The organism is Sulfurospirillum sp. E15m, from assembly GCF_059415145.1.
Map to the genome: position 1 here is coordinate 57672 of NZ_JCAHZS010000010.1, position 57671 is coordinate 115342.

General features: G+C 36.5%; 56 protein-coding genes and 1 pseudogene (2 of these 57 cut by a window edge). 21 read left to right on the forward strand and 36 right to left on the reverse strand.

Going from position 1 to position 57671, the window contains the following annotated elements; all coding sequences use genetic code 11:
* The 3 genes in view from AC5SLP_RS12635 to AC5SLP_RS12645 are tightly spaced (at most 3 nt apart) and all read right to left on the reverse strand, a layout consistent with a single transcriptional unit that may run on beyond the window.
* On the reverse strand, positions 1-23 hold the beginning of the coding sequence (locus AC5SLP_RS12635; RefSeq protein ID WP_495255516.1) for a HobA family DNA replication regulator. The gene continues 529 nt to the left of window position 1, outside the view; only the first 23 of its 552 coding nucleotides appear in the window; it begins with the start codon at positions 21-23; its stop codon lies beyond the left edge, outside the window.
* A 3-nt stretch (positions 24-26) separates the two neighbouring features.
* The gene (locus AC5SLP_RS12640) at positions 27-1229 is read right to left on the reverse strand and encodes an aspartate kinase (protein WP_495255517.1); all 1203 of its coding nucleotides are present in this window, start codon (positions 1227-1229) and stop codon (positions 27-29) included.
* Position 1230: 1 nt separating this feature from the next.
* The gene (locus AC5SLP_RS12645; protein WP_495255518.1) at positions 1231-1701 is read right to left on the reverse strand and encodes an RNA pyrophosphohydrolase; all 471 of its coding nucleotides are present in this window, start codon (positions 1699-1701) and stop codon (positions 1231-1233) included.
* Between the two features lie 76 nt (positions 1702-1777).
* Here AC5SLP_RS12645 and hemW point away from each other — a divergent pair, with 76 nt between their 5' ends.
* Positions 1778-2833, forward strand: coding sequence for a radical SAM family heme chaperone HemW (hemW, locus tag AC5SLP_RS12650; protein ID WP_495255519.1), 1056 nt, complete (start codon positions 1778-1780; stop codon positions 2831-2833).
* On the opposite strand, the gene AC5SLP_RS12655 is transcribed toward hemW, so the two are convergent.
* The 3 genes from AC5SLP_RS12655 to AC5SLP_RS12665 are packed head-to-tail and all read right to left on the reverse strand — an operon-like array spanning position 2823 to position 5724.
* A complete protein-coding gene (locus AC5SLP_RS12655) occupies positions 2823-4433 on the reverse strand; it encodes a cation:proton antiporter domain-containing protein (protein WP_495255520.1) in 1611 nt (536 codons plus the stop codon). The two genes, hemW and AC5SLP_RS12655, sit on opposite strands and share 11 nt — an antisense overlap.
* 2 nt (positions 4434-4435) lie before the next feature.
* Positions 4436-4810, reverse strand: coding sequence for a heat shock protein transcriptional repressor HspR (locus AC5SLP_RS12660; RefSeq protein WP_495255521.1), 375 nt, complete (start codon positions 4808-4810; stop codon positions 4436-4438).
* Between the two features lie 17 nt (positions 4811-4827).
* The gene (locus AC5SLP_RS12665; protein WP_495255522.1) at positions 4828-5724 is read right to left on the reverse strand and encodes a DnaJ C-terminal domain-containing protein; all 897 of its coding nucleotides are present in this window, start codon (positions 5722-5724) and stop codon (positions 4828-4830) included.
* 221 nt (positions 5725-5945) lie between these two features.
* Between AC5SLP_RS12665 and AC5SLP_RS12670 the strand changes: the two genes are divergently transcribed.
* From AC5SLP_RS12670 to AC5SLP_RS12685, 4 genes are all read left to right on the forward strand, one after another.
* The gene (locus AC5SLP_RS12670) at positions 5946-7367 is read left to right on the forward strand and encodes a Do family serine endopeptidase (protein ID WP_495255523.1); all 1422 of its coding nucleotides are present in this window, start codon (positions 5946-5948) and stop codon (positions 7365-7367) included.
* Between the two features lie 69 nt (positions 7368-7436).
* Positions 7437-8117 (forward strand): response regulator transcription factor, encoded by a 681-nt coding sequence (locus AC5SLP_RS12675; protein ID WP_495255524.1) that lies wholly within the window; start codon positions 7437-7439, stop codon positions 8115-8117.
* Complete coding sequence (locus tag AC5SLP_RS12680) at positions 8114-9349, forward strand: ArsS family sensor histidine kinase (RefSeq protein WP_495255525.1); 1236 nt, start codon at positions 8114-8116, stop codon at positions 9347-9349. Before AC5SLP_RS12675 ends, AC5SLP_RS12680 begins: the two co-directional genes overlap by 4 nt.
* Positions 9350-9391: 42 nt before the next feature.
* Positions 9392-9793 carry a hypothetical protein gene (locus AC5SLP_RS12685; protein ID WP_495255526.1) on the forward strand — a complete coding sequence of 134 codons (402 nt, stop codon included), beginning with the start codon at positions 9392-9394 and terminating at the stop codon, positions 9791-9793.
* A 33-nt stretch (positions 9794-9826) separates the two neighbouring features.
* On the opposite strand, the gene AC5SLP_RS12690 is transcribed toward AC5SLP_RS12685, so the two are convergent.
* Positions 9827-11029: an ABC transporter permease gene (locus AC5SLP_RS12690; protein WP_495255527.1), complete on the reverse strand. Its 1203-nt coding sequence runs from the start codon at positions 11027-11029 to the stop codon at positions 9827-9829.
* A gap of 9 nt (positions 11030-11038) precedes the next feature.
* Positions 11039-13618, reverse strand: a complete 2580-nt coding sequence (secA, locus tag AC5SLP_RS12695) for a preprotein translocase subunit SecA (protein WP_495255528.1) — start codon at positions 13616-13618, stop codon at positions 11039-11041.
* A gap of 125 nt (positions 13619-13743) precedes the next feature.
* Between secA and lolA the strand changes: the two genes are divergently transcribed.
* The gene (lolA, locus tag AC5SLP_RS12700; protein ID WP_495255529.1) at positions 13744-14259 is read left to right on the forward strand and encodes a LolA-like outer membrane lipoprotein chaperone; all 516 of its coding nucleotides are present in this window, start codon (positions 13744-13746) and stop codon (positions 14257-14259) included.
* Between the two features lie 16 nt (positions 14260-14275).
* Here the strand turns inward: lolA and AC5SLP_RS12705 are convergent, their stop codons facing one another.
* The 12 genes and pseudogenes from AC5SLP_RS12705 to glmS all read right to left on the reverse strand — a co-directional run bounded on the left by AC5SLP_RS12705 (position 14276) and on the right by glmS (position 27460).
* Positions 14276-16849: an EAL domain-containing protein gene (locus AC5SLP_RS12705; RefSeq protein ID WP_495255530.1), complete on the reverse strand. Its 2574-nt coding sequence runs from the start codon at positions 16847-16849 to the stop codon at positions 14276-14278.
* Positions 16850-16914: 65 nt separating this feature from the next.
* A complete protein-coding gene (gene nhaA / locus AC5SLP_RS12710) occupies positions 16915-18078 on the reverse strand; it encodes a Na+/H+ antiporter NhaA (protein ID WP_495255531.1) in 1164 nt (387 codons plus the stop codon).
* 61 nt (positions 18079-18139) lie between these two features.
* The gene (mnmE, locus tag AC5SLP_RS12715; protein ID WP_495255584.1) at positions 18140-19477 is read right to left on the reverse strand and encodes a tRNA uridine-5-carboxymethylaminomethyl(34) synthesis GTPase MnmE; all 1338 of its coding nucleotides are present in this window, start codon (positions 19475-19477) and stop codon (positions 18140-18142) included.
* A complete protein-coding gene (locus AC5SLP_RS12720) occupies positions 19474-20424 on the reverse strand; it encodes a Jag N-terminal domain-containing protein (RefSeq protein ID WP_495255532.1) in 951 nt (316 codons plus the stop codon). The genes mnmE and AC5SLP_RS12720 overlap by 4 nt, the downstream gene beginning before the upstream one ends.
* A complete protein-coding gene (yidC, locus tag AC5SLP_RS12725) occupies positions 20421-22019 on the reverse strand; it encodes a membrane protein insertase YidC (protein ID WP_495255533.1) in 1599 nt (532 codons plus the stop codon). Before yidC ends, AC5SLP_RS12720 begins: the two co-directional genes overlap by 4 nt.
* A pseudogene (yidD, locus tag AC5SLP_RS12730) lies at positions 22016-22368 on the reverse strand (membrane protein insertion efficiency factor YidD). The gene yidC and the pseudogene yidD overlap by 4 nt, the downstream one beginning before the upstream one ends.
* Entirely contained in the window at positions 22365-22703 is a 339-nt protein-coding gene (gene rnpA, locus AC5SLP_RS12735) for a ribonuclease P protein component (RefSeq protein WP_495255585.1), read from the reverse strand. Before rnpA ends, yidD begins: the two are co-directional and overlap by 4 nt.
* Positions 22691-22825 carry a 50S ribosomal protein L34 gene (gene rpmH / locus AC5SLP_RS12740; protein WP_495255534.1) on the reverse strand — a complete coding sequence of 45 codons (135 nt, stop codon included), beginning with the start codon at positions 22823-22825 and terminating at the stop codon, positions 22691-22693. The genes rnpA and rpmH overlap by 13 nt, the downstream gene beginning before the upstream one ends.
* A 103-nt stretch (positions 22826-22928) precedes the next feature.
* Complete coding sequence (locus AC5SLP_RS12745; protein WP_495255535.1) at positions 22929-24503, reverse strand: AMP-binding protein; 1575 nt, start codon at positions 24501-24503, stop codon at positions 22929-22931.
* 1 nt (position 24504) lies between these two features.
* On the reverse strand, positions 24505-25698 hold the full coding sequence (locus AC5SLP_RS12750) for a glutamate mutase L (protein WP_495255536.1): 1194 nt from the start codon (positions 25696-25698) through the stop codon (positions 24505-24507).
* Positions 25695-27059, reverse strand: a complete 1365-nt coding sequence (locus AC5SLP_RS12755; protein ID WP_495255537.1) for a methylaspartate mutase — start codon at positions 27057-27059, stop codon at positions 25695-25697. The genes AC5SLP_RS12750 and AC5SLP_RS12755 overlap by 4 nt, the downstream gene beginning before the upstream one ends.
* Complete coding sequence (glmS, locus tag AC5SLP_RS12760) at positions 27056-27460, reverse strand: methylaspartate mutase subunit S (RefSeq protein WP_495255538.1); 405 nt, start codon at positions 27458-27460, stop codon at positions 27056-27058. Before glmS ends, AC5SLP_RS12755 begins: the two co-directional genes overlap by 4 nt.
* 86 nt (positions 27461-27546) lie before the next feature.
* On the opposite strand from glmS, the gene AC5SLP_RS12765 reads away from it, so the two are divergent.
* Entirely contained in the window at positions 27547-27906 is a 360-nt protein-coding gene (locus tag AC5SLP_RS12765) for a hypothetical protein (RefSeq protein ID WP_495255539.1), read from the forward strand.
* Between the two features lie 13 nt (positions 27907-27919).
* Positions 27920-28399, forward strand: coding sequence for a ribonuclease E activity regulator RraA (gene rraA / locus AC5SLP_RS12770; protein WP_495255540.1), 480 nt, complete (start codon positions 27920-27922; stop codon positions 28397-28399).
* Here the strand turns inward: rraA and AC5SLP_RS12775 are convergent.
* Complete coding sequence (locus AC5SLP_RS12775; RefSeq protein WP_495255541.1) at positions 28368-28820, reverse strand: hypothetical protein; 453 nt, start codon at positions 28818-28820, stop codon at positions 28368-28370. The genes rraA and AC5SLP_RS12775 overlap by 32 nt on opposite strands.
* Positions 28821-28893: 73 nt before the next feature.
* On the opposite strand from AC5SLP_RS12775, the gene AC5SLP_RS12780 reads away from it, so the two are divergent.
* Complete coding sequence (locus AC5SLP_RS12780; protein WP_495255542.1) at positions 28894-29319, forward strand: hypothetical protein; 426 nt, start codon at positions 28894-28896, stop codon at positions 29317-29319.
* A gap of 47 nt (positions 29320-29366) precedes the next feature.
* Here AC5SLP_RS12780 and AC5SLP_RS12785 read toward each other — a convergent pair whose 3' ends face one another.
* The gene (locus tag AC5SLP_RS12785) at positions 29367-31940 is read right to left on the reverse strand and encodes an ATP-dependent Clp protease ATP-binding subunit (RefSeq protein ID WP_495255543.1); all 2574 of its coding nucleotides are present in this window, start codon (positions 31938-31940) and stop codon (positions 29367-29369) included.
* 227 nt (positions 31941-32167) lie between these two features.
* Here AC5SLP_RS12785 and AC5SLP_RS12790 point away from each other — a divergent pair, with 227 nt between their 5' ends.
* The 7 genes from AC5SLP_RS12790 to htpG all read left to right on the forward strand — a co-directional run bounded on the left by AC5SLP_RS12790 (position 32168) and on the right by htpG (position 38927).
* Positions 32168-33490, forward strand: coding sequence for a S41 family peptidase (locus AC5SLP_RS12790; protein ID WP_495255544.1), 1323 nt, complete (start codon positions 32168-32170; stop codon positions 33488-33490).
* A 9-nt stretch (positions 33491-33499) separates the two neighbouring features.
* Positions 33500-34213 carry a phosphoribosylaminoimidazolesuccinocarboxamide synthase gene (purC, locus tag AC5SLP_RS12795; protein ID WP_495255545.1) on the forward strand — a complete coding sequence of 238 codons (714 nt, stop codon included), beginning with the start codon at positions 33500-33502 and terminating at the stop codon, positions 34211-34213.
* 19 nt (positions 34214-34232) lie between these two features.
* Entirely contained in the window at positions 34233-34478 is a 246-nt protein-coding gene (gene purS / locus AC5SLP_RS12800) for a phosphoribosylformylglycinamidine synthase subunit PurS (RefSeq protein WP_495255546.1), read from the forward strand.
* A complete protein-coding gene (purQ, locus tag AC5SLP_RS12805; protein WP_495255547.1) occupies positions 34472-35143 on the forward strand; it encodes a phosphoribosylformylglycinamidine synthase subunit PurQ in 672 nt (223 codons plus the stop codon). Before purS ends, purQ begins: the two co-directional genes overlap by 7 nt.
* Positions 35144-35147: 4 nt before the next feature.
* The gene (locus AC5SLP_RS12810; protein WP_495255548.1) at positions 35148-36254 is read left to right on the forward strand and encodes a hypothetical protein; all 1107 of its coding nucleotides are present in this window, start codon (positions 35148-35150) and stop codon (positions 36252-36254) included.
* Entirely contained in the window at positions 36232-36930 is a 699-nt protein-coding gene (locus tag AC5SLP_RS12815) for a lysophospholipid acyltransferase family protein (protein ID WP_495255549.1), read from the forward strand. Before AC5SLP_RS12810 ends, AC5SLP_RS12815 begins: the two co-directional genes overlap by 23 nt.
* 125 nt (positions 36931-37055) lie before the next feature.
* A complete protein-coding gene (gene htpG / locus AC5SLP_RS12820) occupies positions 37056-38927 on the forward strand; it encodes a molecular chaperone HtpG (protein WP_495255550.1) in 1872 nt (623 codons plus the stop codon).
* 196 nt (positions 38928-39123) lie between these two features.
* Here htpG and AC5SLP_RS12825 read toward each other — a convergent pair whose 3' ends face one another.
* Together AC5SLP_RS12825 and AC5SLP_RS12830 are read right to left on the reverse strand one after the other, a co-directional pair.
* The gene (locus tag AC5SLP_RS12825) at positions 39124-39831 is read right to left on the reverse strand and encodes an integron integrase (protein ID WP_495255586.1); all 708 of its coding nucleotides are present in this window, start codon (positions 39829-39831) and stop codon (positions 39124-39126) included.
* Positions 39832-39839: 8 nt separating this feature from the next.
* The gene (locus AC5SLP_RS12830; RefSeq protein ID WP_495255551.1) at positions 39840-40088 is read right to left on the reverse strand and encodes a phage integrase N-terminal SAM-like domain-containing protein; all 249 of its coding nucleotides are present in this window, start codon (positions 40086-40088) and stop codon (positions 39840-39842) included.
* Between the two features lie 708 nt (positions 40089-40796).
* Here AC5SLP_RS12830 and AC5SLP_RS12835 point away from each other — a divergent pair.
* Together AC5SLP_RS12835 and AC5SLP_RS12840 are read left to right on the forward strand one after the other, a co-directional pair.
* Positions 40797-42632 (forward strand): DUF262 domain-containing protein, encoded by a 1836-nt coding sequence (locus tag AC5SLP_RS12835; RefSeq protein WP_495255552.1) that lies wholly within the window; start codon positions 40797-40799, stop codon positions 42630-42632.
* 66 nt (positions 42633-42698) lie between these two features.
* Positions 42699-43253: a hypothetical protein gene (locus AC5SLP_RS12840; RefSeq protein ID WP_495255553.1), complete on the forward strand. Its 555-nt coding sequence runs from the start codon at positions 42699-42701 to the stop codon at positions 43251-43253.
* 101 nt (positions 43254-43354) lie between these two features.
* Here AC5SLP_RS12840 and AC5SLP_RS12845 read toward each other — a convergent pair whose 3' ends face one another.
* The 9 genes from AC5SLP_RS12845 to AC5SLP_RS12885 form a co-directional block, all read right to left on the reverse strand.
* Positions 43355-45091: a thioredoxin domain-containing protein gene (locus AC5SLP_RS12845; protein WP_495255554.1), complete on the reverse strand. Its 1737-nt coding sequence runs from the start codon at positions 45089-45091 to the stop codon at positions 43355-43357.
* Positions 45092-45100: 9 nt separating this feature from the next.
* Positions 45101-45493: a rhodanese-like domain-containing protein gene (locus tag AC5SLP_RS12850; protein WP_495255555.1), complete on the reverse strand. Its 393-nt coding sequence runs from the start codon at positions 45491-45493 to the stop codon at positions 45101-45103.
* 63 nt (positions 45494-45556) lie between these two features.
* On the reverse strand, positions 45557-47587 hold the full coding sequence (locus AC5SLP_RS12855; protein ID WP_495255556.1) for an ATP-dependent helicase: 2031 nt from the start codon (positions 47585-47587) through the stop codon (positions 45557-45559).
* A gap of 148 nt (positions 47588-47735) precedes the next feature.
* Positions 47736-48272: a hypothetical protein gene (locus AC5SLP_RS12860; protein ID WP_495255557.1), complete on the reverse strand. Its 537-nt coding sequence runs from the start codon at positions 48270-48272 to the stop codon at positions 47736-47738.
* Positions 48269-48919 carry a CDC27 family protein gene (locus tag AC5SLP_RS12865; protein WP_495255558.1) on the reverse strand — a complete coding sequence of 217 codons (651 nt, stop codon included), beginning with the start codon at positions 48917-48919 and terminating at the stop codon, positions 48269-48271. Before AC5SLP_RS12865 ends, AC5SLP_RS12860 begins: the two co-directional genes overlap by 4 nt.
* Positions 48912-49709, reverse strand: a complete 798-nt coding sequence (locus AC5SLP_RS12870) for an AAA family ATPase (RefSeq protein WP_495255559.1) — start codon at positions 49707-49709, stop codon at positions 48912-48914. The genes AC5SLP_RS12865 and AC5SLP_RS12870 overlap by 8 nt, the downstream gene beginning before the upstream one ends.
* 144 nt (positions 49710-49853) lie before the next feature.
* Positions 49854-50351, reverse strand: coding sequence for a flagellar basal body-associated FliL family protein (locus AC5SLP_RS12875; RefSeq protein WP_495255560.1), 498 nt, complete (start codon positions 50349-50351; stop codon positions 49854-49856).
* A gap of 10 nt (positions 50352-50361) precedes the next feature.
* Complete coding sequence (locus tag AC5SLP_RS12880) at positions 50362-50877, reverse strand: hydrogenase-4 component G (protein WP_495255561.1); 516 nt, start codon at positions 50875-50877, stop codon at positions 50362-50364.
* Positions 50878-50936: 59 nt separating this feature from the next.
* Positions 50937-52256, reverse strand: a complete 1320-nt coding sequence (locus AC5SLP_RS12885) for an ATP-dependent DNA helicase (protein WP_495255562.1) — start codon at positions 52254-52256, stop codon at positions 50937-50939.
* Between the two features lie 112 nt (positions 52257-52368).
* Here AC5SLP_RS12885 and AC5SLP_RS12890 point away from each other — a divergent pair, with 112 nt between their 5' ends.
* Positions 52369-54357 carry an SH3 domain-containing protein gene (locus tag AC5SLP_RS12890; protein ID WP_495255563.1) on the forward strand — a complete coding sequence of 663 codons (1989 nt, stop codon included), beginning with the start codon at positions 52369-52371 and terminating at the stop codon, positions 54355-54357.
* Here AC5SLP_RS12890 and AC5SLP_RS12895 read toward each other — a convergent pair.
* On the reverse strand, positions 54354-54548 hold the full coding sequence (locus tag AC5SLP_RS12895; RefSeq protein ID WP_495255564.1) for a DUF1737 domain-containing protein: 195 nt from the start codon (positions 54546-54548) through the stop codon (positions 54354-54356). The genes AC5SLP_RS12890 and AC5SLP_RS12895 overlap by 4 nt on opposite strands.
* Before the next feature lie 149 nt (positions 54549-54697).
* On the opposite strand from AC5SLP_RS12895, the gene tpx reads away from it, so the two are divergent.
* Positions 54698-55258, forward strand: a complete 561-nt coding sequence (gene tpx, locus AC5SLP_RS12900; RefSeq protein ID WP_495255565.1) for a thiol peroxidase — start codon at positions 54698-54700, stop codon at positions 55256-55258.
* Positions 55242-56447, forward strand: coding sequence for an NnrS family protein (locus tag AC5SLP_RS12905; RefSeq protein WP_495255566.1), 1206 nt, complete (start codon positions 55242-55244; stop codon positions 56445-56447). Before tpx ends, AC5SLP_RS12905 begins: the two co-directional genes overlap by 17 nt.
* 110 nt (positions 56448-56557) lie before the next feature.
* On the opposite strand, the gene AC5SLP_RS12910 is transcribed toward AC5SLP_RS12905, so the two are convergent.
* Positions 56558-56764: a heavy-metal-associated domain-containing protein gene (locus tag AC5SLP_RS12910; protein WP_495255567.1), complete on the reverse strand. Its 207-nt coding sequence runs from the start codon at positions 56762-56764 to the stop codon at positions 56558-56560.
* A 25-nt stretch (positions 56765-56789) separates the two neighbouring features.
* A protein-coding gene (locus AC5SLP_RS12915) for a heavy metal translocating P-type ATPase (protein ID WP_495255568.1) crosses the window boundary here: on the reverse strand, positions 56790-57671 show its 3' end. 1293 nt of this gene lie beyond the right edge of the window; 882 of the gene's 2175 nt are visible here — the last part of the coding sequence; its start codon lies off the right edge, out of view — the gene reads right to left on this strand; the stop codon is at positions 56790-56792.

The window sequence follows — 57671 nt, forward strand, 5'->3', positions numbered from 1 at the left end:
GTCCACTTTAAAAATTGTTGCATTAATTATTTATCCAATTGGTATGCGCTATGAAGTGCACGTACGGCTAATTCACCGTATTTTGCTTGAATGACCATAGAAACTTTGATTTCACTGGTACTAATCATCTCAATATTAATACCCTCTTTTGCCATAGTATCAAAAGCTTTACACGCTACACCACTGTGTGATTTCATGCCAACGCCTACAACAGAGACTTTGACAATCTCACTGTCGTATTCGACAACATCACTTGCTTTGAGTTCACTCATCGCTGTTTTAGTAATATCTAGTTCATTTTGAGGTACGGTAAATCCTAGATTAGTCGTACCATCATGTCCGACATTTTGAATAATCATATCAACGTTTACATTGCAATCAGCAAGTTTTTTGAAAATTTCTGCGGCAATGCCTGGCTTATCGGTTACACCTCTTAGAGTAACTCTAGCTTGGTTTTTATCAAGTGCGATTCCGCTTACTAATGGTTGCTCCATAATGTTATCTTCCTTTGTAATAAGTGTTCCTTCATGATTATTAAAACTACTGCGTGTTACTAAATTGACGTTGAGTTTCTTTGCCATCTCAACAGAGCGGCTTTGAAGCACTTTTGCTCCAAGGCTAGCAAGTTCTAACATCTCATCGTAACTGATTTTATCCAGTTTTTTGGCTTTAGGCTCAATGCGAGGGTCGGTGGTATACACACCATCAACATCCGTATAGATTTCACACAAATCTGCTTCCAATGCACCAGCAACCGCAACAGCAGAGAGGTCACTACCACCACGTCCAAGGGTTGAAACCTCACCACTTAACGTTATGCCTTGAAAACCAGCTACAACGACAATTTTACCTTGGGCTAACTCTTCTTTCATTACGGTTGTATCAATGTACTCAATGCGTGCTTTTGTATGCATGTTATCGGTCACAATCCCAGCACGTCTTCCACTCATGGAAACAGCAGGATATCCCATCGCTTCAAGAGCGATAGCCAGTAAAGCACTGGTGACTCTTTCACCAGAACTAAGCAACATATCTACTTCACGTTGATTAGGCGTTGGGCTAAAAAAAGCTGCAAAATCTAAAAGTTTATTGGTTTCACCACTCATTGCTGAGACAACGACCACTAAATCATGTCCCGCTTTTTTACTTTCAATGACTCTTTTGGCAACCGCTTCAATGCGCTCAACATTGCCAACACTTGTACCACCGTACTTTTGGACAATCAACATTTTATAGATACCCTTCTTTTTTAAAATATTCTAATACTTGCTTATATACCGGTCGTTTAAAATAAGTGATAAAATCAAATATTTCTTCTAAACTTACAAATTTAAAATCACAAAATTCAGGCTCTTTGGTGGCTAAATTAATCTTAGCGTCTTTTTTAAGTCTGACTAAAAAATACTTTTGGCTTTGTCCATCAAATGGGTACATTTTTTGGGCAATCTTTTGAGGGAAATCGTATCGTAGCCATTCTGGATATTCACCAATAATTTCAACTTCATTCGTGCCGATTTCTTCTTCCAGCTCACGATAAAGTGCTTCTCTTGGCGTTTCTCCCGCATCAATACCACCTTGAGGAAATTGCCAAGCACCTTCAATATCACTTCTACTTGCGATAAAAAGTTCACATTTAAAAGGATATTTGTCAGAGACCACCACAGCTGCAACATTTGGTCTGTATCGTTTTGGTGATTCCATGATTGTGCATTACCTCTATATTTTTGTTAAAATGGTAGCTAAAAAGTCATTAAACTTGCTTGATACAAGGAAATAAGTGTTAGCCTATCTTCATATCCCATTTTGTGACAGTAAGTGTCACTACTGTGCTTTTAACTCCTATGATAATAAATCTGCTCTCAAACAAAAGTACATGAATCGCATTCACGAACAGCTTCTTTTTGAGCTGGATAAGTTTGAACCACAAGCACATTCCATTACCTCTTTATTTATCGGAGGGGGCACTCCTTCAACGATTACACCATCATGGTATGAGCCATTTTTTCAAACACTGCGCCCTTTTCTAAGCACGGATGTTGAAATTACCTCAGAAGCAAATCCGCACTCGGCAACACAAGAGTGGATAGAGACGATGCAACACTTAGGCGTCAATCGCCTCAGTTTTGGAGTACAAAGTTTTAATGCGCAAAAACTCACGTTTTTAGGTCGAAACCATACACCAAAAATCGCACGTGAAGCCGTGGAAACAGCAGCAAGCAGTGGCATTCACAATCTCTCTTTAGACCTGATTTATGCAACCGCTCTTGATACCCCTGCTCTTTTACAAGAAGACTTACGCATTGCAGCATCCTTGCCTATCAATCATTTAAGTGCTTACGCCCTTACCTTGGAAGAAAATACACCTTTTTACAAACGTAGTGATGTTACTAACCCGTCAGAAACACTTGCGAAAGATTTTGTCGATGATATTATCAAAGCGGGATTTCCACAATATGAAATCTCCAATTTTGGTCGTTATCAAAGTCGGCACAATAAAGGGTACTGGGAACATCAAAATTATCTTGGAATAGGTTGCGGTGCAGTCGGTTTTTTAAACAATAAACGTTTTTATCCCTCTAAAAACATAGAAGAGTATATTAAAAATCCTCTGCAACAAGACGTTGAAGAGCTCAGCAGAGACGATTTACATGTAGAAAAAATTTTCTTAGGATTAAGAAGCACTATTGGCATTGCAATGGATGAGTTTAATGAACAAGAGAACAAAAGAGTTTTGCTTTTAATCCATGAAGATAAACTTACATGTAAAAACAATCGCGTCTATAATAACGACTATTTTTTAAGTGATGAAATTGCTCTGTTCATTACTCAGTAGGATTATCTTCAATTGCTACTTTTAAAAGCGCTTTAGCAGCTTCACGTCCTTCATTAATGATGTGTTTGACTTGCAGTGCTTTTAGAAGTTTTTTCTCATCATAATCGCTTGCTTTTGCCACGATTTTTATCGGCTTCTCAAATGATTGCAATATTTCACACAATAAAATGAGCTTTTTCTCATTATTGATGGCTATAATCACGGCTTTAGCATCTTCAACAAAAGCATTTTTCAAAATACTTCGTTCAGCCGCATTTCCAAAATAGACAGGTTCACCCCTGCTTTGTCCCAATTTAACCAGCGTAATATCATGCTCTAGTACAAGGTAATTAATATTCATCTTTTTCAAGCGGTAGACAATTTCTTGCCCTAATTTACCATAACCACAAACAATGATGTGGTCTTTAATGCCCGAAGAGTGAATCATAAAATCACCTCTGTTGGGCTCTTGGGTAATGGCATCAACAATTTTTTTCATATTTTTAAGGATAAAAGGCGTCGAGACCATAGATAAAACAACCGTGACAATTAAGACTTGTGTTGTTCTTGCATCAATCAAACTTTCAGAACTGGCAAGGGCTAGAATTGCCAAAGAAAACTCACCGCCTTGACAAATTGCAAGTGCCGTTTTGAGGGCTATTCTTCCGCCTACTTGAAGCATTAAAATAATAAAAACAACACTGATTTTGATGGCTAAAATGGCAACAAGTAATACCAAAATAAGACCATAATTTTCAGCAATAAGGCGCAAGTCTATTTGCATTCCAACGGTAATAAAAAAAAGTCCTAGTAAAATATCGCGAAAGGGAACCAAGTCTGCTTCAATTTGATGCTTATATTGCGTTTCAGACATCATCATACCCGCTAAAAAAGCACCTAAAGAGTACGAAAAGCCCAAGGAATGCGCTAAAAAAGATGCACCAACAACAAGCATTAACACAGAAGCAATAAAAATTTCTTCGGTATCCGCCCAAACCACCAAAGAGAGAAAACGATTCAGTAAATATTTACCGATAATAAAAAGAAGCCCAAGAATAATGACAGCGCTAATTAATGTTTCTAACAATAAAGACGAAAGGGTACTGGTTTGATTAGAAAAGATGTTAATCATTAGCAAAATAGGAATAACAGCGATATCTTGAAACAATAAAATTCCAAGCGATTTACGCCCATACACCGTGTGGATTGTTCCGGTATCATTTAAGATTTTAAGAACAATTGCAGTAGAAGAAAGAGCCAGTGCATACCCAACGATAATAGCACTTTTGCGGTCCATTCCAAAAAAGTATTCTGCGCTTAATGAAATAATACCACCTGAGAGTAATACCTGTAAAAAGCCATTTAAGAAAACATCTTTTTTCATACTCATAAGATGCTTGATTGAAAATTCTAAGCCAATCGTAAACATCAAAAAGACGATACCAAATTCAGCAATATGCGTTAAAGAGTCATTATTACGACCCAATTCAAAAAGATAGGCAATAGCAAAGCCCGTTAAAATATAACCGATAATCGTTGGAATATTATAACGTTTTAAAACAATATTGAAAAATGTTGCAATGGCTGTTGCGCTTAAAATAATCGCCAATAAATTGTCCAACACTACTCTCCAAATAAAATAATCTCGTAGCTATTTTTGTGTTTTACTAAAGGATTTTTGGATTGTGAACTTTTTTTAGAGAGTCCACTAATTTCAGAACGCAATGTATCGATGATGGATTCGTATTCATCTATTTTATCTTTTAGCTGCATAATGATATCAACCCCGGCAAGATTGACACCCAAATCGCGAGTGAGACGTTGGATCATCTTGATTTTATCAATATCTCTTTGCGAATATAAACGCATTTTACCATCCGTTCTAGAAGGGCATACAAGACCTTCTCGTTCATACTGCCGAAGCGTCTGAGGATGAATCGTTAAAACTTTTGCTACAACACTGATTAAATAAACGGGTTCTTCATAACCATGATGCATTTTTCGCTCCTTTGATATTATCCATTCGGTAATTTTGTTTCCATTATTGCTTTTAATTCGCTATCCAAAGAAGCAATAGAAGGAAGAACAATATTTGCCACCAAATACAAATCACCTTTACTTTGTGTTTTACGGTTCAATGCACCATACTCTTTTACTCTAAATTTTTGACCATTTTTCGTGTCTTCTTTGACTTTGAGAGTAATCTCTTTATAGAGGGTATCAACAGCAATTTTACCACCAAAGAGTGCTGTTTTGAGAGGAATGTCGATTGTCTTAATCAAGTCATCGCCTTCTCTGGTATACTCAGGACTGGAAGCAACTTCTACGCTTAAAATCAAATCGCCTTTTCTACCTTGAAATGACTTTCCCTTATCTTTAACGCGCATCTTTTCGCCATTTTTGATTCCCGCAGGGATTTTGACGTCGAAATTTTCACTGTTATAAGAAAGAGAATGCTTACCACCTAGGATGGCAACATTGAAAGGAACAATAATTTTTGCACTTACATCCAGATCTGGCTCACTAAAACCACCAAATCCGCCTCCGCTAAAACCACCAAATCCACCGCTATTAAATCCTCTGCTTGAGCTACTAAAGCCGCCAAAACCTCCGCCGCCACCAAAGATACTTCGTAAAATATCATCAAGATTTGCGCCACCTTGGGCATTGGCAAAATCATGAAAATTTTGTCCGCCAAACATATTATCACCGTATTGGTCATATTGACGACGTTTTTGCTCATCACTTAAGATTTCATAGGCAGCATTAATCTCTTTAAATTTTTCTTCGGCACCTGCATCTTTATTAATATCAGGATGATATTTGCGTGCCAACCTTCGATAAGCTTTTTTTATCTCTTCTGCACTGGCATCAGATGAGATGTCCAATGTATCATATAAACTTTTGCTCATGACCTCTAACCTCGTTAAAAGATGTTTAGAAATATAAAAGAAGATGTCCTTTTATTGCTCCACAACATCTAAGAATATTTATAGTGATTATAACATAAAAGTTTAGTCTAGGTCAATCAACTTATATTCAATTCATTTGCTTAATGTTTGCTGAATATTTACTTTGTATTTACACCTATCCCTTATAATATCGAAAATGAACTAGTCTAAGGAGATTAACCATGAGAAAGATTGTGATACTTTCATTTATCGCTTCACTTTCACTTTTTGGAGCAAATATTCAAATTGCTCAAATGCCTAAAGATGACCCACGGCAAGATGCGACGTCACAAAATGTGATTTTATCTTATAACAATGCTGTCAAAGATATTAAAAAAAGCGTTGTTAATATCGCCACTACTAAAAAGAATAAACAAAGCGACCAACTTAACGAGTTGATGATGAATCCATTTTTTAAAGAATTTTTCGGAAATCGAATTCCAGAGCTAAAGCAGCCTGAACGAAAATCTCATTCATTAGGATCAGGTGTTGTTATCTCAGCTGATGGCTATATTGTCACCAATAATCATGTTGTCGAAGGTGCAGATGAAATCGTTGTTACCTTGCCAAATGATGAAAAAGAGTATAAAGCAAAAGTCATTGGAGAAGATTCAAAAACAGACCTTGCCGTTGTTAAAATTGACGCAAAAGAGCTGCACATTGCAAAATTTGGCGATTCGTCAAATCTATTAGAAGGCGATGTCGTATTTGCGATTGGCAATCCATTTGGAGTTGGTGAGACAATCACACAAGGGATCATTTCAGCACTCAATAAAAATAACGTAGGACTGAACCAATACGAAAACTTTATCCAAACAGATGCCTCCATTAACCCTGGTAATTCAGGTGGTGCTTTGGTAGATAGTAGAGGTGCACTCATTGGTATTAACAGTGCTATCTTATCAAAAGGTGGTGGGAATAATGGTGTAGGGTTTGCAATTCCTTCCAACATGGTTCAAAAAATTGCAACTTCACTCATTGAAAATGGCAAAATAGAACGTGGTTTTATGGGAGTTTCCATTTCAGACTTAACCAATGACCTTAAAGAGCTTTATGACAATAAACAAGGTGCTTTAGTCCTTATGGTTGAAAAAAATTCACCTGCTGAGAAAGGTGGTTTACAAGTATCCGATCTCATTATTGATGTGGATGGAACAAAAATTAAAAATTCCAATGATCTTAAAAACACCATTGCAAGCATTGCTCCTGATAAAACAGTGACTATCAGCTATGAAAGAGATAAAAAAATAAAAACAACAAAAATCAAACTAGTCAAAATGGATGTAGAACAAGCATCATCACAAACAGATGCAAAAGGCAACTCGAGCCCAATTGAAGGACTTGGGCTCTTAGAAATCAATGATAAAACACGCTATCAATACCAAATTCCTAAAGAGATAGAGGGCGTCTTAGTCACAGATGTCAAAGAAGACTCTAAAGCAGAAAAGATAGGATTTAGAGAAGGCGATGTCATTATCCAAGTTGAACAGCAAAATATCACAACACTCAAAGAGCTCAGTAATGCACTCAAAGAGTATAAAAATCGTAAAAAACGTATCATCATCAATCGACAAAATTATCGTGCCATTTTAGTCATGCCTTAGCAGCTTAATTAGGAGGCAAAAGCCTCCTAATTAGTATATAATAAGCCTCTTGAAAGAGGAAAGGTAGCTATGACGAAAATTTTAATGATTGAAGATGATTTGGAACTTGCAGAAATACTTATGGAGTATTTGGAGCAATTTGATATTGCCATTACAATCGCTGAAGACCCATATATTGGGCTATCAACACTGGATACAGAATCATTTGATCTTGTTATTTTAGACTTGACATTACCCGGAATTGATGGCCTTGAAGTGTGTAAAGAAATTCGAAAACGTCATACATTGCCAATTATTATTTCCTCAGCCCGTACTGACATAACGGACAAAGTTACCGCTCTTGAAAATGGCGCAGATGATTATCTTCCAAAACCTTATAATCCAAGAGAATTGCAAGCACGCATTATGAGCCTACTGAGGCGTCAAAAAGGTTTTATCCCAACAGAACAGACCGTACATAAAATAAAAGATTTAATTCTCAATGAAGAGCAAATGGCAATTTTCTTTCACAACAAAGAATTGCACTTAACAGCAGCAGAATATGGAATTTTAAGCTACTTGATGAAGAAGGAAGGCGGTGTTGTTTCAAGAGAAGAGCTCATTTATAATATTGAAGCTATTAGTGAAGAAACGACCAATAAAAGCATCGATGTTATTGTAGGACGTATCCGTCAAAAATTGGGTGAAAACCCTAAAGAGCCTACCTACATTCATGCTGTTAGAGGTGTAGGATATAAGTTTTTACAATGACAAAATCATCGATCTTTTACAGTATTACCTTTATTTTTACCATTAGTATTGTCAGTATTTTTTTGGCATTGTTATTTTTACTTGAATACGATAAGCAAAACTATACAGAAAAGCTCAATACAAAATATTCTATTATCGCGCGTGCAACACTGTTTCATTTAAATAACTTTATTACCAATGATGAACTCAAAAGGCAAGTTCAGGGCTATCAGATGCGTGAGATTACGGATAAAAATACGAAAGAGCAGATTATTCAACATGCACAAATCATTCAAAAAATTTCTGATCGTATTGGAACCAGTGCTATTTTACGTTACGACAACGACCACTATTTGCAAATAGAAACAAAATATTCGTCTTTACTACTAAAAGATGAAGATTTCCAGCCTTATCGATACGACCTTATTAAAACTATTTTTGGCGTTGTATTTGCCATTATCATTGTCGCGTATATTCTCACTATTCGTAAGCTTAAACCTCTTCGTAAACTCAAACGGCAAATGGACCGTTTTGCCAAGGGTGATCTTAATATTCATTGTAAAACGGACGGAGAAGATGAAATTTCTCAAGTAGCCAATGCTTTTCACAACGCTGTAGAACAAATTAATAAGCTCAATCAATCCCGCCAACTCTTTTTACGCAATATTATGCATGAACTTAAAACCCCTATTACAAAAGGACGTATTAGTGCCGAAATGCTTGAAGATGGCAAACAACGCACGCGTCTAATTGGAGCATTTGAAAAGCTAGAATTACTCATTAATGAATTTGCATCCATTGAGCAAATTACCTCAGGAGAAGGACTGAAAAATATCAAGCCTTACCGTTTGGTTGATATGCTCGATGAATCAATAGATTTAGCAATGATTTCACCCTCACAAGTTGAAATTGATATTGTTGATGATGAAATTATTTTACATGTAGATTTTCGACTCTTTACCACGGCTATGAAAAATGTCATTGATAATGGTATAAAATACTCCTTTGATCAAAAGGTACATATTGTTGCCAATAAGTCAAAAATCTCATTTATCAGCCAAGGGAAGCCTCTTAAATATGATCTTGAACATTATCTCGAACCTTTTGTTCAAGAAAAAAATTCGCATCAAAGTTTTGGCTTAGGACTTTACATCGTACATCACATTGTAAAAGCACATCATATAGAATTTACCTATGAACACAAAGACGGATTTAATTACTTTAATTTTGGAAAGATTGACATTTTAGAATAAATTTGAGGTACAATAATTAAAAATAGGTCTAAAGGAGTTTCCATGTCGGGTATAGCTTTTTCAAATATTAATCTTGCTAATTTAATAGACCACCACATAGCATTACTTGAACGTTTTGGCATTAAAGATGAAGTCCCCTTCTCGCTCATCTTTTTTTCTTTGGAAGATCGTAAAGAAGTTGATAGTTTAGAGATGTTTCAGCGTATCCTTCGTCGTACAGATGCTATTTTTAATCACAGTAATCACTATGTCGTCATGCTAACGGGAACAGATTGGAATGGCGCGACTGAGGTGCTTTCTGGTATTCAAGAATTTTTAGACCAAGAACCACATGATAATGTTGTCACTTACCCAGAAGATGGGGTTGATTCTAAGTCGCTCTTAGGAAAATTACGTGAAACAGTAGAAGATAACTGCAATATTACAACGGATTTACTAAAATAAAATGAGTAGGTAAACCCTACTCATTGACTACTTTTATTCATTACGTAGTGTTTCTAAAACATTAATCTGCGTTGCTTTATGGGCTGGATAATATGAAGAGAGTGCCACAATAACACTTGTACCAATAACAATTAAGACAAAATCTATAACAGAAAGATCTAAGGGTAATTTAGTGGTTCCATAGACATCTGCAGGTAATGAAATAATATTAAATGACCCCAAAAGAAAAAGTGCTAATCCACCAAGAACAATACCAAAGATCATTCCGCCGCCACCAATCACCAATCCTAGGTAAAAGAAAGTCTTCTTAATCTCTTTTTTATAAGCACCAAGAGAAAGCAAGAGTGCAATCTCTTTACGTCTGTTCATTACTGTCATTAAGAGTGAGCTGATGATATTAAGAGATGCAATAAGGATGATAAGCATCAGTACAATAAAAAGTGCACGTTTTTCCAAAGCAAGTGCTGAGAAGAAGTTACCATTCATTTGCCACCAACCAACAACACCTAAATGCTCGGGTAAAACCTGACGAATTTTTTCAATATCGCTAAAAGGCTCATCCGAATAGACATGAATTCCATCAAAATCACCATCATTGTATTGCAATATTTGGGTTAATGATTCTAGTGTCGTGTACATATAGGCTTTATCGTAAGCGATAAGTCCAGAGTGAAAAGCTCCTTTATAATTAAAGCGCTTCATCTTAGGAATAAGGCTAATACCGCCTGGATCATTTTTTGTAAAAATCAATGTTGCTTTTTCATCAGAGCTTAACATATGCGTTTTTGCAATTTCACTGCCCGTGATAAGGTCATACTTGTCTAATTCTTTGCCTTTAATAGCTTCTGCTACAATACTATTGATTTGAGCTTCTTGCTCAAAATTAACACCAAAGAGCATACCACCTTCTAGACGATTTCCTTTTTTAATAATCACTTGCGTTGAGATATAAGGGCTAAATTTTAATTTTGGAAATTGTTCCTGCAGTGTATTAAGGTCTTGTTGTGTCACAGGCGAAAAACTACGTGCATAAATTGAAAGCGGGTAGTTCATAGTAAAAAGTTTTTTTTCAAACTCTTTATCAAAGCCATTCATTATTGCCATAGCAACCATTAAAACTGTCAGCCCTATTGCTACACCAAAAAATGCCAATAGTGAAATAACCGTGATAAAGGGTTGTGACTTGTCAAATCGTAGATACTTTTTGACAAGATAGATACTAAGATTCTTCTGCACAACTACCCTTTACGCTAATAGCCCTTTTTTGGGACCACTTTTGCCACAGCATTGTTTATATTTTTTTCCACTGCCACATGGACATGGCTCATTTCGTGCTATTTTTTTCTCTTTGTCTTCATCTTCTTCATCATATGGATTATGATGTTGAAGAGTTGCATTTGCATTTGCCTCTTCCATACGTCGTATCATCTCATCCATCGCACGACGTTCTTCTTCTTCCTTGTTATCACGCAATTGAACAATATGCAATGTTCTAAAACTATCAAATTTAATTTGCTCAACTAGTTCAACAAAAAGGTTGTAACTCTCTTTTTTGTATTCTGTTAAAGGGTCTTTTTGATTGTATCCACGAAGACCGATACCTGTTTTTAAAATATCCATTTGATAAAGATGTGCGCGCCATGTATTATCTAACACTTGTAAATATAAAATTCTCTCTATCTCTTTACATTGCTTTTCATCAACAACAGACATTTTTTCTGCAAAACTTTTCTCAAGGGCCTCTACCAGTTTATTGCGCAATGCATCAAACTCAAGGCCTTTTAACTCGTCTGTCGTAAATGTTTCACCCAATTCATCTTTAAAGATCATGACAAGGCGATCTAAATCATACTCTGTTTCAGAAATGCCTTCATAAATTTCTGCTTTAAAGAGAAGATTGGTCACAAATTCAACACGAATTTCTTTGATTTTAGTTTCAATGTCGTATTCAGGATTTAACAAGTCATTTCTAAAATTATAGATCGTTTTACGTTGTTTATTGGCAACATCATCGTATTCAAGAAGATGCTTACGCGCTTCAAAGTGAAGTGCTTCAACCTTTTTTTGAGCATTTTCAACAGCACGCGTTACCATTTTAGATTCAATATGTTCGCCCTCTTCAATACCCAAACGTTCCATAATAGCTTTAATACGATCACTGCCAAAAATTCTAAGTAAGTTATCTTCTAAACTAAGGTAGAATCGACTTTTTCCATTATCGCCTTGACGACCTGAACGTCCACGTAATTGGTTATCAATACGTCTGCTTTCGTGACGCTCTGTTCCTATAATATAAAGGCCGCCCAATGCTTTGACTTCATCATCTAACTTAATATCAACACCACGTCCAGCCATATTGGTTGCGATGGTAACAGCACCTTTAACACCAGCATCTTTAATAATTTGCGCTTCTTTTTCATGGTTTTTAGCATTCAAAACGGAGTGTGGCACTTTTTCTTTTTTTAACAGGGCATGTAAAAGTTCACTTTTTTCAATTGAGGCTGTACCAACAAGAACAGGTTGTCCTTTTTCATGGCATAACTTAATATCTTTAATAACCGCTTCAAATTTCTCACGTTCCGTTTTGTAGATAAGGTCATTCATATCATCTCTACGCATAGGTAAATTTGTTGGGATAGAAATAACTTCTAAATCATAGATTTGTGAAAATTCTGCAGCTTCGGTTTGCGCAGTACCTGTCATACCGGCTAACTTTTTGTAAAGTCTAAAGTAATTTTGGAATGTAATGTCAGCGAGTGTTTGTGACTCTTCTTTAATCATCACATTTTCTTTTGCTTCAAGCGCTTGATGCAATCCTTCACTAAAACGTCTTCCTTCACTCAATCGTCCTGTAAATTCATCCACAATGACAATTTCGCCTTCACGGACAACATAATCTACATCGACTTCAAAAAGATAATGTGCTTTGAGTGCTTGATCCAAATGGTGAGATAAAACGGCATTTTCGAGGCTATAAAGGTTATCGACATCAAACAGTTTTTCGGCATTACTAATACCGTTTTCTGTCATAATAATCGTTCTGTTTTTTTCATCAACAGTAAAATCTTCTTCTTTTGTTAATTTGCGAGCCACATTGTCGGCAATTTTATAACCATCTAACGTACGATTGGATGGTCCTGAGATAATCAGTGGTGTTCGTGCTTCATCAATTAAAATGGAATCGACTTCATCCACAATAACAAAGTTGTGTGTACGTTGTACTCTTTCATCTAAAGAATAGCGCATATTATCGCGCAAATAGTCAAAACCAAACTCATTGTTGGTTCCATAAGTAATGTCAGAATCATACTGTGCTTTACGTTTTGCATCGTTTTCAAGGTCATTGGTTACAACCCCAACGCTTAAACCTAAAAATGTATAAATTCGTGACATATCTGCAGCATCACGCTTAGCAAGATAATCATTGACGGTAACGACATGAACACCTTCCCCTGTCATAGCATTGAGGACAACGGGTAACGTAGCGACCAATGTCTTACCTTCGCCGGTTTTCATTTCAGCAATATTGCCACCATGCAAGACTAAACCACCAATCATTTGAACATCAAAATGGCGCATACCTGTGGTACGTTTACTGACTTCTCTGGTAATAGCAAAAACATCATTTAAAACATCATCTAACGATTTTGTACCGGCTTTGACTGCTTCTTTTAACTCTTCAAAGGCCGCTTTTAGGGCTTCATCACTTAATTTTTCATATGTTGGCTCTAAAACATTAATTTTCTTAACGCGGTTCATTAATTCCTTAACAACACGATCATTCTTAGTACCAAAAATTTTGCGAACAATACGACTCAATAACATGCGATTCTACCCCTATTCTTCTTTCGTTACATACGTTCTTATCAATAAAACTTAGGATTTTATCATACTTTTACTATCTATTTGATAAAACTCCATATCTTATTTATCTTGAACAGGAGTATTTGATGCGATTTTTAGGATTTTTATTCTGTATAACAACACTTTTGTTTGCGAAAATGGGAGATTTTAAAACAATACAAAGTGATTTTGTTCAAAAAGTGACCAATGATCAAAATAAAACAATTACTTATGAAGGTGTTTTTTACGCAACACACGATAAAAAGGCATTATGGATTTATGAAAAACCTGTAGCAAAAAAGATTTATTTTAATCAATCTAAGGTTTTAATCTTAGAACCGGAACTGGAACAAGCCATTATTACAACCCTTGAAAACACTCCAAATATTGCGCAACTCTTGCGTGAAGCTAAAGAGGTAGCACCCCATACCTATGTCACAAAATTTATGGACACGGTTTATACGATAACAGCTAGTAACGAAAGTATTGAAAAAATATCGTATAAAGATAAGCTTGAAAACAGCGTTGAAATCCTTTTTTCAAACCAGTCAATTAATCTTTTTTTAGATGATGAATTATTTAAAGCAGAAATACCAAAAGGCTATGACATCGTTCGTGAATAACCTTTTACATGTAAAACTACAATAACTCCAATTGCGTAGGTTTTCCAAAATAATAGCCTTGGAAAAATTGGCATCCTAGCGATTTTAATGTTTCAAACTGCTCTTTGGTTTCAACGCCTTCGGCAATGACATCCAAATGAAAATTTTTGCCAATAGAAATAATGGTCTCAACAATCATTGCATCATTGCGGTCTATCATAAAATCATGAATGAACGATTGATCAATTTTTAGCTCATCAACACTGAGTTGTTTAAGATATTGTAAACTAGAATAGCCTGTGCCAAAATCATCCACAGATAACGAGATACCTAACTCTTTTAATGCCTGAATTTTTTTCACTGCCTTGGCACTATCACCGATTAAAAGGCTTTCGGTTAATTCCAAACGAATTGAAGAAGGATTTGCCCCTGTCTTCTCTAACGTTTCGCGCACAACGGTCACAAAATCATCTCTCTCAAATTGTTTGGTACTGACATTAATAGAGACACGCCAACCTCTTTTGTTGGAGTCTTGCATAAAATAGCTCGCTTGACGCATTGCCTCATACATAACCCATTTTCCAAGAGGAAGAATGAGTCCAGATTCTTCGCATAAAGGAATAAATTCAACAGGAGAGATGAGTACGCCTTCTTGGTTCTTCAATCTCACTAACGCTTCTACACCAATAACATGGGCATTGGAATCTACTTGGGGTTGGTAGAATAGGAAAAAGCGTTTTGAATCAAGAGCATCACGCAAATACTGAAGCAATAATGATTTTTCTTCCATCACTTTTTGAATATACGCGTCAAAAAAACGGATGGTATTGCGCCCATCTGTTTTAGCCGCATACATAGCACTATCAGCATGACGCAAAAGCTCTTCCACACTCTCATGCTCATCAAAAAGACTTATCCCGATACTCACGGTCATGAAGAAAGGATGTTCATCAATAATAAAAGGCTCTTTAGTAGCAAGAAGAATTTGCATGGCAAGATCTTCTGAGAGCTTTGCAGTCTCTTCTAACGTTGTACTTAAATTGGGTAATAAAAAGGCAAACTCATCACCACCGAAACGAGCAACAATATCACTCTCATTAGCATAATTTTCCAAACGCCTCGCCATCATCACCAGCAGCTTATCACCTGTTGCATGCCCTTTTAAGTCATTGATGGATTTAAAATTATCCAAATCCATAAACAAAAGTGCACCATAGATTTTTGAACGTTTACTTGCACTAATGCATAAACGTATCTGCTCGGTGAGCATTGCTTTATTCGCTAAATTGGTTAAAGGGTCATAATAAGAGAGCTTCAAAATACTCTCTTTTTGCATAAAAGAGTTAATTGCAAATCCAATATCACCTGCCAATTCTTCAATCATTGCATGCTCTTCTACACTGAATCCTTCTTTCATCGTGGTACATATTGTTAAAATACCTAGTGCATTATGCGCAAATTTGTCACTTTTTAAAACAGTGACGTATGCTTCGGTTACATGATACTGAAGCATCATTGCTTTACACCTTGATGGTGTATCGGTACTTCTAGTCGTTAAGATTTTAAAACTACCTGTATCAAAAACATGTTGTTCAATTTCGTTAATATCGAATTCTTCTTCTAATCCATAAGACTCTTTGACATTTAATGCCTCTTTTTCAAATAAAGCAATTTTAACGTGGGCAAAGGAGTCATTTGCAAAAAGGCATAATGCCGTTTGATGCAATAGCTCGCGAACGTTTGAGGTCGTGATTAAAATTTGATTACTATCGGTAACGGTACGTAAAACAGAGTAAAGATGCTGTTGGTGCATATATGATTTTTCTAATTCTTTACTTTTATTGAATAGGTCTTGAGTTCGTTCTAAAATTAAACTTTCCAACTCTTTTTTCTGTTCAACATCACGTTTTGTTAAATCTTTGATCGCAATATAAAGAACAATCAGCAAAAGTAACATGACTATTCCACTAAAAAGTGTCTCTTTCCAAAATAGACCTATAACATCATCAAACAGCGTTTTTTTAGGGATTTTAATGCTGGTTATACCTCTGACTTCACCTATTTTATAGCCATATGCTGAATCATACCGCTTTGCAATATAAGGCAATACTTCACTTTTTTCACCATGACACACTAAACAATATGCTTTAATGCGCAAAGGAGAAGTAAAAAAATAATAGCTTGTATTACCGTCGTTAATAAGGCGCATACTTTCATTTTGTTCGGGGTGTTTATCAAAATAATGAATCATCTCTTCTTCATCAGGATTTGCTTTGTTCGTTGGATTTCGTGGTCTATCCGAGACATTACGAATCGTAATGCCTTGTTTTGAAGTTTTATGAAATTCTTCACTGATATGGGTTGAAGCATGTGCAGGAAGAAATCCCACAGTTGAATCATTGAGGTCAATGCCACTAGAGAGAAATTGTTGATGATAAATATAACGCATTGAGACAAAATAATCTTGTAAGGTCTTTGCTTTAGAATAAGCTCTTATCTGTGATAAATTGTTTGCTTGTTCATACAAATAAACAACAATGACTAAATTAGCCACACAAATAAATGTCGCTATGATCCAAAAAAGACGCTTCGTTAGAGTGATTTGTCTCACAATAAGGCTCCTTTCAGACGATGCAAGGACTACCTGATTTTAGTATCTCTAAGCTTAGAAATTTGTTATAAAACTTTTTTTAAAAAAAGATAGCCAATGATGCCAGAACAAAAAGAACCTAATAAAATAGCAAGTTTATCGGCATAATGAAAAATATTGGTATCGTTATACGCCAAAGTATTCACAAAAAGACTCATTGTAAATCCGATACCTGTTAAAATTGCTATACCGTACAGCTGTAAAAAGCTACTGCCGGAGGGAAGCTTCGCAATTCCTAGTTTAATGGCGATATAACTAAACCCAAAAACACCCACTTGTTTACCAATGAGTAAGCCTAATGCAATTCCCAACGAAACATCGGAAAAAAGTGTCGAAATGGATATATCTTTTAGTTCAACACCCGCATTAACAAAAGCAAACAGAGGCAAAATAAAAAATGCAACCCAATAATGCAGGTCATGTTCCATCTCTTTGAGCATCGAAAATCGCTCGCCTTGCCCATTATAAGAATAAAGCGGTATTGAAAAAGCGAGAACGACACCAGCAATCGTTGCATGCACTCCCGATTTTAGAACACTAATCCATAAAACAATTCCGACCAAAATATAGGCTGCTTTTTTTACTACTTTCATCTGATTCATGACAACCAATACCATTAAGGCTATCACTGCAATGATAATAGAGATAAATGACAAATCATTCGTGTAAAAAAGCGCAATGATGACAATGGCACCTAAATCATCAATAATAGCCAATGCCATCAAAAAAATCTTTAAAGAAGCGGGAACACGAGAACCTAGCAATGAGAGAATCCCTAAGGCAAAAGCAATGTCGGTTGCAGTAGGTATAGCCCAACCATTCATTGAAAAAGCATCTTTATAATTAAATGCCACAAAAATTACCGCAGGAACAAACATCCCACCAATAGCTGCGATAGCGGGTAGAATAACTTGACTTCGTGAGGAGAGTTCCCCTTCTAAGACTTCTCGTTTAACTTCAAGCCCTACCAAGAAGAAAAAAATAGCCATGAGCCCATCATTCACCCATAACAATAAAGGTTTTGCGATACCAAAAGAACCGAAGCTTACTTGAACAGGCGTATGAAGAAAATTTGTATAAAAATCTGTCAAAAAACTATTTTGGAGTAACAAGGCTAACAATGTAACTGCTATCAGAATAACACCAGAAGATGACTCTTTTTTAATAAATTCTTCAATCGTAGAAAACATAAAAACCCTTTATACTTAGTGTTTTTATCCTATCATAAGCAAGTAAATAGTTTGTAAATAGCTATTTACCCAAACAGAAGTTACTAAACATCTTATCTAAGATTTCATCACGTTCAAAAGCAGAGGTAATAGAAGAGATATGCTCAATTGCACTATTGAGATGAAACGCAAAAAGCTCTAATTCACCCTCTTTTAGAAAAGCATAAGAACTTTGAACATCTTCATGCGCTTTTTTAACAGCGTTAATTTGTCTGGATGAAGTAAGCATAATGCTATCTTCTCCTACGGTTTTATCTAAAATTGATTGAAGTGTTTGGATCAAGTTTTGACTGTTTTGCTGGCATGAAAGCGCAATAAAATCATTGCCTAATTGTGTTACATCAAAATGATTGGGTAGGTCTGTTTTATTTAAAATTTTTAGGATGTGTTTAGAAGCTTCATAGGTATGTAGCAAAGAAAGCATTGTTGCATCTTCACTGTCGCAAACCCTACTGTTATCAAACATCGCTAAGACAATTTCAGATTCTTCTATGGCGGCAATAGAACGCTCAATACCAATTTTTTCAATCACATCATGGGCTTGACGGATTCCTGCAGTATCAACAATGCGGACTAAATGAGAGCCTATACGTAATTCTTCTTCTATTGTATCGCGTGTTGTACCAGCAATATCACTGATAATAGCTCTGTCATAGCTCAGTAATGTATTAAGAAGTGAACTTTTACCGACATTAGGTTTTCCGACAATGGCTATTTTAAAACCATGCATCAGTCCTTGTCTTCTTTGGCTGCTCTCATATGTTTTTTGCAATTCTCGTGAAAGGAGGTCTAGTTTTTCTTGAATTTTTGCAATCATATCCAGAGGTAAATCTTCTTCAGCATAGTCAATATTTACTTCAACAAACGCTAAAATTTCTATCAATTGTTCTCTTACATGTAAAACAAAATTTTTCAATTCACCTTTAAGTTGTCGTGTAAGCATTTTAGCGGCATCAACACTTTTTGTTTCAATTAATGCAGCAATGGCTTCGGCTTCAGAAAGATCGATTCTACCGTTTAAAAAAGCTCTTTTAGAAAATTCTCCAGGATTTGCAAGTCTTGCACCATAGGCTAACAATGTGTCTAAAACCATATGCGCTACGGTTGATCCACCATGGCATTGGAATTCAACGACATCTTCTGCGGTGAAACTATGAGGGGCTTTAAAATAAATCACAATCGATTGATCAATAGCATCATGGTTGTTATCGTAAAGAAAACACAGCGTTGCCATACGAGGCGTCAGTGTTGTTTTATGAGTCAGTTTTAATGCAAGAGAAAGAGCATCGGCTCCACTTAAGCGAATAATCGCAATAGAGCCGATACCTGAACTTGTAGCAATCGCAGCAATTGTATCTATGCGTTTTTCCTATTAAAGTCATTGACAACGATAAATTTACCGCCATCTTTTCCTGATTTAATACCAACGTATTTTTCAGGAAATTCACTACGTAACGCTTCAAGAGCAATTTTGATGAGTACCCCATCCAAAATTTTCGTTTGCCCTTTGCCGCTATTGCGAATACGTTCAATCACAGGAGAGAGATATTTATCAATCATCTCTTCTTGGTTTTTCAAAAACTCTGCAATTTCAAGACGAATATTAAGACCATATTTTAAATTAATCCAATTGTAAAGCAAGTAAGAGAGTGCTTTGTAACGATACCCCTCTTTTCCAATCAATAACGCAGCATCTTCACCACTAAATTCAATCAAGATAGTATCGTCGCTGTATTTAGAGACCACAGGAACATCTAATGTAAAACAACTGTATTTAAAGAGATTTTTAATTTGAATGCGCACTTCATCCAAAATATCATTAATCTCGCGCTTTTCTTGATGAAAATTTTGATCAATAGCACTGGTTGAATGGGTATGACGAGGCTCTTTGTGCGGTTTTGGCTCTGGTCTTGATTCTTTTACTACAGGTGTTTCTTTAGGAAGGATTACCGCATCAGCTCTTTTTTCAACACCCTCTTCTTTAGTAAATTCTCTATTTTTATTGCGATTTCGTCTATTTTTATTGCGTTTATTACGGTCTTTTCGTTCATCCAAAGAGGCGACATTACTATCCGCCTCTTGGTGATTTTCATTTTTTAGTGAAGGTGCAAACTCTTTTTTCTCTCGTTCTTGAGGCTTAGCGCCTTTACGTCGGACTTCAATAATGGCGCTCTTTTTAAAAAGTCCTAAGAAACCACTTGAACCATTTTGAACGATATTAATATCTAAATCGATGACTGAACAAGACAACTCACTCGCAGCCTTGGAGTAAGCTTCTTGGAGTGTTGCTGCTTCAACTTTTATCATTTTTCGGCCTTTTGCTCTTCATGTTTCTTTGCAAAAAGTTTATTAACATAAAACTGTTGTACGATAGATGCAAGATTGTTTGTAAACCAATACAACGTTAAACCTGCAGGGAAAGACACAAAGAAGAATGTAAAAATCAGTGGTAAAAATTTCATAATTTTTTCTTGCATTGGATCTGTAAAACTTGTTGGGGTAATACGCTGATGTAAGAACATTGTGATACCCATTAAGATTGGAAGGATAAAATAATGGTCCATCACCGCAAGATCATGAATCCAGAAAATCCACGCGGCACCTTTAAGTTCAATAGCGTTTTGAAGAACGCGATACACTGCAAAAAATACTGGAATTTGAAGAATAATAGGCAAACATCCACCCATAGGGTTTGCACCATGCTTTTTATAAAGTTCCATCATATGGGCATTTAGCTTTTGCTTATCATCGCCATATTTTTTCTGTAGCTCTTTAATCTTTGGTGAAAGCTCTTTGAGCTTGTTCATAGACACCATACCTTTGTAGGTCAAAGGATAAAGTACCAAACGTACACTGATTGTCATAGCAACAATTGCCCATCCCCAGTTACCTAACAAATCGTGAAGGTAAGAAAGCCAAAGGAAAAGTGGTTTTGCTATAAAAGTAAAAAATCCATATTCAACAACATCTGTCAATTCCGGATTAATAGATTTAAGCAGTCTATGGTCTTTTGGTCCAATATAACCACTAAGCGTTAAATTACTATCACCTTTAACAAATAAAAGAGGATCTTTATCTTTACCTAAAGAGACAACGGTATCAAGTCCTTTATCTAAATTGTAAAAAAATGTTGTGTAATATTTATCTGCCGCAGCGACAATTTTTGCATTTGCAAAGTGTTCATCGCCTTTTGCCGAACCATCTGCAATGGTTTGAATCGTGTTGTCACTTTTTTTAATAAGAACACCATGAAACGTATAACTATCGATAGCTACATGAGGATGAAATCCTGTTGAAATAAAATAATCTTTCGGCGTTGAAAGATTTACATGTAAATCATAATTTCCATTAGGATAAAATGTTAATGTTTTAACAATCGTTAGACCACTCAAAGGTTGAGTTAAAACGATGCTTGCGCCTTTTTCAGTTACATCAATACTGCTTTTATCCGCACTATAAGACATGGCAAAAGCATCTGCATTCGTTGATTTATCACTAAAACGAATCTCTAAAGGAAAAAGATTTTGAGAAGCATCTATCAGTTGAAAACGTTCACCTTTATCATCTTTGTATTTATTTTCGAGAAGATAAAATTTTGAAATTCTACCAAGACGGTCAATGTGCACTTCGTAAGAAGCAGCTTTAACCGTAGCGATAATCTCACCCTCTTTGCCTGCTGTCATAGGCGCTTGTGCAATATCCCCACTGCTTGCAACAGATTTAACTTCTGGCGCAGTTGTCGCATTAGATGATGTAACGTGTTGCTCAACAACCGTTGAGGCGTTGTTTTCAGCAAGTGGAGGATTTTTGGGGATAAAAAAATGATCATACAGAGCAAAAAATAAAAAAGATAAAACAGTGGCAAGTATAATGCGCACTTGAGGTGTAAGTTTATCTGTCACGAGATTCCCTTTATTTCAATGTTTTAAAAGCTTTTACCACATAAAAACTTTGTGTGTTTTTTGGTACAAACCAAAAAACAATACGTTGCGTCGTGGAGTCATGAGGAGCAAAAAAAGAAGGAGTAGCAAAAGCCTTTTGTACCACTGGATAATCAATACCTCCAGGAAAAAGCTGATTGCATTTTAAAATACGTATAAAACTATAAAAGAGAGCTTTTAAAAAACTGTTGTGTAGAAGTTGCTCTTTCGCATATTGCGAGCAAGTGGGATAATACCTGCAACTTCCATAGCCAATCAGTGTAAAAAACTTCTGATAGAGCTTTATCAATAACAACGCTAAAGATTTCATTCTTTAACACAGTTTAATTTTTTCATAGACCACATGATTCCTTTTTTAAGTGCATCATATGATATGTGATGTATCTTCTCTTTTGCAACAAATACATAAACACCATCTTGCAACGTATGTTGTATTTCTAAAAATATAGCCCGAAGCCTTCTTTTGGCTAAATTCCGTTTGATAGCATTACCGACTTTTTTACTTGCCGTAAAGCCAACTCGTTTTGTTATGTCATTTTGGTAAAAAACAAGGGCACCTTCATAGTGCCATTTCTTTGCATGGTTATAAATAGATGTATACTCTCTCGTCTCTTTGAGAGTTACATACCCTTTTAAGCGGCCAATCTTTTTCTACCTTTAGCACGACGTGCAGCAATAACTTTGCGTCCACCTTTAGTTTTCATTCTAAGTCTGAAACCATGGGTACGTTTTTTAGGTGTACTGTGTGGCTGATACGTTCTTTTCATCAAAAATTCCTTCTCTAAAAAATAATTTAAGGTATGGATTTTACCTTAGCTTTACTTAAAAATTCCATAAGCTTCGATTAAGCACTGTACAACATTATTGGATTTATCGCAGCTCTACTACCTCTTTACGTAAAATTTCTTTATCAATTTTTGCTTCACTTGGACTTGTTTGCGGAAGCTTTTCTTTATAAACAATGATAGAAGGAATCATATGATTTGGTAAATGTTTTTTGAGCTCAAACAAAATTTCATTTTTAGGAATTTCACGAGACGCTGCATAGACCATAACAATTTCTTCTTCTGTTTTTTCATTTTCAATAGAAAAAACAGCGCATTGGGAAATCATCGGAATCCGCTCATACACAACACTTTCAATCTCATAAGGGCTGATACGAAAACCACTCACCTTAATCATATCATCTTTACGAGAGACAAAATAAAGATACCCCTCCTCGTCCCTGTAAACAAAATCTCCACTGGCGACAACAATTTCATCTGTTAAATCGCCTTCAAGATTCACAATCTTGTCAAGAATAGCAATGCTTTTATAACGTTTTTGCGTATCTTCTTTAGATTTCCAATACCCTTTGTAAATATACCCACCTCTATGGATGAGTTCTCCAACTTCACGTGGTTTACACTCATTACCTGCTTCATCAATGACATGTATTTCAACCCCAGGAATAGGCTTTCCAATCGAATGTGGTCTAATCTTGAGTTGCGCTGGGTCAAGATAAGTTGAACGAAAAGCCTCTGTTAATCCATGCATAGAATAAAACTTCGCATTAGGATAACGCTCTTCGATATCTTGAATCATTTTAGAGGTAATTTTACCGCCTGAAGAGGTTACAATACGAATATTGGCTAGAAGTTTTGGGTTGGGAATACGTTTTGGGTCACTTTCAAACATTTGTGTAATATGCGGAGGCATTACAGGAAGTACCGTAACGTTATCGTTGATAAGATGATTGAAAAAATCGGCTGGTAAGACTAATGAGTGTAATGCGAGCGTTGCATGATTGTAAATAGAGCAAAAGAGTTGATTTAATCCATAGTCCAAAATAAAAGGCAATGTCCCAGAAATCACATCGTCTTCTTTGAGTTCAAGGTAATTAGACGCAACACGCGCACTATCAACTAAATTCCGGTGTGTAATCACAATTCCTTTTGGAAACCCAGTCAATCCAAAACTGTACGTAATCGCGGCATTTTTATAGTCACCGATATTACATGTAAAAAGGTCGCTACAGCATTTGTAAATCTCTTCAAAAGATACAATATCGCGCTCACTCGCTTCATACGTAATGATTCTGCCGGTATAATGAATAGCATCAATGTTTTTGATTTTATTTTTATCGGTAATAATACAGTCAATGCCACAGTCTTTAATAATATGTTCAACTTGTTCCGCTTTTAACAAACGAGAAATGGGTACAAAAATATACTCTGTCGATAAGAGCGCTAAAATAGCAATGATTTGCTCACTGCTTTTATGAGAATAAATTCCCACGCGAGAACCACTAGGAAGGTTTAATTCGGTTAAATAACGTGCGACTTGATTAATTTTTCGAAAAAGTTCTTGATAGGTTAATTTTTTCGAACCATCAATAATAGCCACTTTATCAGGGCATACAACAGCGGCTTTTTCAATTAAAGCTCGAATACAATTAATCGACATTTTAGCTCCTCATATCAGTGTTATTTTGCATTCCCAATGTCCAGATGGCATAATCGTAATCCATCACAATATTCGGAATAGCATGTAAGTTCATCACTTTTTTATAAAAAAAGTTCATAATCAGCTCAACTTCTTCATAACGCAATACCTTAGTAATACCGCCTGTGAGCACAATCGTTTTTAATAATTCAAGCTGCAATGTAACGTATAAAGGATTAAGGCGTGACACTTTATACAGAACCAAAAAGATGGAAAGCTGCATTAAAATACGCAGTGCTTTTTCACTCTCTTCTTCCAAGATATTTTCCGTAACATTGAGGTATGCTAAAAGTTCATACACAAATTCGTTATTTTTAGCGGCAAACACCAATGTTTCGCGTGATTTATACACACCCAGTTTTTTAAAGACTAAACGGTCATATCCACTTTCACTGACAATGTTATCACGTACCAAATCACGACTGTAATGAATATCCGTCGTAGCACCACCAATATCAACCACGATAAAGGGATTGACCACCTCAAAATTGGCATCAATAAGCGGCAAAGAACGATTCACGATATAAGGCGTAGAATAGATTTGATTGGCAGTAATTTCATACAAATGTTTAATATCTTCCTTACCAACAATATCCGCTTGATAGAGGTTCGTAAGGTATTCTTTAAGCTCACCACCGTTTACATGTAATTTCTCGGTAATAATATTTCCAAGCACTTTTAACTCCGCTATATGATTGCTTAAAAACGATGCATCTTGTTGTGTACCGACATAAACAATATTGTTGTAACGGACTTTTTTCAAAAAGCTAAAGAGTTTATCATCAAAGACATGATTGATTCCATCAATGCCTCCAACAACAATGACAACATCAATCAATTCACTCGGTGATTTAGCCTCTTCTATTTTGCTGTAAAGAATGGTATCGATGATATTAATACCAGAATTAAACGCAATATTCTTAGCGAATTTGAGACTAAATGAATTAGTAAGTCCAATAATAAGCGTACTCAGGCCTCCATTGGCGGAAGAGCATATATGAATATCTTCTTTGGTGTAATTAGCAAAAATATTGCCACATTTTGTTAATAAATCATCGTAAATATCTTTATTAAAATCCCTGAAATACTGACTGATTCCGCTTTCTTGACACACTTTAAAATAGGTACTACCCACATCAATTAATAATTTACTCATAACATAGCCCCTATATCGTGGATAATTTTATTAATCACCTCTGTTTTGCTTTCAGGCAAATTGACTTTTGATTTTTCATACGCAAAACAGCGTTCAGGAAGCGGAAGTTTCCCTTTTTCGATAATGCGAATATTGCCACTATCATCGCGAATCGTAATGACTTCATTGTTATTGATAATATGCGGTGAAAATGGAACATCAATCAGACCACTTTTAATCGTATTAAACACTTTTCGCCACAATGTATCGGCAGGGTCATTCAACGCCGCGTCCATAATTGCTCTTACTTCAAGCTCTAGATTTTCTTCTTCTTCCGCATCGGAAATTATTGGAAGACCTTTAAGCGTGCGAAGTGTGTATTTGGTGTTCGCAACCGATTGGGCATTGCATTGCATCGTAGGGATACCAAACGCTTCATCACGGGTTTTGATAATGATTTTATCGGCTCGAACCATCGCGGCAATGACCGTATTGGTATTAATCAGTGAGTCAGAGAGGTTTTTATCCCTTGGAAAAGCACCCATCCATTGGTGATACACAAGATTAATAATGGCATCTTCACCGCCAAATTGATTGGCGTATTCACGAGCCAATTTTTTAAGAACATTAGAAGTGACAATGTCTTGCATCATCGAACCATTTTGAGAAAAACTGACTGAAAAGGATTTCACACCCTCTTCGATAGAGAGTAACATTTCGATGAGTTGAATCACAATAACAATACAAGGCGGTACTAACGTCGCTGTCAAAGGGCCAAATGACTCACGATTGATGGGTTCGTTGAGTGTTGAATATTTGGCACACACTTTATCGACGTATTTCCAATACAAAAAGGCTTTATCCAACGGAAAGTTCTTTGAATAAGGAAGCATATAGGTAATAGGCCCCCCTTCAATTTCAAAGATACCAGAAGCAAGTGCAGTTTCTACCAAAAGCCTCGCATCGGGCGTACCGTGACGAAGACTGACGGGCTTATTAAAATGGGTTATCATTTTACGCGTTGTACGATAACCATGATTCACAAGAGGATAGCCATTGAGCATATCCATTTCGTTCTCTTCTGAAAGTGTGAGCATCTTTTGTGCCATTGCGTAGTCATTTAAGCGGGTATTGCTATCAACCGTAAGCGGTAACACATCAATATCTGCGCCCATAAATGTTTCGTAAAGCTCAAACATCTTTTTATACGTTGGAAATCCGCCGCGAGGTTGCACTAACAAACGGTCACGTTTTTTAAAATGGTGCGTAATAAAAAGCTCTTTAGGAGCGTTTTTTATAAAATTTTCGATTTCCTCAAAATCAAATGTATCGGCATATTCATTACGGGTAATGACATCGCGCTCTTTTTGAAGTAAACTCATGCTTGCTCCTTGATATAGCGCTCTAATTCATTTAAACCTGTATTTAAGTCTACTTGATGAAAAACAAGATCAAACCCATACGATTTGTATTTGGGGATAATGTCACTTTGAGAAGCTTCACCCACTGCCAAATTACCGCCAATGACAAAAATGACATCTTTAACGTCATATTCGGAACGTAAAAATTGAAGGTCTCTGCACCAACCTTCTGCTTCACCGTTAAGTGAGGAAATCAGTAAAATATCTGCTTGTGTTTCCACAACCGCGTCAATAAACTCTTCTAAAGATGTATTTACACCTAGGTTAAATACTTCAAACCCTCTTGCCTGCAAAGAGATATCTATCAGCCTATTTGCGACGACATGGATATCATTGCCCACTACACCCGTGACTACTTTCATATCATTAGCCTAAAATTTGAATAATATTGCATTTTATCTTAACCTTATTAAAGGTATAATTAACAAAAATTTGCTGAAGTAGTTTTATGATGTACAGAGCCTTTTTATTTTCCTTTCTTCTCATTGTTAGTGTCAGTAGTTCATTGATGGCGTGTGGCGGAAGTTGTCTAGAGTGTCATTCCAAACTCAAACCGCTTATCAACGATACCAATCATATAGTCTTAAATACATGCATTAATTGCCATACGACATCATCCCCGAGAGGACAGTGTGGGCAAGACTGCTTTGAATGTCATTCAAAAGAGAAATTTTATGCACAAGCTGATATAAAAGAACATCAAGCTATTAAAGCGTGTAATCAATGCCACCAAGAAAAAGTTGATTTTACCTTACCGAAAAATTCAATGGTCCCTGCGCAACAAAATTTGATACAACTATTCAAATAAATAAGGAGTTTCGATGAAGTTCTATACAGCCGATTTATGTGACAAATACCCTGAGCATGTCCACGTGCTTGAGCCTATTTTAAAATCATATGGTGGCGCAAAACGTGTCATGGGTCAAATTGTCACGGTGAAACTACCCGGAAGCAACAAAACGCTGGTTGAACTGCTGAAAAGTGAAGGCGCTGGACAAATCGTTGTTGTAGATGTCGAGGCACGTTATACGGCAGTTGTAGGCGATAACTTAATGAAATTTGCACATGAAAACCATTGGGCGGGTATTGTTATTAATGGTTATGTACGAGACACTAAAAATACCAAAGAGATTGATGTTGGACTTTTCGCTCTTGGAACATGCCCTAAAAAGACGATGGAACCCAAAGAAGGAGCATTGCATAGCAATGTAACGTTTGGCGGTATTAGCTTTAACGAAGGCGATTATCTCTATGCAGACCGCGATGGCATCATTGTGAGTGCGACACCTTTGGAGATGTAACACAGCAATTCTTCATAATTTTTTTCCAATCCACATCAAAATGTTTCATAATATACGCTTTGGTGTGGGGAACAATACACGCGGAACAGTCTAAATGTGCGACATTGTCATGGATAAACCAACTGCTTTTTTTTGATTGAATGGAACATTCACTTTTACATGTAATGCCTTTTTCAATCCTAAGACCTTCATCATTAAATCGAAAATGAGGACATGCACATAAAAAGCAATTCAAATAAGCCTTGTTGTGGCATTTTTGTTTGTTAGCATACAAAAGACAAAAATCAGGCTCACAAACCACCATATTTTCAAAGACAAAATAGTCAATTATCTCTTTTGGGGAATAATTTTTTGCCCTTAATTTTTCAATCACGAAATGATGTTTGTTAGCATGTGTTTCAAACCATTCAAAATAACTCATAAATTTGAAATTCCTCGCAAAAATAGACCTCTATATTGAAAATTTTATAGTAAAATTCCGTCAAAGGAATGATATGAAAAAAATTTTGACCATTTTAGCACTTCTTTCGCGACTTCTCGCTGATGATACGAATGATTTTGATAATATAAAAGAAGAAGATGTCCCAAAAATTCTATCAATCATTAAAGATGGAACAAAAGAGCACCTACCAATTATGCTTGATGACTATACCACTTTAGTCGATATTGTTAGTGTTCAAAACGCTATTGAGTACCGAAACCGCATTAATTCACATAATGAATACGTTCAGTCAATTCTAAAAGCCGATAAAGGCACCTTAATTAAAACAACATTTGAAAATAATAGAGGGTATTTGTGTAGCGATACGGAAACACGAGAATTGCTCAGAAAAGGCGCTATTTTTGTGTATGTTTTTTATGACCTAAACAATACTGAAATTTTTAAATTTGCGATTCAAAATAAAGACTGCCAACCCTGATACATTTTACATGTAAAAAATTACATGTAAAATGTTCAAGAACTTTTTTAATTTTGTCGAATGACTATCCCGCCATTTTTAGCATCAATGATGATGCTTGAGCCATCATGCAATTTATCTTCAAGAATCAATTCGGCCAATTTATCTTCTACTAACTCATACAAAGCACGTTTGAGAGGACGCGCTCCATAAACTGGGTCAAACCCTGCTTCTGCTATGAGTGATTTGGCGGCTGTTGTTAGCTCCGCTTTGATCTCTTTACTCGCAAGTTTTGCTTCGATATCTTTGAACATGATACTTACGATTTCTCGCAAGCCGTCTTCGGTCAAAGGATTAAAGATAATAATGTCATCCAAGCGATTTAAAAACTCTGGTTTGAAATACGCTCGAAGCTCTTTCATCACCTCTTCTTCTCTTTTTGCACCCTCAAATTCCATAATCTTAGCACTCGCGATATTGGACGTTAAGATGATAATCGTATTTTTAAAATCAACGGTTACACCTTTATTGTCTGTCAAACGCCCCTCATCTAACACTTGCAACAAAATATTAAAAACATCAGGATGCGCTTTTTCTATCTCATCAAAAAGGACGACACTGTACGGTTTTCGACGTACCGCTTCCGTGAGTTGTCCTCCTTCATCGTACCCGACATATCCTGGAGGCGCACCGACCAAACGACTAACAGAGTGTTTTTCCATATACTCACTCATATCGAATCGAATCAATGCTTTCGTTGTATCAAATAAAAAGTTTGCAAGCGCCTTAGCACTTTGTGTTTTACCGACACCCGTTGGTCCTAAGAAGAGAAAACTACCAATAGGTTTGTTTTGCTCACTAAGTCCTGCTTTGTTACGCTTAATTGCCCTACCTATTGCCTTAATGGCTTCGTCTTGTCCAACAACCTCTTTTTTAAGATGCTCTTCTACCGCTAAAACTTTCGCTTTTTCACTTTGGAGCATTTTGTTCACAGGGATACCTGTCCATTTGCTCACGATAGTTGCGATCATCTCTTCATCAACACTGTTTTTAAGCAAGGTACCACTTTCGACCATCTTCTCCCATTTTTGTTTTAAATCTTCTTCTTTTTTGAGAAGTTCTGGAAGTTTCCCATATTCAATTTCAGCCGCTTTGTTAAACTCACTATTCTTTTTGGCTAACTCTGCTTCCCTGCGTAATGCTTCCGCTTGACTTTTGATGGATGCGATGTCATTGAAAACACTTTTTTCCGTTTCAAATTGCACTTCTAACGAGCGCATTTTCTCTTTTGCATCGCCTAATTCTTTTTCAATCGCGCGAAGACGTTCATCGTTTTTCTTATTTTTTTCCATCAATAACGCTTCTTTTTCAACCATTAACGTACTGATTGCACGTTTAATTCGGCTAAGTTCTGTTGGCTCACTTTCAATTTGCATTTTCAGTTCAGCCGCCGCTTCATCAATAAGATCAATCGCTTTATCAGGCAAGAAACGATCACTGATATAACGACTGCTCAGTTTTGCTGCCGCAATCAGCGCAGAGTCTTGGATACTCACGTTATGATGCGCTTCAAGGTGCTCTTTAATGCCTCGTAAGATTTGAAGTGCCTCATTGATGCTAGGTTCATTCACCGTAACAGGTTGAAAACGACGTTGCAATGCCGCATCTTTTTCAAAATACTTTCGATACTCTTTTAAAGTCGTTGCTCCAATGGTGTGCAATTCACCACGTGCCAAAGCCGGTTTTAAGATATTGGCAGCATCCATACTACCTTCGCTTGCGCCCGCACCGACAATGGTATGAATTTCGTCGATAAATAAAATGATATTTCCACTTTTCTTCACTTCATCAATCACCGCTTTTAAGCGGTCTTCGAATTCACCACGGTACTTTGCACCCGCAATCAGTGCGCTCATATCAAGGGCTACAACACTTTTATTTTGAAGACTTAAAGGAACATCATTGTGTGCAATACGAAGGGCTAAACCTTCAGCGATTGCTGTTTTACCCGTACCAGGCTCACCGATTAAGATTGGATTATTTTTCGTTTTACGAATGAGAATTTGCATCATACGCCCAATCTCTTCATCACGACCAATCACTGGGTCTAGCTTGCCTTCAATCGCTAACTTTGTCAAATTAATGCCGTATTTTTCCAAAGATTCAAGATTTTCATCGCTACTTTGTTTATCTATTTTTTTGCCACCACGTAACGCTTCAAGATTCTTTTTAAACTGCAAAAGGTCAAGGTATTTTCCTAAAATTTTTTTAAAGGGGTCATTGTCGATATTGGCTAATATCCACGTATCAACCGAAAGATAACTATCGCCTTTTTGTTTCATAAGCCCTTCTGCTTTTTGCAAAGATTCCATCAAGCTTCGTGAGACAACGATATTTTCTTTTGTGACATGAGAAACGGTTGGAAGTTTCTGAATTTCACTCTTCACTTCAAGCTCAATCGCACTTTTATCGATGTTCATCTTATTAAAGACTTGATTCAAGATAGAAGCAGAATTTGTAATTAACCCCCACAATACATGTAAAGGGGTAGCTTCTTGGTTTTTTGAATGCAACGCAAGACTAATTGCGCTTTCAATTGCTTCACGCATTTGATTGGTTAATTGTTCAAAAAGTGAGTTCATTGCATCTCCTCTGAGTTTTTCTAAAATTATATAACTTTAGTCTATTAATGTCAAGTTTATTTAGTATATAACCAATACATATATTGATTAAATATTTATAACTTATTGCTACACCTTATTTAAAAACATATCTTTTATTCAACTAATTCATAGAAGTTTTAGGGAAATTTCATTATAATCAGCACCCAGATAATATGCAACTTTTTTTAGGAGCTAATACACATACCATGAAACATCTACCATTTGCTACAGTTGGCTTTATTGCTACGTTTGTAGGTATCACTACTTTTTTTACTTCAACCCTCTTTGCCGATAATGCGGATGGCGAAAAAAGCCGCCTTGCTTCATTAGCGAAATTTACAAGAGTGCTAGCTACCATTGAGAAATATTATGTTGATGACATTAAAATTGATGACATCGTGAAAAAGTCTATTGAAGGACTTTTAACCAATCTTGACGCACACTCATCGTACCTCGATGAAAAACACTTTAAAGATCTCAAAATTCAAACGGATGGTGAATTTGGTGGCCTTGGTATTACCGTAGGACAAAAAGACGGTGCTTTAACTGTTATTGCTCCAATGGAAGGCACTCCTGCTGACAAAGCTGGAGTCAAAGCCGGCGACATCATTCTAAAAATCAATAAACAATCCACCCTCAATATGACCATTGATGAAGCGGTTAATATTATGCGTGGAAAGCCTGGAACAGGCATTGAGCTTACATTGGTTCGTGAAGGAGAGATGAAGCCTTTAACGATTTCTATTGTTCGTGACATTATTAAAATTGAATCTGTTTATACCAAAATGGTTGAAAATGAAAATATTTTATATATTCGCGTCGTTAATTTTGATAAAAATATTGTAGGTGATGTTCAAGAAGCTTTAACAAAATATAAAAATGTTAAAGGAATCATCATGGATTTAAGAAACAATCCTGGTGGTCTTCTCAATCAAGCCGTTGGGTTGGTTGATCTCTTCGTCGATGATGGCATTATTGTTTCACAAAAAGGTCGCGTTGAGTCTGAAAATGCTGAGTATAAAGCAAGTAAAGCAGAGACTATGAGCCGAAAACCACTGGTTGTTCTTGTGAATGGAGGAAGTGCGAGTGCGAGTGAAATCGTCAGCGGTTCATTACAAGACCATAAGCGTGCCATTATTATAGGTGAAAAAACGTTTGGTAAAGGAAGTGTTCAAGCCATCTTACCTGTTGTCGATAATGAAGCGATTCGTTTAACAATTGCACGTTATTATTTACCAAGTGGAAGAACAATCCAAGCCGAAGGTGTCACACCTGATCTTATTGTGTACCCTGGTGAAGTTCCAAACAAAGCAACAGAACAACAAACACTTAAAGAAAAAGACCTCAAAAAACATCTTGAAGGTGAATTGAAAAAAATAGACGATAAAACAGATACAAAAACAAAAGCTAAAAATGGTAAAGAGACTAAGTCCGATAAAGAAATCGTAACACAAGCAAATCTATTCAAAGATATGCAGCTAAAAAGCGCTGTTGATGTAATCAAAGTGCTTTCTATTAAAAATAAATAGGAGAAACCCGTGAATAAAGGTGCGTTATTATACGAAGGTAAAGGTAAAAAACTTTTTTTAACTGATGATGAAAATCTTTTGATATCTGAATTTAAAGATGATTTAACAGCATTTAATGCAGAAAAACGAGGTAATGAAGCAGGTAAAGGTGCACTTAACTGTAAAATTAGCACACAACTTTTCCACCTTTTAGAAAAACATGGCATTCAAACACACCTTGTTAAAACGCTTGATGACACACATCAATTGATTAAAAAAGTTAAAATTATTCCTATTGAAGTCGTTGTACGTAATATCGCAACAGGCTCACTTTCAAAACGTCTTGCCATTAAAGACGGTACAGTGCTTCCTTTTACCTTAGTTGAATTCTATTATAAAGATGATGCACTTGGTGATCCAATTATTAATGACGAACACTGCTTACTTTTAGGCCTTGTTAAAAGCGAATCTGATTTGGAAGAACTGAAACGCCAAGGTCGTGAAATCAATGTCATTATGAAGAACTTTTTTGCTGAACGCAAATTAAAGCTTGTTGATTTTAAAATTGAATTTGGTGTTGATAAAGACGGAAATATCTTACTTTCAGATGAGATTAGCCCTGACAGCTGCCGTTTTTGGGATGCTGAGACCAATGAAAAACTTGATAAAGACCGCTTCCGCCAAGGACTTGGTAATGTCAAAGTTGCATACGAAGAAGTTTTAAAACGTATTTTAAACCATTAATCAAAAGGATTGTTTCACCATGAAAGTTATTGTCAATATTCAGCTTAAAGAAGGCGTTTTAGATCCTCAAGGAAAAGCTGTTCACCATGCACTTGCCTCTTTAAAATTTAATGAAGTTAATGAAGTACGTATCGGAAAACAAATTATTCTCAATATGGCAGACATGAATCAAGCTGAAGCTGAACAAAAAGTTACGACAATGTGTGAAGAGCTTTTAGCAAACACGGTTATTGAAAACTACACGATTGAGTTTCCAAAATGCTAGTCGCCGTTGCTGTATTTCCAGGAACCAACTGTGAAATTGATACAAAATATGCTTTTGAGAAATTAGGACAAGAGGTTGTTCTCGTTTTTCACAAAGAAGAAAAGCTGCCAGAAGGAACCGATTTAGTTGTACTTCCTGGTGGTTTTAGTTATGGTGATTATTTACGAAGTGCTGCTATTGCAAAATTTTCTCCCATTATGAAAGCTGTTATTGAATTTGCAAACAACGGTGGTAAAGTTTTGGGTATTTGTAATGGCTTTCAAATGCTTCTTGAGGCTCGTCTTTTACCAGGAGCGATGAAACGCAATGAAAATGTTCATTTTATTTCTCAGTTTTGTCATTTAAAAGTGGTCAATAACAACAATATGTTTTTAAGCCAATGCCATGTCGGAGATATTTTAAATATTCCTATCGCGCATGGTGAAGGAAATTATTACATTGATGAAGCAGATTTAAAAGCGTTATATGACAATGAACAAGTTCTTTTAACGTATTGTGATGAAACAGGCAAAGATGATAATCCAAATGGTTCTGTTGATTCTATTGCATGTATTTGCAATAAAACAAAAAATGTTTTCGGTCTTATGCCACATCCTGAACGCGCCGTTGAAGCTATTTTAGGTTCAGATGATGGCGTTAAAATGCTACAAGGGTTAATCCATTAATTATATGAAAAAAATCCTCATATCCTTTATCGTGCTCTTAAGTCTCTTCCAATCTGCTTTTGCAGAGGAAGGGGTCTTTGGAGATAGTAGTTCTGTTTTTCCTACACAATCGAAATCTCTTTTTCTTTCACTTGAATCGACACCGCAAAAAGTGTATGTCGGACAAGTTTTTGCTGTAAAGCTAAAAGCCATTGCGGCACAAAACAATATTGATGGGCTTGCCAATACCTTTTCAGGTGCTTCCGATGTGGTTGTTCTCAATCCACAAAATGCATGGGAATCTGCTGGCTCAAATATCTACTACAACACATTTTATTTTAAAATTACCTCTAAAAATGCTGTGATGCCACGGCTGAGTGTTTCGATAGTCAAAAATAAAGAGCCATTGGAGAGTGAACTCATTTCATTCACATTGCCAAATATTATTCAGCTTAAAAAAGAACCTTCTTTTAGTAATGTTATCGCTCAAACGTTAAGTATTAACAAATATAAAACAACCTCATTTGACTCTAAAAATGTTATTATCGTTTTAGAAATCGAAGCGACTGGTGCCAATTTACAAGATTTTGCCTTAAGTGAGTATGCTAAAAGTGGTATTGACTCCTTTTCTGAAAACAATACAACACAAAAGATTTATTACTACGCTATTTTCCCAAATTATCAAAAGAATTTTGAATTCAGTTACTTTGACCTGCCAACCAATAAATTTCATAAAATTACACTTCCCATTACCATTGAGAATGAAGAAGTCAGCACACAATTAGGCCTCAACCCCAAAGAGAGTATTTTTGAGTTTTATAAAAGCGTTGCTTATGGTGTCTTTGCTTTTATCTTCTTTATCATCTTGCTTAAAAAACGACGCTGGTATTATTTAGTATTGTCATTAATTTTCTTGTCACTTTTCTTTTTAGATCAAAATCCACTCAATAATGTTCAGCTCAAAACCAATAGCGTTTTAATGATTTTACCTACGGAAAAATCAACCGTCTTTTTCACCAGCGATAAGCAATTGCCAGTTGAAAAGCTAGGTGAGCGTGATAATTACATTAAAATCTTACTTCCAGATGGAAAAATTGGATGGACTGCGCGTGAAAATATTATCAAAAATTAGAGCTATTTATGTGATGATTGAATTTGTCATCACCGTCTTAATAACTATCGTCTTAATGTATGCATTTCGCAATCACACACACCCTATTAGGCGAACATGGGCACGCATGCAAACGTACCTTATGGGTTTTAATATTCATACAAAAAACGAAGCTTCTCTAAAAACGACGTTATTGGTTCTTAACCATCAAAGCTTAGTCGATATCGTTTGTCTTGAAGCGATTTACCCTAAAAATTTATGTTGGATTGCTAAAAAAGAGATTCAAGACATTCCACTCTTTGGGCACATTATTCCAGCCCCTCGTATGATAGCCATTGACCGAAAAGACAAACGCTCCATTATCAAAATGATTAAAGAGGGGAAAGAACGTCTAAGCGAAGGACGTGTACTAGCAATGTTCCCAGAAGGAACCAGAGGCAAAGGCGATAAACTTTTAAAATTTCAAAATGGTGCTAAAGTCTTGGCTGAAAAACTTGAACTCATCGTTCAACCTGCTATTATCGTTGGTGCTCGTGATATTTTAGATTCTAAAAATTTTGAAGCACGCGGTGGTGATGTACACGTTATTTACCTTGATCCAATCGATCCAAAAGAGGACGAACATTGGTATGAAAAAATGTATGAGTCTATGCAAGAAACACTTCAACAAGAACGGTTAGCCTCTACTTCAAACTAGATAAGAATCGCTACAAAAGTGGCTTTTCTTATTTTCATTTTTTGCTACAATAACGCTTCATTTTGGTTTTTTAAAAGAGTTTACATGTAAATTCTTTTTGAAAATCCATTTACTAAAGGAATACTATGTCAAAACATCAATTTCAAACCGAAGTCACACAACTTTTAGACCTGATGATTCACTCGCTCTACTCCAACAAAGAGATTTTTTTACGTGAGCTTGTTTCCAATGCTTCCGATGCCCTTGATAAACTGAGTTACCTAACGCTCACTGATGAAAAATACAAAACGCTCTCGTATACACCACGCATTGATATTGCAATTAACAAAGAAGCTAAAACACTCACCATCAGCGATAGTGGTATCGGTATGAACGAAGAAGAGTTGGTCGAAAATCTTGGTACCATTGCGAAAAGTGGAACCAAATCATTCTTAGCAAATCTCAGTGGTGACAAAAAGAAAGACTCAAGTCTCATTGGTCAATTTGGTGTTGGTTTTTACTCCGCGTTTATGGTTGCCAACAAAATTGAAGTGGTAAGCCGCAAAGCTGGCGAAGACAAAGCTTATATGTGGAGCTCAACGGCAGGTGCGGATTATGAAATCACCGAGATTGCTAAAGAAGGTCATGGGACATCCATTACCCTTTACCTTAAAGACGATGAAGATGAATTTTTAGAGTTTTACCGCATTCAAGAGGTCATCAAAAAATACTCTAACCACATTCAATTCCCTATTTTCATGGACAAAGAGGTGAAAGAGTATGATGACGAAGGCAAAGAAAAAAGCACCGAGATCAAAAACGAGCAAATCAACAAAGCCAGTGCGCTTTGGACGGTAGCTAAAAGCCAAATTAAACCTGAAGAGTATAAAGATTTTTACAAACAAATCTCTCACGATAGCACCGATCCGCTTCTTTGGAGCCACACCAAAGCAGAGGGTACATTTGAATACACCACCCTCTTCTACATTCCTTCAACACCACCAATGGATCTGTTTAGAATGGACTACAAGCCAGGTGTTAAACTCTACGTTAAACGTGTGTTTATTACCGATGATGAAAAAGAGCTGCTTCCAACTTATCTTCGCTTTGTCAAAGGTATCATCGATGCGGAAGACCTACCACTTAACGTAAGCCGTGAGATTTTACAACAAAACAGAATCCTAGAAACCATCAAAAAAGCTTCCGTGAAAAAAATCTTGAGCGAACTTAAATCACTCAAAGAAAAAGACGCAGAAAAATACCTCGAATTTTACAAAAACTTTGGTCGCGTCATCAAAGAAGGTTTGTACAACGACTGGGACAATAAAGAAGCACTGTTGGAACTTGTACTGTTCAAATCTTCAAAACGCGATGGACTTGTCAGCCTTAAAGAGTACAAAGAGAGTATGAAAGAGGATCAAAAAAGCATCTACTACATCACAGGCGAAAATGAAAGAATTCTTCGCAACTCTCCGCTCATTGAGCAGTTTAAAGCCAAAGATATTGAAGTCTTGTTGCTCGATGAAGAGGTCGATGCCATCGTCTTCCCAATGGTAGGTGAATACGATAAAACCCCAATCAAACCAGTAAACAACTCCGACATCGACGAAGAGATCAAAGAAGACAAAGCCAAAGTTGAAGAAGACGAAAAAACCTACAAAGAAATTTTGGTCAAAATGAAAGAAATCCTCAAAGACGATGCGAAAGATGTCAAAATCTCTAGCCGTTTGAGCGACTCACCATCATGCCTTGTGTACGATAAAAACGACCCCGATTTCCAAATGCAACAAATGCTCAAACAGATGGGACAAGACAATCTCCCAACCGTTAAGCCGATCTTAGAGATCAACCCTGAGCATGAGATTTTCAAAAAACTTAGCAGCAAATCTGATCTTTTAGAACTCAACGATGTGGCTTTCTTACTTCTAGATCAAGCCAAACTTCAAGAGGGAATGAAGATCGACGATACCGCGGCATTTGCCAAACGTTTAAATAAATATATCGCTAAAGCACTTTAAAAAATAGCTTTACATGTAAGGATCTTTCCTTACATGTAAAAGAGAACTACCCTTACCTTTCCGCACTACATCAAACCACCATTTTCATAAAACATCACACACGACTTTAAATGTTTGTAGAACTTTCACTGGTTATTGCAGATGGCAAGAATAGTGTAAAAAGTTAAAAACAAAGCCCCTTTTATTCAAAATAGGATTACCCAAAATCCAGTGGACTTTTTATCCCATTTTTATTGAGTTCTTTGACAACGTGTGTGTATATCATCGTCGTTTCAACAGATTTGTGCCCTAGAAGTTCTTGTATGGAGCGTATATCTGTACCATTTTGTAAAAGATGTGTAGCGTACGAGTGCCTAAAAATGTGTGATGTTACCCTCTTGTCTATATTTGATTTCATAACGGCATTTTTTATGTTTCTACTTAGCGTTGCATCTAGCATATGATGCCTTCTTTTCTCACCGCTTCTTGGGTCTGTTGAGATACTATCCATAGGAAAAACATACTGCCATTTGGTCTCAAATTTAGCTTTTGGATACTTTTTCTCTAGTGCATAAGGGATGTAAACACTACCAAAAACATCTTGCAAATCTTTTTGATGCAGTTCTTTGACTTTTTCAATCTGAATTTTAAGCTCATCTTTTATTTTATGAGGAAGTGGTAGTGTTCTATCTTTTAACGATTTGCTATCCCAAATATAAATCTTATCAAATCCAAAATCAATGTCCTTGATGCGGATATTTTGCACCTCGCTCATCCTAAGTCCGCATCCATACATAAGCTTGACCATAAGCTGATAGATACCTTTCATGTTGAAAATGACCTTCTTCACCTCATCTATCGTAAGAACCATAGGGATATGCTTTCTCTTTTGTGCTCTTAAAGCTTGAATGTTCCAAGTACTGATATCAACACCTAAAACTCCCTATATAAAAACAATAAAGCGCTAAAAGCTTGATTTTGCGTTGTTGGTGAGACTTTTTTTGTTACAGCTAAAAAAGTCAAAAAATCTTCTATCTCTTTTTTGCCCAAATCTAAAGGATGTCGCTTCTGATGAAAGAAAATATAGTGTTTAATCCAAAAAATATAAGTTTTTTCTGTTGAAATACTGTAGTGTTTAAATCGTATCTTATCACGAACTACATCGAGTAGTTTTTTCTTCATCATAAGCTCCTAACAATTAAACGACACAATGAGCATTTAACACTTTTTTCAGCTATTTAAACGACAAAATGTTCAAATAACGCCAAAAATATTTTTAAATAGTCATTGAAATTTTAGAAATTTTAGTAGATTTAGTAAAAAAATAGTTAAAATATTGCATTATGAAATATTTTTATTAAATAAACGAACATTTTTTATGTTCATTTATTTAAGTATATCAGACTGTTTTGTATATAATGTTCGTTGAATAAATAGTTATCTATACAATAATAAAAGCAGGGTGTTAATATAATGAACACAAAAATTAATTGGGATGAAATTAACATAATCATTCAAGAACGATCTAGCAAACATTCGTATATTGTGCTACCCAACGAGATGAACTCTATTGACTTAGAAATAATTGGATTTTTGATTTCAGAGGTTAATGAGTTTCCTGATAATCAAAAAAGAGTTAGTGAGTCAGGGGCTCTCTTTAAACAATACCTTTCTGATAAATACTCTGAGTTATCTCCCAAAAGTATCGACAAATTAGTTCATAGTTTTTGTTTCTTAAACAAATAACATTATGATAATGACACAAACTAATGTAGTTAACAAATCAGTGGAGCCAATAAATTACCCTACGGGCAATTTATTAGCTCATTTTAAACGTTATACAATCAAAATATAAACAATATTTTAAAAATTTTATAAGTTAGGAAAAAAATGATAAAAAACCATACAAAGACTGATAATTGGAGTGCAGAAGATTTAGTAAATGCTATAACTGATAGTTCAAATAAGAATAAAATTTTAATTCCAAAATTTCAAAGAACTTTAGTATGGAAACCTAATCAAAAAAAAGAATTTATTGATTCAATTAAAAAAGGGTTTCCTATTGGAGCATTATTACTCTATAAAACAAAGAGTGAAGGCAATACTACATTCTACACTTTGATTGATGGATTACAAAGATCAACCACTTTGAAACAGTATTCTGAAGCACCGACTAGTGAGTTATTCTTTGACAATACTAATATTGAAGATTCAACTATAATAGATCTAAAAAACTTAGTTGGCGATACTGTAGAGATAGAAGATTTAACAGAATGCATTGTAAAATGGATTACAAGTTTGAAAGGATTTGAAGAATCAAAAGGTTTTAGTTCATTTGAATTATCTGTCCATCTAAATGAAGTATTAAATTTAGAAAAAGATTTAGCTGGTGTCAAAGAAGTAACAAAAAAACTTGTACCTTATTTAGAAAGCATAAAAGATGATTCAAATATATCATCATTTGAAATTCCAATTTTGATTTACAGTGGTCCAGAGGAAAATCTTCCCGTTATTTTTGAAAGACTTAACTCACGAGGAACACAATTAAGTAAGTATCAAATTTATGCAGCTGCTTGGCAACACTATGAATTGTTTACAATCTCTAATACAGATATTATTGACAAAATAAAAAAGAAATATGAATCATTAATTGAAGAAGGTTATGAAATAGAAAACTATGATGGATCAAAAAAATTCTATACAACAAAATTTTCTAAATTTGAATATCTTTTTGGACTAGGAAAATTATTAGCAGATAAATATACATATTTATTCTCTAATAATTCTAAATCTGAACAGGAAGATTCTATAGGTTTTAATATTACAAATATTTGTTTAGGAAAACAATTTAGCGAAATGAACCTTCTTCCTAAGTATCTTGCAGAATATCAACTTGATGAATTTGAGAAATGTATCTTTAATTCTATTGAATTTATCAATGATTGTCTAAAAGGACAAATATCATTAAAAATGAATACAACAAAAAGAATTTCTATTGTTCATACAGAGATGCAAATAGTTTCAATGATCGGAAAAGCATTCCATTCTCGTTATGATAGTAAATTGATAGAAAAAAACACTTGGGCAGAGTCAAAAATAAAATTAAAAAAGAATATAAAATTTCATTATTTATATGACATTCTAAAAGAATCTTGGAAAGGTTCAGGAGATACAAGAGCATTTAGCTTAATTAACTCTGATCGATATGAAAATGCAATTAGTAAAAAACAATGGGAGAATCTTTTTGAAGAATTGTTAGAAAACGATTTACTAAAAAAAGAAAAAATAAGAGTTAATATAAAAGATAGTTCTATTCTTTTTTATAAATATTTATACACATATACACTTTCTGCTTATGAAGAATTATCAGATAAATCATTTGATATTGAACATTTAGTGCCTGTTGGTAGATTAAAAACAATAGCAAGTGATATAGGTTTACCAATAAGCGCTTTTCCTAACTTATGTTTACTTGATAGTACTTTAAATAGAAAAAAAGGGGATGAAACCTATTATGAACATTATAATAAATTGATTGATCAAGAAGAAAAAACAAAAGAGCAAGCTGAAATTGAATTAACACATATTGAGGGATATTCTTTTACAAATAAAACTGATCTAGATTTTGTGACAACTGATTTTACAAGTGAAAATTACATTAATTTTCTTAAGAATAGGTTTAAGGTTATAACTGAAAAATTTTATGAACTTTATGAAATAAAATAAAAAATGTATAACAAAACCTAGCACCGAACAGCAAGCTGTCGGTGAAGTCAACCGTTAAGGCTATAAATGAAAAAGATCATGTTTGTCTGTGCTGTTCTGTTTTCCTTGAATGTGAATGCAGAAATTTATCGTGAAGCAAAAGTTTGCGATGACTCCAATCAGCTTTGTTTTTTTTGGTGGCCTAAACTAAAAGAAGTGTCAGGTTGGCAACAAGACATGTCGCATAGTTATCATTACCGAATGAATACGCAAGCGCCAACTGGTTTTACATTCTCAAATGCTGAAGTAGTCGTATACGCAAGAGCAATGTACAAGCCTGCAGTTCCTGATACAAAAAACATTGAACAGTTTATTGAAAAAGACAAAGCTGATTTTCTCAGTGACAACCCATCGTTTTCTATTAGGCAGTCAGAAACTCTAAAAGATAACAAAGGGAGAAATTTCACGTCATACCAATTCAAGCCAAGTGGAAAAGGTAATTGGGAACAAATAGCATATTCCGAAGAAATAGACGGAGATCAAAACGAGTATTACCTTGTATTTGTTCTTAGTTCTAGAACAGAAACTGGTTACAAGGAGTCAATAGATACCTTTAATAAATTTGTCACAAGCTACGAATAAAGACCTTAACAAATCAAAGGAGAGCAATCAAAAACCCGTAAGCGGCTTTTTGATTGCTCATTTTAAACGTTAGAGAAAAAAAGGACTAATCTTTTAACGTTTTACATGTAAAGTGTGATTGCCCTCACTGCTTCAGGGTATGCGTGAGCGTACTTTTGAATACCAGCTCCAAAACTCTCCAACATATCTTTCGCTCGAATAAATAGTGCAGTGTCATCTTCAAGCTTTGCTAATTCAAAAAGATTTTTGATCATCGTTGAAAGCGGACTTTTGTAGCTGTTGTCTTCCAAAACGGCTTTGGCACGAAACGCTTTGTCGGAGAGATACCACGTCTCTTCTTTATAAAATTTCTGCTCCGCTTCATGGCTCAATGTCTTTGCTAAAGCTAAATACTGCGCCTCTTTCGTATGGGTATATCCTTGCAGTAAAGCTTCAATCAAAAAGGCATAATCTTCCAACAATGCTTCCACTTTCAAACTACCGCCTAAAACCATTTGGTGGTACAAAACACCGTTTACATGTAAAGATTTCAAAAGTGTATCAAGCACGTTTTTTGCTTTTTCAACCTTATCTGCCTCAAAAAGTGCCGTGACCATCAACGCATTCCACGCGGTCAAAATTTTGGTGTCGATAAACGGATACGCTACCTTTTGACGTAGCTCTTTCAAAATCACAACGGCTTCGTCCAACCGAGAAGGTTTTTCATTACATGTAAGAATTGGATTGGTGGTTTGATGCTCAAAGTTGCCAAACTTCGTGATGCCAAAATAGTCCATCACCACTTTGACTTCGGCTTCGTTCAGCCCTCCTTTTGAAAGAGCCTCTTTAGCCTGTGCAAATCCAAAAACAAAGTATTTGCCCTCTTCTCCTTCACTGTCAGCATCACTGGCACTGAGGTAGAGTCCCTCTTTTAAGAACCGCTCATCCATCGCTTCGATAGTTGTGTCAATCACCTCTTGAAAGAAAGGTTTTTGCGTGATTTTAAATACTTTAGCATAGACTTCGATGAGTTCGGCATTGGTGTAAAGCATCTTTTCAAAATGCGGAATAATCCAGTTCTCATCGACACTGTAACGGTAAAAGCCACCTTCAATTTGATCAAAGATACCACCTCGTGCCATCGCATTCAAGGCATCTTCGCTCATGTATAACGCTTCAAGATTGCCCGTTTTGTGATAAATATCTAAAAGGGCATTCCACGTCGAAGCATGGGGAAACTTGGGCGCACTGCCAATGCCTTTGGAAACCTCGTCATAGCTCGCCTTTACTTTGCTCACAAACGTTTCAATGACCGTGCCTGCATGAATGCTCTCTTTTTGCTCAAAACTGCGCTCATAGTGCTTAATAGCAGCTTCGATGCTTTGCGCACTTTTTTGAATTTCGGCCAAATCATCGTCAAATTTGCCTTTGATAAAACTCGTAAGCTCCCTAAATCCCATACGCCCATGAGCACTTTGTGGTGGCAGATACGTTCCTGCAAAAATGACTTGTTGTGTGGGAGTCATAATAATGCTGAGCGGCCATCCACCAGAACGCTGGGTGAGCAGATAATGCACGTCTTGGTAGTATTTATCAAGGTCTGGCATCTCTTCACGGTCCACTTTGATGCTCACATAAGAGTCATTGAGCACTTTAGCACTCATCTCATCTTCAAACGTTTCTCGCTCCATCACATGACACCAATGACAGGTGCTGTATCCGATGGAAAGAAAGATAAGCTTGTTTTCTTCTTTGGCTTTGGCAAGCGCTTTATCACTCCATGCCATCCAGTTTACAGGATTGTGTGCGTGTTGCAAAAGATACGGTGAGTCTTCATGAATGAGTTCATTGGTATGCATTGGTATTTCCTATGGGTGGTAAGGCTCTGGAATGTAGCCTTGAGACATTAAACGATTCATGCCTCCTGTAAGATTGATAACTTTATAGCCTTGCTTTGACAAAAAATCTGAGACAGCAGTGGTGCGATTGCCTGTACGGCAAATGAGGGCAAACTCTTTTTCTTTAGTGACGTGTTTGTTAAGTTCTTTGAGGAACGCTTCTGTGTCATAATGTCCTGCCGTATCAAAAAAGGTGATTGGAATTGCATTTTTGACGAGACCACTCTCTTTCCATTCAGGAAGTGTTCTAATATCAATGATTTGAATACCGCTATTGACAACAGCTGTACTTGCTTCCATAGTGCGAACTTCAGCCATTAAGCATGTTGCGAAGAAGAGTAAAAGAGAGCCCCATATACGCATAAATAACCCCTATGATTTTTAAGAGTTATTTTATCCCTTTTATGTAAGAAGAGGCTTTAAATCTTAATGTACCATTCCAGCTTCAACTAAAAAAGGAGAATGCGTATAGGTGATTTTTTTGATTTTGTCGTATTTGGCATAGGAGAGATAGAGCATATCTTTAGCACGAGTGGTTGCCACATAAAAAAGGCGACGTTCTTCTTCAAGACTTCCACCTTTTTGCATCAATTTACGATTTGGGAAGCGCCCATCCATTAAATCGATGACATAGACTTCTTTAAATTCAAGCCCCTTACTGGCATGAATACTGAGCAAATTGACTCCTTCACCTTCGCTCATTTCATTACTTCCAAGGGTCAAAGCATTTAAAAAACGCTCACTGGAGGCATAAGAACTTGCCAAGTCTTTTAGTAAATGCCCTTTTCTAAAAATTCGCGCGCGGGCTTCTTGTTTTTGCTTTTCATCCACACTGCCATCTTTTTTAATAGAACGTTTCACGGCTAAAACTTCTGCAACAGCGCTAAAGACTTCAGAACTTATCACATGATTGATGAGACTTTGCGGGTTTTTAATGCGTATGGCATGTTTCATAAATTTATAAAACGCATGCAAAAATTTTGCACCGTCCACCGTTAATTTAGGGTGCTTTAAAATGGGGCTTGATAAAAAGAGCTCTTCAAATCCCAAACTATAAAAGCGACTGACACTGCCAAGGTCGATAATATCGTCAAAAAGCCCTAATTGATGGTTTTTAGGACGTTTTTTAAATAAATCTTCGACATTGTCTTTCGGATGAAAAAACCCTTGGTAAATATTGCCCTCGCCTAGTTTAAAAAGTCCGTCAAAAAGCTCTTTGGAAAGCGAACTTCCCACACCTCTTGCGTATTCAAACGTATGGATAAATGCCATCATATCTTTGGGATTTACAACAACCCCAACAAGATCAAGCATGGCTTTAACTTCAGCCGCATCAAAAAAGCTGATGCCCCCTTTGCGTTTACATGTAATTCCTTGTTCCCTCAGTGTAGCTTCGATGCCATCGGCACTGGAATTATTACGAAAAATGACGGCTATGTCATTATGGGGATAATTCGAGTGTTTAATCAAAGATGAAATAGACTGATATTGAGAAAACAATTCATCATAAATGAGAAGCTTTGGCGCTTCAAATGCCCCATCACGTGTCACTTCCAAACGTTTTTCATACAGTCTAGGATTTTTTTCAATAACACGATTGGCTAAGGAAAGAATTTTATGGGAGGAACGGTAATTTTTATTGAGCGTAAAGACATTGGCATCAGGGTATCGCGTTGCAAAAGAGCCAATAATATCAATATTTGCACCGTTAAACGCATAAATACTCTGGTCATAATCCCCAACACAAAACAGGGAACGTGAGCGAAAGGCATCGATTAAAGAGCCTTGCAAGGTGTTAGTGTCTTGGTATTCATCAATGAGCACTTCATCAAAAGAGACAGTGTCGTTTTTTTTCAGAGATTCACGCATAAAAATAAGTAAATCATTAAAATCAACATAACCAAATTCACGCTTGAGTGCTTGAAACTCTTCAAAAATATCTTCATAAATATCGAAGAAAACGCCATGATCGCTGTCATTTTCTTCCAACCACTCCGTAAAACCTAATGTCACGGTGCTGTTTTGATACAGTGAAAAAAGGTCATACAAATAAGCAGCGCTGTACGCTTTCACGCCTGAATCAATATGGTCAAATCGTCTTCGCTCAACAATACTCTTGAGCAAAATTTTTAAGTCTTTGGGCTGTTTGAGAACAATATTGGAACCCATTTTTTTGAGCAACCGATAGCTTACGGCATGAAACGTTCCAGATTCGATTTGTGACGTAACAGATTTATCAAAAAAAACGCCTATTCGCTCAATCATTTCAGCAGCGGCTTTATTGGTAAATGTGAGGAGTAATATTTTGGAAGGGGCGATGCCATGTTGCAATAAATACGCAAGCCTTGCAACAATGGTTGAAGTTTTACCCGTTCCAGCACTCGCAATAATGAGATTGTGTCCTAATGGTGCAGTGGCTGCACTTCTTTGTTCGGTATTGAGTCGGCTAAGGGGCATTATAATCCTAGAGAAAAAAACTTTAGAGGCGAAATTGTAGTCAAAAACACCCTAAAGCAAAGTAAAACAGGAAATGGGATTCTTTGCCTTTGGCAAGCTTAACCAGAAAAAGGTTGCTATAAAAGCGTAAAAATGGAATGAAAAAAGGTTAAAGATACCAGTGGCGTTTTACCAATTTTCCATTTTTATTTTCATCAATATAGACTTTTTTTGGTTCATCTTTTGAGAGCCATAACAGATAATCCATCTCTTCCGTACTGATTTCAATGCCGTTCTCACCTGTTTTATAATTTCCTTTTGAAAGCTGTTCAAACACACGAGAGAGGACATGATTTGTACGAGGGAGAGTCAGTTCTTTGATGTTAATATTATCGAGCATGAATTCATAAATCAATTTTTTTTGAAGAATCAGCGTTGCGAAGTAAGAACCGCTTTCGCGATACTCTTTCGTGCTAATCAAATTTTTAACGATATTGCCAAGAGGGTTAATAGAATCAACTCTCGCACAAGCATCACCAATCGCAACGAGTATTTGCTCATTTTTTTCATTTTTCAAGTATAAAGCTGCACCATCATTACATACTTTTTCAAAATTTTTTGCTTCATAATCACGTAAGACATCGTTATACGAATACGCATACAGAGAACTCCAAAAGAAACTCAACATTACCACTAATAATTTCATTCTTGTCCTTTGTAAAAATTTAGAAGCTCTTGAGCTTCTTCTGACTTAATATAACTTAAAAAAAGTTCTAAAGAGCTTATAGCCTCACTTCTTTGCCCCAAATAAAACTTTGCCTTGGCATATAAGATACGCGGTTTATCAGAATGGGTATCCAATTGACTTGCTTTTTTTGCCCATGCAATGGCTTCTTGATAGGATTTTAGGTTGAAATAAAATTGTGCTAAAGCAAATGCGTTCTCATAATTTTGTAGCGCTTTAAACTGATTTAAAAGCTCATGTTCTTGTTTTAAGGAGCGCATAGCCTCTTGGGACTCTTCTTCTGACAATTTGGCTATTTTTGGCATTAATCCATGAACACCCAAGAACAGAACATCTTCTTTTTTTTGAACGGCTTCAATGGTTACATTATCTTCAATCGCCGGTATTTCCACGCGCTCAACAGGTTTTGGACTTACCGTAGCAGGTGGCGCTACGATTGGCTTTTCAGCAACGAAGATGTGTTCAGGCTTATGAGATTGATGGTAAAAATAGAACACGCCAAAGGCTGATAAGAATAGAATTGAAATAAAAAAAACAATGCGCATAATGCGTGCTTTTTTAAGTTTTTGGCATCGCTTTTCTAAAGAGACAAAATGAGTACTAGTCATGAATAAGACCTATGTCTAGTGCTGTCATCGCTAAAAGACAGCTATTGATTTTTCGGTATTTAGACAAATTATTTTTTTGCGCAAACAGGAGTAACTTCATTAGTGTATAGAGAAATTTTTTAATGGTGCGAAAATTCCCATGCGTATAACGAGCAATGGCCTTTGCCTCGCTTTTAGAAAATAACAATGCAATTTCGCCATGGGTTTGTGACATCAAGAGCGTGTGAATATAGCGTAAAACTTCTTTTTCCTCGAGATTACCGTATTCGATGACCAACTTACTGCGTGTTTTAAATTGTTTCTTTTGCAATAAAACTAGACCTTCATCTTTGTGCATAGCTAAGACAAACTGAAACAGTTTCATATCGCCAAGGATGCGAATCAATTCAAACTGATCGTCATTGAGCAGTTGTGCTTCATCAATAAAAACGGTACATTGGGTACCTGCATACGCTTCAAAAAGTTCTTCAAGGTACTCTGCTCGTGTTTTTGTTCTATCAAAAATCATGCCACGAGCCTCATACATCAACTTAAACAAATCACGTGGGTCAAAAAAAGGATGTTCAATAAAAACACTGATGGAACGTATAGCCGTTGCATGGTGCATCACACGCATAATATGGCTTTTGCCAACACCAGGGTCTCCTACGATAAAAATCAGTGGGATAGCACTATTTCCAATAGATTCAATCAGCTTGGTGCGTGCGATTTCAGCGCTGATGCTATCAAAATAAAATGAAGGATCAATACAATCTTTAAAAAGCTCTTTCGCGGCTTCAAAATCTCTCATTCATACTCTTTGCACGTCTATATTTGGTTTTTCTTTATTTTAGCATATTATGAAACCATTTAGTGTGTAAGCTTTAATTATTAGTATCTCTTACAATGAAAGAAGGCTTAGGAGCCAAAAGATGCGCTCACTTTCCCATCACCATTAAAAATTAACAGCGTTTTCTTCTGGTAACAATGACCTTTTAGGAAGTGGCGGCGCAAGGTTGAGCTGAGGAAGTTGTTGCTGTTTTGGTGCGGCATTGGAGTGTTGTTGAGAGAACACTCCTTCTTTTTTCAAAGCATCCACAATTTCTTGTGTGCTAGGATTGGTCTTAACCGTTAATTCTTTGATATAAATTGTATCGATTGTCAGGGAGTGTGTTTTTTTAGCATACGCAATCAATGTAGCTTTTAACAACTCTTTTCCGCGTGAGGTTACTAAATCTTCTGCGTAATAACTTCCTATCACGATATTCAGTGCGTCAATGACTTTATACTCTAAATGCTTTACTTCATCGCCTTCAAAAATCATTCCGAGTGTTATATCCACAGGCCTTTTATCGACTTTGGAGAAGACATTGGCGTGAAAATGCTCTAACACCAATGTCTCTGCAAAAAGATTTACATGTAAAAGTACAACAACCCACCAAAGATAGCGCATTTTAACCTTTTTATACCGTTGTATCAAGCACTTGTCCACCAAGCTCTGCGATTCTCGCATCTACTTTTTCGAGTGCTTTTTGCATCGTAGTATAACTAATTTCAGGTAATTTTTCACCCCATATCCGTTCGGCATCTTTGAAGCCTTGCAACATGCCAGAACGTCCTGCTTGAAGTTTTTCTAAATCGCTTCCTGCACCATTAATCACAAAATCTGCAATACGTCCACTCGTTTGAGAAATGCCAAAAAACCCATCTTCTGAGACCAAATCTTTTGCTTCACTTTGTGTCAGTTGCGCAATAGGTTTTCCGGTATAACCAGTAGCCGCAACACTAAAACTTTGAGCTTGCGAACCAAACTCTTCCCCTGTTTTTGAAAAAACATCGGATTGATATTGCGCTATATAGCTGTTAATAATATCGCGAGCTGTTTTTTTGGTATTGAGACCAACTTCTGAACCATTACTGTTACTTTGTTGAGTATAGGTTAATACACCCATTTTCTCATATGAAATTTCTAAGTTCATCCTTTTCCCCCTCGATGAAATAGCATGATTCTTGCTTTACATGTAAATCGTCCAATTCCTTAAAAAAGTGAATCGTTTGGTTGCTCTTCCAACTTTAAAATCGTACTTTTTTGATAAAACTCCCCTACTTTGGGAGAGACTTGAACACACCGTGCTAAATGCTCAAAAAAGCGTTGATACGAATACTCTAGCATCAGAGATTGAGGGTAGCGCGCTCGGGAAATCGCAACATAAAATTGGCTTTTTTCAAAGATGTTATTGATATTGCACACCAAGGAATCGATACTCATCCCCTGAGACTTGTGAATGGTAATCGCATATGCGAGTTTTAGCGGAAATTGCTCAATGGAAACTAAAGGCTTTTCTTGGACTTCGCCACCCATAACGACTGTGTCGTGAAGTGTGTATTCTTGGCGTTCAACTTTTACGAGCTCGCCTTTTTTCTCCACGAGCACAACATCAGCGTCAATTGCACGTATAATACCGACTTCACCATTATAATACTTTCCCCATTTATTCGTGCAAAAAAGTACCTTTGCGCCAATTTTTAGCGTCAAATCAACGGGGATTGGTAACGCATTTTTCCAACTCTCTATTTTATTGACATGTAACGTTTTTTCATGCACATTTTCTTTGGCTTTTAAGACTATCGGTTCACTCTCAAGTTCCATAAGCCTTCGGATATTAAGCGCTTCTGCTTCCTTGTTACGCCCAAATAAAACGGTTGGGTCATCATCCCATACATGCACATTGTGGCGTAATGTTTCAAGGTATTCTTTGGTTTCATCATCCAAAACGCCTCGTCTTATTTTGCTTAAAATTGAAAAAAATGCCGTATCTTGCGTTCGTTTGGTAATGGTGAGTTCTACAATAATTGGCTCAAAAGCTTGCCATGAACTGCTTTCGAATGCGTACTCAAAGCCTCCCCAAAGCGTGTTTTCCTTAGCTTTTGAAACAGGAGGTAATTGAAAAAAGTCACCGACAAACAGCACACTACCTTCAAATCCAGCGTTACGCAGTCGATAATACATCATATCGAGTAAATCAGCCGAAACCATGCTGATTTCATCAATAATTAATAAATCACACCTTGTCAGTACTTTTTTGATTTCTGACAGTCTGGCTTTAGCATAACGATCATGACGACTCAATTCATCGAGGTGATTGCAGATACCAAAAGCAAAAAAACTGTGCAGAGTTTGTCCTCCAACATTCACAGCACTCACCCCTGTACTTCCTAGTACAACGATTTGTTTGCCTATTTTTCGCAAACTGGTGACAATTTCACCCACCAGATAGCTTTTTCCAACGCCTGCACCACCGGTGAGTAAAACATTGTTTTTTTCTAAAATATCTATGACATTATGGGCTAAATTCAAGGTCACTTCTTTCATGGTATTAGACAAAGTGTGTAAGCGTTATCGTATAAGACAAGCAAGTCTAATAGTTGTTTTGGGTATTATAGCATTTACAAAAGTTAAGGCTTGCATTATGTCATTACGAAATATTATTGTCTCTATGAGTATACTTTTTCTCCTTGTCGGATGTTCAACAAAAGATATACAAACACCTGTACCTGCAAAACTTTTAAATTATCCGCAACACGTTGATGCACTTGCCGCACAAGCAATCTCTGTTGCGAGCATTGCACAAGATGATTTTACATACCGTTACTACTCGCCTTGGTTTCGCACGCATATGATCAACAAAAAAGATGACGCATCATGGGCTACCAAATCGTATGGCATTAAAGGACGCTATTACGGTGAAAACCTTCAACTGATTGCAGATGACGAGATTGATGCTATCATCCACAGTACCAATTTTGAAGCGTATGGAAGCATCAATGCGCATGCCATTATGATTCAAAATGAACAGATGCGAAACCTACCGACACAAAAGCCATTTTTTAAAAAAACAACACTGCCAGGAGAGGGTTATCCGTTTGACTACTTGCAAACCTCTCGTATCCATATTGCAGAGCCTATTTTGGTGTCACACTACACGCGAGATGGTGCATGGGCGTTTGTGGAGAGTTCATTTGCTTCAGGCTGGATTCCAAGTCATAGCTTTGTATGGCTAGATGCCAAAGAGCGTACCTCTTTCATTGATGCGCAAAAGATTGCCATCACAACCGATAATGTGCCTCTTTACAATGAAAAGCAGTATTTTATAACGTATGCCAAGATTGGTGCTATTTTTCCTATTAGTGGAGAAGATGATAATTTCTATCATGCGTTTACGTATACCAAAGATGCTGATTTTTTAGCGCATAAAATGACACTGATGATTCCAAAAGCATTTGCAAAAAAAGTGCCTCTTTCTTTTAGTCAAGACAATATCACTCAAATTGGCGACCAACTTTTAGGTGAAAAATATGGCTGGGGTGGGTACTTGGCTAACCGTGATTGTTCTGCTATGACGCGTGATTTTTTGGCACCTTTTGGAGTATGGATTCCTAGAAATTCCGCAGCCCAAAAGAGCTTTGGCGAATATATTAGCCTTAAAGATTTATCCCCACAGGAGAAAGAAGCGATGATTTTAAAACACGGTATTGCCTTTTTAAGCCTTATCTACCTCAAAGGGCATATTATGCTCTATGCGGGTGAGATTGACCATAAACCCGTTGTGATGCAAAACATCTGGGGAGTCAGAACCGTAGAAAACGGTATGGAAGGTCGAAATGTCATCGGCAAAGCCATTATCTCAGATTTACATGTAGGCGAAGGATTGCCCAATGTTCCACAAAAAGGTCTATTGATTAGTCGTGTTGAAGGCATTCTTGTAAAACCTGCCAATACCAAAAGCAACAACCTTGTTTCAAAATACCCTAGTGTCAAATCCATTCACGATAATACCGTTTTCTTTATGGATGGAAGCTCTCTTCTTTATGATGACAAAAAAGTTAAAAGTTTTGATGAGCTACTTGCAAATGCCGACATTGAAGACCAATTTACGCAAAAATACCCAGCATTTACACCGATTAGCGCACCTGCATTAAATGATGACCCGGGTCGATTCCGAAACGATGCATTTTTGAAAAAACTCTATGGTTTAACCAAAAGTGAGATTGAAAAAAATTTAGTCAGTATTAACTGGCTTCCAAAACACGGCGGTAAAAAAATCTATTTTAATAAAAACGAAAATGCAAGCGCGCAACTGCAAAAAGTTTCTGATGAGCTTGATGCTTTGCCTGAAGAGTATATAAAGTATCTTAAAAAAGTGGATGGCACGTACTATTTTCGTAAAATCGCAGGCACAAACCGTCTGAGTGCGCACAGTTATGGCATCGCCATTGACTTAGATACACACTACTCAAGCTACTGGCGATGGGATAAAACCTACCAATATAAAAATGAGTTTCCTCAAAAAATCGTCGATATTTTTGAAAAATACGGCTTTATTTGGGGAGGAAGATGGTACCACTACGATACCATGCACTTTGAGTACCGACCTGAGTTGTTTGAGAGTATCGACTAACCTAGACCACAACAAACGCTCTCTTCGTTCTCTTCATCGTCTTTGATGATAGCTTGCCCAGCAATAATCGTTTTGCCATCAAAACTCATCGTTGGGCTTCCATAAAGTTTCCAGCCATTATTTAAAAACTCCGTAATTCTCGCGCAAAATGTCGAATCATCGGGTCCTGTAATGAATTTGTACTGAATCATTGCATGCTCCTTTCATTTTTTAGCAAAAGTGTATCATGTTTCATACTTTACATGTAAAAAAATTTCAAAAAGTATAGATTTAAATCAAGGTTTTTGTTTTTTAAATCAGATAAAATGTCTCTCATATAAAAACAATGGAAAGGAATGAGATGACATTTACCGCAAAAATAGATAAAACGGCTTTGAAAGGAACCCCTGTAAAATTGGAAGGAAAATTCCAAGAGGTGGGCAATCCTGCGCCTATCATCAAAGTTGTGACACCTGACTTGCAAGATAAAATGGTTGGATTAGAAGGCAACAAAGCGCAACTTCTTATCGCTGTACCTTCTTTAGATACACCCGTTTGTAGTGCAGAAGCAAGACGCTTTAATCAAGAAGTCGCCCAATATGACACGATTGATACGACGATTATTTCGATGGATTTACCCTTTGCAAATGCTAAATTTTGTAATACACAAGGCATTGAAAACTTAAGTGTTGCGAGTGACTTTAGAGACAAAGCGTTTGCGAAAGCATATGGTATTTTAATTGGGGAAGGTGCATTACAAGGATTGTGTGCCAGAGCCATTTTTGTCATTAGTAAAGATGGAAAAATCGTCTATAAACAGATTGTTCCAGAAATTACGGAAGAACCAAATTATAGCGAGGCACTACAAGCTGCCATCGACGCTGGAAACAGGGGGGCTAGTTGCTGTGGTTTTTGTCAGTAGTTTAACCCCACCTCCTCCGCCTAAAACGACGGCGTTACAGAACCTAGTTGCCCAGCCACATCGCCTCTTTTTCTTTACAGGCGTTGTGCAAGGACTCTTATTTATCATTCTTTTAATGCTCAATTACACGGGCGTTATCGCATTAAATGTCAGTACAGGTCTTTATCATGGTTATGCGTTTATGTTTATTGTGTTTACGCAATTTTTCGCAGGCTTTTTGCTGACAACTTTTCCGCGCTACTTAGCACAGCCTTCTCCAAAAAAAGAGACGTATGTGCCTGTCGCATGGTGGATTAACGGTGGTGCAGTTTTATTTATTGCGCTTACGTTTATTTCACAACTTTACGCCACAATAGGCATGATGGTGATTGGCATTGGGTATATTAAATTGTGTCAAATTCTCTTAGCCATTCAAACCAAAAGCACTATTCCCGTGGCCAATAAAAAAGATACCACATGGATGCTCCGTGCTTTTGCATTGGGTGGGGTTTCACATCTCTTGTTTATTGTAGATGCGTTCATACCAACCTATTCGCTTGCATTGAGTATAGGGTTTTTTCTGTATTTGTTCTTAATTGTTATCGTTGTATCGCAAAAGATGATTCCATTCTTTACGGCTAATGCGATTGTAGGATACACCATCAATAAAAGCAGCTCTTTTATTCCCTTACTTATGGGTGCACTTGTTTTAAAGGTGGGCTTAGAATTTTTGGCTATCAATGCCTTTGTGGCGAATGGTGCTTTAACATTGATTTTAACGTATGAGCTTTTTAAATGGAAGCTCCCGTATAGCAAAGCACCTGCGATTTTAGGCGTGTTGTTTCTCTCCCTTTGGTGGGCACCTGTGGGATTTGCACTCTATAGTATCCAAGACATTTCGCTTTTAATGGGTATGCCCATTTTTATGGAAAAAGCACCGTTACACGCGATAGCACTTGGGTATTTTACGACGATTTTAATTGGATTTGGCACACGCATCGTTCTAGGGCATTCAGGAAGAACTCCCAAAGCAGACCTTTATGCACAAATACTCTTTGGACTGATACAACTGATGACTTTAATGCGTATTTTTGCAGGGATTTTTCCACAGTTTGGCTATGCACATGCCCTATTAACCGCGGCAGGGCTTTGGATTGTTGTTTTTGCATTGTGGTCGAAACGTTACCTTCATATTTTATTTGAAAAATAACGTTTAAGACGAGTCCATAAAGGGCTCGTCTTTTTACATGTAAAACGTGGGAATGACGTGTGACACTCTGCCAAAGAGGGCTTGGCGTAAGTCGTGCCAGAATTTCAAATTTATGAAACGACCTCGAAACCTGCTTCTTCAATGGCTTTATCAAAAAGAGTTACGTCCATTGGCATGTCGTATTCGACAATAGTTTTTCCACTTGCAAGATCGACATCAACACTTTTAACGCCTTTAATCGCTTCAAGTACCCCTTTGACACTCTTAACGCATCCCATACAACTCATACCTTTTACAACCAGTGTGATTGTTGCCATATTTTTTCCTTATTATGTGATTTTTTTATTTTACTTTCCAATGTCTGAGTAACAGTGAATTACTCACAACCGAGACCGAGCTCATAGCCATTGCCGCTCCTGCGATGACAGGACTCAGCATTCCTAAAAAGGCTAAGGGAATGGCTAATGTATTATACACAAAAGCGAGGAAGAGATTTTGCTTAATTTTTGACAGGGTAGCGCGCGAAAGATCAATAGCATGAAGAACATTAATAGGGTCATTTTTGGTTAAAATAAGGTCCGCACTCTCAATCGCAATGTCAGAGCCTTGTGCCATCGCAATGGCAACATCCGAAAGCGCAAGAGCTGGTGCATCGTTGATACCATCGCCCACCATGCAGACAAAATATCCTTCTTGTTTCAGCTGCGCAATTTTATCGGCTTTTTCAGAAGGTAGAACTTCGGCAAGAACGTGCTTTAATCCTAAAGAATCTGCCACAGCTTGTGCGCTGATACGGTTATCGCCTGTGAGCATATAGACTTCGATGTTTTTAGCCTGAAGCTTAGAAATAGCCTCTTTTGCACTCTCTCGAATCGTATCGCTTAGTGCAATGTAACCTAAAATCTCTTTTGACGTTGAAAGTGCGACGATGCTATTGCCTGAATGTAAAAGCCCTTCTGCTTCTGCGCTTGGTTGCATACCTGTCATCTGCGTAATAAAATGCATAGACCCTGCATAATAGGTGATACCTTCGCTATCGCCTGAAACGCCACGTCCTGAATAGTTTTGAAAATTCGTAACGTTATACGCCTTAGTATCAGTATGTTCCTTGGAAGCGTTTACGATGGCTTTAGCAAGCGGATGGTTAGAGCCCTCTTCTAATGCTGCGGCTAAAGCTAAAAGCTCATTTTCTGGTAAAAATGCATATTCACTCAGCACCGTATT

Coding starts and splice junctions, on each gene's coding strand:
- AC5SLP_RS12880 (WP_495255561.1), bottom strand. CDS start 50,877: ATGAACTTAGAAATTTCATATGAGAAAATGGGTGTATTAACCTATACT.
- AC5SLP_RS12665 (WP_495255522.1), bottom strand. CDS start 5,724: ATGAGCAAAAGTTTATATGATACATTGGACATCTCATCTGATGCCAGT.
- AC5SLP_RS12645 (WP_495255518.1), bottom strand. CDS start 1,701: ATGGAATCACCAAAACGATACAGACCAAATGTTGCAGCTGTGGTGGTC.
- AC5SLP_RS12890 (WP_495255563.1), top strand. CDS start 52,369: ATGTCATTACGAAATATTATTGTCTCTATGAGTATACTTTTTCTCCTT.
- AC5SLP_RS12865 (WP_495255558.1), bottom strand. CDS start 48,919: ATGACTAGTACTCATTTTGTCTCTTTAGAAAAGCGATGCCAAAAACTT.
- nhaA (WP_495255531.1), bottom strand. CDS start 18,078: ATGTTTTCTACGATTGAAGAATTTATTAAAAAAGAGTCATCTTCTGGT.
- AC5SLP_RS12875 (WP_495255560.1), bottom strand. CDS start 50,351: ATGCGCTATCTTTGGTGGGTTGTTGTACTTTTACATGTAAATCTTTTT.
- rpmH (WP_495255534.1), bottom strand. CDS start 22,825: ATGAAAAGAACGTATCAGCCACACAGTACACCTAAAAAACGTACCCAT.
- AC5SLP_RS12750 (WP_495255536.1), bottom strand. CDS start 25,698: ATGAGTAAATTATTAATTGATGTGGGTAGTACCTATTTTAAAGTGTGT.
- AC5SLP_RS12895 (WP_495255564.1), bottom strand. CDS start 54,548: ATGATTCAGTACAAATTCATTACAGGACCCGATGATTCGACATTTTGC.
- AC5SLP_RS12785 (WP_495255543.1), bottom strand. CDS start 31,940: ATGAACTCACTTTTTGAACAATTAACCAATCAAATGCGTGAAGCAATT.
- AC5SLP_RS12755 (WP_495255537.1), bottom strand. CDS start 27,059: ATGAGTTTACTTCAAAAAGAGCGCGATGTCATTACCCGTAATGAATAT.
- htpG (WP_495255550.1), top strand. CDS start 37,056: ATGTCAAAACATCAATTTCAAACCGAAGTCACACAACTTTTAGACCTG.
- AC5SLP_RS12855 (WP_495255556.1), bottom strand. CDS start 47,587: ATGCCCCTTAGCCGACTCAATACCGAACAAAGAAGTGCAGCCACTGCA.
- AC5SLP_RS12790 (WP_495255544.1), top strand. CDS start 32,168: ATGAAACATCTACCATTTGCTACAGTTGGCTTTATTGCTACGTTTGTA.
- AC5SLP_RS12640 (WP_495255517.1), bottom strand. CDS start 1,229: ATGTTGATTGTCCAAAAGTACGGTGGTACAAGTGTTGGCAATGTTGAG.
- secA (WP_495255528.1), bottom strand. CDS start 13,618: ATGTTATTGAGTCGTATTGTTCGCAAAATTTTTGGTACTAAGAATGAT.
- AC5SLP_RS12830 (WP_495255551.1), bottom strand. CDS start 40,088: ATGAAGAAAAAACTACTCGATGTAGTTCGTGATAAGATACGATTTAAA.
- rraA (WP_495255540.1), top strand. CDS start 27,920: ATGAAGTTCTATACAGCCGATTTATGTGACAAATACCCTGAGCATGTC.
- purQ (WP_495255547.1), top strand. CDS start 34,472: ATGCTAGTCGCCGTTGCTGTATTTCCAGGAACCAACTGTGAAATTGAT.
- AC5SLP_RS12860 (WP_495255557.1), bottom strand. CDS start 48,272: ATGAAATTATTAGTGGTAATGTTGAGTTTCTTTTGGAGTTCTCTGTAT.
- AC5SLP_RS12745 (WP_495255535.1), bottom strand. CDS start 24,503: ATGTCGATTAATTGTATTCGAGCTTTAATTGAAAAAGCCGCTGTTGTA.
- AC5SLP_RS12670 (WP_495255523.1), top strand. CDS start 5,946: ATGAGAAAGATTGTGATACTTTCATTTATCGCTTCACTTTCACTTTTT.
- AC5SLP_RS12720 (WP_495255532.1), bottom strand. CDS start 20,424: ATGATAAAAGTTGAAGCAGCAACACTCCAAGAAGCTTACTCCAAGGCT.
- AC5SLP_RS12810 (WP_495255548.1), top strand. CDS start 35,148: ATGAAAAAAATCCTCATATCCTTTATCGTGCTCTTAAGTCTCTTCCAA.
- purS (WP_495255546.1), top strand. CDS start 34,233: ATGAAAGTTATTGTCAATATTCAGCTTAAAGAAGGCGTTTTAGATCCT.
- AC5SLP_RS12840 (WP_495255553.1), top strand. CDS start 42,699: ATGAAAAAGATCATGTTTGTCTGTGCTGTTCTGTTTTCCTTGAATGTG.
- AC5SLP_RS12660 (WP_495255521.1), bottom strand. CDS start 4,810: ATGCATCATGGTTATGAAGAACCCGTTTATTTAATCAGTGTTGTAGCA.
- AC5SLP_RS12675 (WP_495255524.1), top strand. CDS start 7,437: ATGACGAAAATTTTAATGATTGAAGATGATTTGGAACTTGCAGAAATA.
- AC5SLP_RS12870 (WP_495255559.1), bottom strand. CDS start 49,709: ATGAGAGATTTTGAAGCCGCGAAAGAGCTTTTTAAAGATTGTATTGAT.
- AC5SLP_RS12845 (WP_495255554.1), bottom strand. CDS start 45,091: ATGCATACCAATGAACTCATTCATGAAGACTCACCGTATCTTTTGCAA.
- AC5SLP_RS12780 (WP_495255542.1), top strand. CDS start 28,894: ATGAAAAAAATTTTGACCATTTTAGCACTTCTTTCGCGACTTCTCGCT.
- AC5SLP_RS12910 (WP_495255567.1), bottom strand. CDS start 56,764: ATGGCAACAATCACACTGGTTGTAAAAGGTATGAGTTGTATGGGATGC.
- glmS (WP_495255538.1), bottom strand. CDS start 27,460: ATGAAAGTAGTCACGGGTGTAGTGGGCAATGATATCCATGTCGTCGCA.
- AC5SLP_RS12850 (WP_495255555.1), bottom strand. CDS start 45,493: ATGCGTATATGGGGCTCTCTTTTACTCTTCTTCGCAACATGCTTAATG.
- tpx (WP_495255565.1), top strand. CDS start 54,698: ATGACATTTACCGCAAAAATAGATAAAACGGCTTTGAAAGGAACCCCT.
- lolA (WP_495255529.1), top strand. CDS start 13,744: ATGCGATTTTTAGGATTTTTATTCTGTATAACAACACTTTTGTTTGCG.
- AC5SLP_RS12835 (WP_495255552.1), top strand. CDS start 40,797: ATGATAAAAAACCATACAAAGACTGATAATTGGAGTGCAGAAGATTTA.
- AC5SLP_RS12765 (WP_495255539.1), top strand. CDS start 27,547: ATGATGTACAGAGCCTTTTTATTTTCCTTTCTTCTCATTGTTAGTGTC.
- AC5SLP_RS12775 (WP_495255541.1), bottom strand. CDS start 28,820: ATGAGTTATTTTGAATGGTTTGAAACACATGCTAACAAACATCATTTC.
- AC5SLP_RS12680 (WP_495255525.1), top strand. CDS start 8,114: ATGACAAAATCATCGATCTTTTACAGTATTACCTTTATTTTTACCATT.
- AC5SLP_RS12685 (WP_495255526.1), top strand. CDS start 9,392: ATGTCGGGTATAGCTTTTTCAAATATTAATCTTGCTAATTTAATAGAC.